This window comes from Streptococcus mitis SK597, assembly GCF_000148545.1.
Classification (GTDB): domain Bacteria; phylum Bacillota; class Bacilli; order Lactobacillales; family Streptococcaceae; genus Streptococcus; species Streptococcus mitis_C.
In genome coordinates this window covers 1-57,671 of sequence record NZ_AEDV01000018.1, presented here as the reverse complement: position 1 = coordinate 57,671, position 57,671 = coordinate 1, and the positions used below count along the sequence as shown (strand labels likewise).

Below are 57,671 nucleotides of genomic sequence, written 5' to 3'. Positions count from 1 at the left end.
AGACCATAACCATTCATATCACCTCTTCGTCTAGGAAACAGATGCCAATGGAGATGAGCATCGCCATTTCCTAGTAGTTCGATATTCATTTTCTCAGCAGCAAAGGCCTTGGCAACTGCCTCTTGGACTAAACTCATTTCTTCTAGAAAACGGAGTCTTGTCTCCTTTTTCAAATGGTGCAATTCGGTAACGTGTTCCTTAGCTAGAAAAAGACTATATCCTGCAAAATACTGGTGGTCTCCAATCACAAGATAGCCTGTTTCCAACTCTTTGACAAAGTAAGGATTTTCTTCCTTCTTGATGAGGTCAATTCTCTGGCAAATCAGGCACATATTAGTCTACCAACCCACTCTTAAGATAAGCATCAACCATACGCTCTGTTGCGACCACCGAGTCAATATGAGTACGCTCATAAGAATGACTAGACTCGATACCAGCACCGAGAAGGGCGTGTTTGACTTCTGCCCCTGCAGACATGGCCGCTGAAGCGTCCGAACCATAAAATGGATAGATATCCAGCTTAAATGGAATATCTTGCTCTTTCGCCAAGGCAACCAAGTGTTGACGGAAGTCATAGTGATAAGGCCCTGAAGCATCCTTGACACAAATAGACACTGTATATTCGTCTGTTTGCTGGTCATCACCCATAGCTCCCATATCCACAGCCAGATATTCGACTACCTGAGCAGGAATATTAGAGTTAGCCCCATGTCCCACTTCTTCAAAGACTGAAAAAGCAAAATGGGTTGTTACAGGCAACTCAATCTTCTCTTCCATATAAATACGAAGCAGGTTAAGCAAAATCGCTGCGCTGACCTTGTCATCCAAATGACGAGACTTGATAAAACCTGTCTCTGTCACGACGGTTCGTGGATCAAAGCTAATAAAATCACCGACCTCAATCCCCAAGGCACGAGTTTCTTTTTCATTAGTTACCTTGGCGTCCAAACGCACTTCCATATTATCCTGCGTGCGTTCTGCAGTTCCTGCATCCTTATAGACATGGCAAGAAGTTTGGTGGATGAGGATGGTTCCTGATACTTTTTCACCTGTGCTAGCCACATGAACGGTACAGTTTTCACCTTCAATCATGTTCCAAGGAAAGCCACCGATACGGTCCATTTTGAGACGGCCGTCTGGTTTGACAGCACGGACAATGGCACCCAGCGTATCCACATGGGCAGTCACATAGCGATGCTCTTCATCATTTTGACCTTTAATAGTTACATTAACACCCCCCTTGGCTGTGCGAACCGGCTGGTAACCAAAAGCTTCTAGAGTCTTGACTAAATAGTCCGCAATCTCACGAGTAAAACCTGTTGGCGACGCAATGGCTGTCAGTTCTTTGATATATTCTACTGTTTGATTCATTTCTTCACCTCTTTTGCTACCTATTATAACACATTTATCATCGGATAAAAAAAGAAAATCACTTCTGTAGACTTGGCTACAAAAGTGATTTTAGTGATTATTCCATTTCAAAAACATCGCTTTCTTGCTTGTTTGGTAGAACCAATGAGAGCAAGATCCCGACAATGGCTGGTACCAACCATGGGAGTGATGCCTTAGCAAAAGGAAGAGCCTTGACAAGGTTTGCAAGAAACTCAACCTTAAACGAGCTTCCTAGTACGCTTGCAATAGCAATAGCTGTAACAACAGCAATTGTCAACTGCATACCTGGTTTTGAAAGAGCCACGAATTTGTTGACAATGACAATCATAACGATGGCAATGGTGATTGGGTACAAGATAACCAGTACTGGAATTGAGTACTTGATAATCGCATCAAGGCCCAAATTAGCAATGGCAAATCCAATCAAGGTAAAGGCGGTCGCATAAACCTTATAGCTGATTTGTGGGAAGCGTTCATTAAAGAACTCAGCTGTTGACACAATCAAACCAACTGTAGTTGTGAAGCAGGTTACAGTAACCATAGCTGCAAGGAAGAGTTGAGCTGTTGAACCAAAGATTTCTTGAGTAGCTTGTGACAAGATGTAGACACCTGGTGTTCCACCCTTCATCGCTTCAGCTGGTACTGGGAAATGATTTCCAAGGAAACCTAACCCGATGTAAAGGGCGCTGAAGGCAAGGGCAACAACGATACCAACAACCCAAATAGTTGAAATGTATTCTTTCTTACTTGAAAATCCAAGTTGTTTCAAGGTTTGAACTGCGATTACACTGAAGGCAACTGAGGCAAGGGCGTCCAAGGTATTGTAACCTTCTAGGAATCCTGTACCAAAGGCAGAAGCTTGATAAGCAGCTGAAGCAGCTTGAGGACTTGTTCCACCGTATTTGAAAGCTCCCAGAACAACCAAGATAACAATCAAAATCGCAAAGACTGGTGTTAGGATACGGCCGATACGGTCCAAGATTTTTGATGGATTAAGCGAAATCAAATAGGCTGCTGCAAAATACAGAACTGTAAAGACAATCAAACCAAGACCTTTATTTGCATCCGACAAAAGAGGGCTAATCCCTACTTCGTAAGCTGTTGTAGCTGTACGTGGGATAGCAAAGAATGGACCGATTGACAAGTAAAGAATTGAGAGGTAAAGAGTCGCAAACCAAGGCGCTATCTTTGTTGAAATCTCGTAGATATATCCTTTAGGATTTAGCGTTCCAATAATCAGGGTCAAGACGGCGATACCGACGCCTGAAAAGACAAAACCTGCGATGGCAGGAAGAAAATGTTCTCCAGATAGAGCACCTAGAGAAGGCGGAAAAATCAAGTTCCCCGCACCAAAAAATATTCCAAACAGGAGTAAACCTGTTAAGGCACCTTTTTTAGCCATGAAAATCTCCTTCATATTTATAAAATACTGACCTAGTATATCATGAATAGGAGTATGAAAAAAGTATCACGAAGTAAATATTGAATGTTTTCAAGATTCTTAAAAATGAGAATTGTCTAACAATAAAATCCCCTACCCAGTCCACACCAAGCAGGAGAAAATTCTAATGTTTACAGTTCTTCAAAGGCTAACATGCCACCTTGTACATTGATAACCTCATAACCTTGTTCTGATAAGAATTGGCAAGCACGCGCCGATCTCATTCCAGATTTGCAAATGACATAATGTAACTGGTCCTTGTCCAATTGATCATAAGTATCAGCCAATTGACTCAGTGGCAGGTTGTGGGCGCCTTCTAAATGAAGAGCTTCAAACTCATCCACTTCTCTCACGTCCACTAGAGAAAGTTGGTCATTTTGGTAAAGCTGGTAAAATGCGTCAAAGGCTATTTCTTTCATTCTTTTTCTCCTAAAATAGTTTTAATTCTTTTTTTCAAATCTGGCACCACTTCTGACTCAAACCAAGAATTTTTGGCCATCCAGATTTGATTTCGCGGTGAGGGGTGAACTAATGGAAAATAGGTTGGCAAGTAGTTCTGGTAATGTTTTACCCGTTCTGTCACCTTGCCACTGACTTTCTCCTGCAAATAATAGGCTTGGGCATATTGGCCAATCAAGAGGGTCAATTGAATATCTGGTAATTCTTGCAAGAGCTGTGGATGCCATTTTTCTGCAAAGCCAGTTCTCGGTGGCAGGTCACCTGATTTTCCATGCCCTGGAAAGTAGAAATCCATAGGCAGAACAGCAAAATAACCTGAATTGTAAAAGGTATCTTCATCCACACCTAGCCAGTCCCGCAAGCGGTCACCACTTCTGTCCTTCCAGTAAAGGCCTGCTTCTTGGGTTTTAAGTCCCGGTGCCTGACCGATGATATTGATGCGAGCAGTCTTTGGCGCTGCAAAGAGAGGCTCGATGCCACGCTCTGTATAGGTAGCATTCTGCGGATCTGCCATAATAGCCTGCTTGATTCTTTCAATTTGAGACATCTACTTTCCCTCCAAAAAGAAGTCTAAGCATATAATCTCAGACTTCTATCGTTTTATTTGATCAATTCATAAATAGCTTCGGCATAGATTGCTGCTGCTCGGAAGAGATCATCCAAGGCGATAAATTCATTGGCTTGGTGCATGGTATCAATCGAGTCTGGGAACATAGCACCGTAGGCAACACCTCGGCCAAGCAAGCGACCAAAGGTTCCACCACCGATGACTTGCTCGTGACCTTTAAGATCAGTTTGTTTTTCATAAACATTCAACAAGGTTTGCACAAGTGGATCTTCCATTGGCACATAGTGAGGGGTGTGACCATGCTCAGAAAGGCTAACAGAAGCAACTGGCAAGTTTTCAAGGATTGACTTGATTTGCTCTGGACTTGTTCCTTTTGGATAGCGGATATTAAGGGCAATGGTATTATCAGCGCTTGTTTCATCAAAGCGGAAGACACCGGCATTCATAGAAAGGGCACCCATCTTTTCATCCACATGAGCAATCTTGAGACTTTCACCCTCATGGTCGTTCAAGAGAATTTTACCAGCGATGTCAAGGTAGTCTTTGGCTGGACCAGCGAAGTTAAACTGGCTAAGGAAGAGGGCTAGGTAAGTCGCACCATTGACACCTGAAGCGGGCATAGCACCGTGGGCTGATTTACCAATGATCGTCACCTTATATTGACCGTTTTCTTCTTGGAGTTCTCCTCTAAGTTTGTGTTCTGCAACAAAGGCATCTAGTTTAGCTTGCAAGTCAGCTAAATCACCTGAAACGACTGCTGTTGCTGATTCTGGTACCATATTTTCACGCAAACCACCTGTAAAGCTGTGAAGACGGGTTGCACCTGTATTTTCTCCTGCAAAGTGGAGGTATTCAGTAATATTTCCTTTTTCACCGTTGATGATAGGGAACTCAGCGTCTGGAGAGAAACCAAAGTCTGGTTTTGCAAGTCCTACGTGTTCGAAGTAGTAATCCATGTCTGCCCAACCTGATTCTTCGTCTGTTCCGACGATGAAGCGGACTTTCTTAGAAGTTGGAAGTCCCAATTCTTTGATGATTTTCAAGCCATAGTAACAAGCTGTTGTAGGACCCTTGTCGTCTGAAGCCCCACGCGCATAAAGGCGACCGTCTTTGATAGTCGGTGTGTAAGGGTCTGTGTCCCAACCGCTACCAGCTGGCACCACATCCATGTGAGCAAAGATGCCGAGAACTTCTTCTCCATCACCAAACTCAAAATGTCCTGCGTAGTTGTCAACATTTTTAGTTGGGTAGCCATCGCGGTCTGCGATTTCAAGGAATTTTTCCAAGGCTTTTACCGGCCCAGGTCCAAATGGATGCTCAACATCAACCTTGCTGTCATCACGTTCAGAGTTGATTTCCAAAAGGCTAAACAAGTCAGCCAAGAGGTCTTCTTTGCGTTTTTCTACTTCTGCTGTAAAATCAATTGCTGTCATTTTTTTCTTCTTTCTATCTTTTCTCGATGATTTCATCTACTGGCAAGCGGTAGCTTGGTTCCAATTTTTCATCTGTGTAACCCACTGTAATCAAAAGCTCTGGGCGGAAGCGGTTTTCGATTTCCAAAACTTCGTTGACTTTTGATTTGTCAAAACCAAGAATCAGATTTGATCCGATTCCCTGATCTGTAAGAGCCAGAACCAAATTCATAGCAACCAAACCTGCATTGAGGGCTAGGTAGTCGCTGACTTGTTGTTCATTGTAACGGGCAAATTCAGCAGGCAAGTTTTTCATGAAGTATTGTAGTTGTTCTTCTGAGAAATTCTTTGCTCCACCAACTCGGGCAATCTTACGAGCACGTTTAGCCAAATCTGTGTCTGTAAACAAGGCAATAGTTACAGGCGCTGATGATACCTGTTCAAAGTTGGAACCGTAAGCCAACTTTGCTAGCTCGGCATTTTTTTCACGCACCACTACAAATTTCCATGGCTGACTGTTGTGGGCGCTTGGAGCCAAGGTTGCAATTTCGATAGCCGTACGCACATCTTTTGGATCAACTGGCTTATCAGTAAACTGCTTAGTCGCATGACGTTTTTTGTTTAATTCAAGAAATTTCATAATCGATTTCCTTTTCTAATTCTACTGCTTCCATTTTACCATAATTTGAAAGAGCTTGCAGGGATTTTTCGTAGAGACAAACTGGAACAAGGATAAGCAACCGAATGAAGAAAACCATTTAAATCAGGAATCCCCTCATCCAGTTCCAATTAATTTTCAGCTGCTTAAAGAAACTAGTCCATCTTATATTCTGACTTTATAGCCTCCAAGAAATTCTTCACATCTTCTACATACCCATGCTTTTCAATTAAGCTTGCTAATAGTTCCAGATTGTGCCCCTGATAGTTGTCTTCTCTTCGTAGCTCTTCATACATTTCGATAAAGGGAAGTCCCTTGGACTTGGCCAGTTCTAACTCCGCTTCATAATCATAAGCGACTTTACGAAATTGGATATTGACCAATTCCCCATCTTCAACTTCTATCACGGCATACTGGGCACGGTGATTTTTTAACGCCTCCCAATTAAAATAGGGCATGCCAATCGACCCTGGATTGATGATTTGTTGCCCTTGACTGCCATAACGAAGCAACTGCTTGTGGACATGACCATAGACTGCCACGTCAACTTCATCATCTAGGAGTTGGTCAAATTTCTCTGTATCATTCTCAACTAGCAAGTCACCACCATAATTCTTATTTGGCAAATTATGAGAGATAGAAAAGCGCAGTCCGTCAATTTCTTTCTTTTCCAGCAAAGGTAAGCTTCGTAGCCAGACAATCGTTGCAGGATCCATTCGCTCCATCAAAAACTGGGTCATTCGCATGAGCTGGATTTCTTGTGGGTCTTCCAAACCATATTGCCCATCCAAGATCTCCAGGACACAATCATCCCAATTGCCTCGAACACTGGCTGTGATAGGAAGGTCCTTTAGCAGGGCTACCAAGTCATTTGCACCTGGACCAGGAAGAAAAATATCTCCCAAAAGCCAGTATTCACTGACTCCTTGATTTTTAGCATCTGCAATCACTGCTTCTAGTGCAGTTGCATTGCCATGAATATCTGATAAAATTGCGATTTTATGGTTCATTGTGGTTTCCTTCCGTTTGGTATTCTACTCTTTCTTCCGCCACTTGAGCTAATTCCTCTTCTTCCTGCGGGTTCAACTTCCTCTGCACAGCCTCTGCAACCGCTCTAGGTACTCCAACATCGACAATCTCATCCACACTGGCTTCCTTGATTTTTGTTAGAGACTTGAAATACTTCATGAGATTCTGCTTGCGTTTAGGTCCCAGCCCTTCAATTCCATCCAATTGTGATGAAAAGGAATTTTTGGAGCGCAGTTGGCGGTGGAAAGTAATGGCAAAGCGGTGGACCTCATCTTGAATGCGTTGGAGGAGGAAAAATTCCTGAGAATTACGAGACAACTCCACCACCTCAAGCGGATCTCCAAAGAGTAATTCATGGGTTTGGTGCTTGTCATTCTTTTGCAAACCAGCAATTGGGATATCCAAACCTAGCTCTTCTTGGATAACTTGCTTGGCAATATTGACTTGACCTTGTCCCCCATCAATCACAATCAAATCTGGCGGGGTTAAGCCCTCACGCTGTACTCGACCATAGCGTCTGCGAATAACCTCACGCATACTGGCATAGTCGTCTGGTCCAACGACAGTCTTGATTTTATACTTACGATAATCTTTTTTACTTGGTTTGCCATTGACAAAGACCACCATAGCCGAGACAGGGCTAGTTCCCATGATGTTGGAGTTATCGAAGGACTCGATGCGAACTGGAGTCGGAATTTGGAGTAAGCGTCCCAGATTTTCAATAGCACCTTGAGTCTTTTCAACAGATTTCTCTAGCAGGTTGAATTTCTGCTCTAGGCTGACTCGGGCATTCTTTATAGCCAGATTGACCAGTTGCTTTTTCTCTCCACGCTGGGGTTTGACAATTTTGGTATCTACCAAGACCTTGACGGCTTCTTCGTCAATATCCTGCGGAATCAGCACCTCATTGGGAACTAGATGAGATTTTTCTTGATAGAATTGTCCTACATAGGTTAGAAAGTCCTCATCCGGATCATTATAATAAGGGAAAAGATTGACATCGCGCTCAATAAGCTTGCCCTGACGGACAAAGAAAACCTGAACACACATCCAGCCCTTGTCCACATAGTAGCCAAAGACATCCCGATTTTGGAGATCCTTAGTCATGACCCGTTGCTTGGTTCGAAGCGTTCCAATGGCCTGAATCAGATCACGGTATTCCGCTGCACGTTCAAATTCCATAGTCTGGGCTGCCGTTGCCATCTTGCCCTTGAGATCATCAATGATTTTGTCATCCTGCCCTTTCAGAAAATCAGAGACCTCCTGGGCCATGGACTTGAAATAAGCCTCATCTTTCTTACAGATGGTATGGGCCATACATTGACCGATATGGTAGTAAAAACAGACCTTAGACGGTGGATTGGTACACTTGCGAAAAGGGAAAATCCGATCCAGTAGTCGCTTGATTTCATTGGCTGCCCCCACATCTGGGTAAGGTCCAAAGTAGAGACCGCCGTCCTTCTTGACCTGACGGGTTATAATTAAACGAGGATAGCGCTCATTGGTGATTTTGATGAAAGGATAGGACTTGTCATCCTTGAGCATGATATTGTATTTAGGCTTATTTTCCTTGATCAGGTTGATTTCTAGGAGAAGTGCCTCAATATTGGACTCCGTAACAATAAATTCAAAATCCACAATTTCAGACACCAAGGCCTCTGTTTTGGTATCATGACTTCCACGGAAATAAGACCTCACGCGGTTACGCAGATTTTTAGCCTTTCCTACATAGATAATGGTGCCGTTTTTATCCTTGTGAATGTAACAACCAGGGCTGGTCGGCAAGAGCTCTAATTTTGATTTAATCAAGTTATTCATAGTTCCATTATAGCAAAAAAGTAGGGAAAGTTAGTCCCCTACTCATTGGTCTCATATAATTTTCGAAGTCTTTCAACATCCTCTTTCTGGATACCATAAAAGGAACCTGCTGGTTGCATGACAGACTTTTCATCTGTATGGTCCAAGCCAATCGCATGCCCCAACTCATGTTCTGCCGTATGGACAATGCGCTCATATGAATAGCCATAGTTAGGATTGGACAGATAATAGTGATTCAACCGCACCGTTACGGATAAAAATTGCCCTGTTAAGAGATTGGTCTGACTTTCTGCCTCTCCTGCCACAGGAGTACCTCCGTCATTCATCTCAGTAGCCAAGATATCCGCCGTGCTGGCCTCAGTCACCAGTTCAAACTTAAAAGCACCAGTTTGATTCCAATTCTGGATTGCTTCTACATAAGCCTCTTGAAAGCGTGAATCCATCTGGGGATCTAGGTAAATACGAGCAGAAGCCTGCGGCCACCTTCCTTCAGAGTGTTGGTGGCTATCTGTCTGATTCAACTTAGGCAGTTGCCCTGTTTTTTCCCATTGGTCGATACTTTGTTGACCAATCTTTACTGACCGTTCTGCTTGCTTTAGCGCTCCTTGAAAATCCCCGTTCAGATACCAGAGAAGTCCAAAAGCAAAAGCACATAAGAGCACAACTATCCAAACCAGGCGCCAAAACAAACGCCACACAAAAGAAAAGAAAGCCCCTATCAAACGAAAAATCCAGCGCATTTCCCTCCACCTTTCTAGCAAATAAAATCTATTTTACTAAAAGAAGCTGAAAGAAAGCTAAATACTGACTTTTTCATCTTAACGTCCTACTATTTTTTTGAATAACTGAATAGCTTTGTATTTTAAAGGTGATGGATAGTAACGGAAAGTACCTGCTTTGCGTACAATATAGCCATTAAAATTTTGTTTAAAACGCAAAACACCATCACTGCCATCAAAAATCCCTTGAATCCCTAGGAAGTTGTATTGATGGATATTTCGTTGCATTGTCTGCTTCATCGCATGATATTGAAGTAAAAATGGAGCTGAGAACTTCTGATACTCTGCGTACGACCCCCCAAACAAGTAGGTTGCCTCTGTATTTGTGTAGATTATTAAAGCACAAGCTAGAGCAACATTGCCAGACTCACTATCCAAGCTAGTTAGAAAATCTTTTTTCTTTTGCAAGGCTTGGTATTGCTGGTGAAATTGTTTCGACTTCTTGTCAAGACTAGCCATCTTCACATTTAAAGCATCTATAGACTGTTGCGGATTGACTTCAGCAATTAGGAAATCTGCCTTATCTCCAAACATATCATACAATTTAAAGTAATAATCTAAATTCTTATCCTCAAAACCTTGTCTTTTACCTGTTTCTTCAATAATTTTTTTGAACGTTGGAATTTCTTCCCGTTCTGCATTGCGAATAAGAATATTAAAATCCAAGGCTGACTGAATGTTGCGAATACTATTTTTATTAAAGGACTTCAATAAGGAAACAGCATCATAATCTTGCAAATCTTTGATGTAATGCCAGCTGACTTCTCCACCTGGGTAACCTGTCGTCAATCCATCAAATTGATAACCTAAATCAGTTAAACCTTGAATCATACTTTTTTTCTCAGTATCTATTGGATTACCTTGGCTATCAAAAGTTTGATAAGTTTCATAAGGTTTTACAAGCAACTCTAATACACCATTTTGCTTGGCATATTCTTTTAACTCCGCATAAAAAACTGGAAGAGCATCTTGTTGGGTATAAATCGGCCCCGAATTGATCTCCATATGCAGACCACCCAGCATGGGCAAGCTATAAACCAGAGCTGCAACTTGAATTTCTCCTTCTTGTTTCAAAGCAAGATAAACAATTCGAGCCCCTCTTTTTTCTAATAAGTCCCCCATCTGGACCGATTGCATAAAGGAACGAGAAGAAACCTGATCAGAATAAGCCTGAAACTCTTCTTTCGTGAGTGTAATTAGTGCCATATACTTACTTTCTATGTTTTTTTCTTAATGTTTTACGGAAATCAAGAGCAAGTCTTAACAGAGGATAGAGAGGATGGGTAGGCATTGTAAATTCACCCAAGTATTCTTCAATCGTTGGATTAAAATTAGCTTTAAAACGATAGAGTCCACCATCTAAAGCATTCTCGACGCCTCCTAAATTTTGCCATAAAATGCCACGTTCAAAGGAATATCGAGCTGTCTCATACCAAGTCAAAATAGGAGCTTTATAACGTCTAAAATCTTCATCCATTCCTGCGTATAGATTGACAGAAGTTTGTCCGAATTCTAAAGTCAAGGTAGCCGCTAAAGGAACTCTTGCTTGACCTGCATCCATATATTCCTGCAGGAAAGTCAATTCCTCTAACAAACGTTCTTTTTCCTTCTTCTGCGCTTCTACTTTTGAAGTTCGAGTCGACTCAGTAAAGGTCTCTTCCAAGGCTCTGTTTTTCGCTAACTGTTCTTCTAATTCTTGCGAACGTTTAGAAACATCCAAGGTTGCCAAGGTGATATAGGCCTTGTCCTTAAAATTATCTAACAATTTTTTATAATAGGCTTCATTTCTCAAATGAATCTCTTTTCGCTTCTCGGTTTTTTTCATCAAAAAGGAAAAAGACTCCAATAATTCAGTTCCACCAAATTGAATCTCTACCCCCTTATTCCGTGCTGTTCGAATAGCCTGTTTTGTTGACTTGGAAAGTTTATCTTCTTCAAAATTTTCCTTGTATATTTTTGCCTGAATACGAGGCTGAATGGTGTCCCCCATTTCCTCTGTTTTTCCCGACCACCTTACTCCCATTTGTTGCAAACTATCAATAATAGCCAGATTTTCAGGAAATTCTGTTTTTTCCTGATTGATTAAACTTTGAGATAGGCAAATACTTGGGTCAAAAGTCACAAAAACCGCTCTCTTACTGCGAGCATAGGACTTAATAGACTGAATGACAAAACTCAAAAGTTCTGTATCCCCATAATCCAATATAGGTCCTCTTGGGATGTAAAACATTTTATAGCCTAGCGGAAGAGTTCTAATCAAAATACTAGCTGTCGCCAGTAATTTTTCTTCCCTGTAGACACCAAACTTCTCATGTTGCCAATCAGACTTCACTTCTTCCCAAGCACTACTTTGTAATACATTGGCTAATTCATGGTCTTTGACAAACTGATCATATTCTAATGTGGGAATGCCAATTTGATAACGGTACATTTCCTACTCTCTTTCCTCCAGTATCTTATTACTATTCTACTACTTTCGTTTAAAAAGTCTAGTGAAAACATATTTTATTTTAGTTCTACTCCCCCTATACTGAAGTTCAAACTAAGTCAATCTCTCTTCTAATTTGAAATCAATCGGTAGGGTTGCTAGAAACCGTTCCAATTGTTTTTCCCAGTAATACCATTCGTGACTTCCAGCACTATGGCTATAGGTCACATCAAAGCCCAGCTTTTTGAGGTTTTTCACTGTTAGATTATTGGCTTCGTACAAGAAATCCTGCTCGCCACACCAAGCCCAAAGCTTGGTCTTTTTATCCGATTTTTTAGCCAAACTTTCAAGAGAATAGGAACTAGCTGTCCAATCTCTAATCTCCCCAAACACACCTCTCCAATAAGCAGGTGTTCCCAGATTTTGACTTTCAGGAGAAAAATCTTGAAAACTAAGGGCACCCGAAAAACTAGCTGCATGAGAAAAACGATTTGTAGCAAGAGCCAATTTGAAACAGCCGTAGCCTCCCATAGAAAGGCCAGCGATAAAGGTCTTTTCACGCTTGCTAGTCATATTAGGGAAGAAGCGTTTCAAAACCTGTGGCAATTCCTCTGCTAGAGCTGTGTAATAGTCAAAACCATACTGGGTATCGGTATACCAACCGTTGCTGGTATTGGGCATGACGACTATGAGATTGGTCCCCCGAAGTAAGCGTTCTACATTGGTCCGCTTGAGCCAACTATTATGATTGCCAGACATCCCGTGCAAGAGGTACAAGACGGGAATGTCTTTACACTCTGGTTCTTCCACTCGATTGGCATCTGGGTAGAGGACATTCACTCCCCACTCCATATCCAAGACTTGTGAGTAATACTCAATTTTCATTACTGCCATATTTTTTCCTCTATTTTTCTATAAGAAAAAGCCGAAATTCGACTTTCTCTCTGTTTATTTCAACGATTATTTTGCTTCCATGACCACTGGTAGAATGGCTGGACGACGTTTGGTTTGGTCAAAGAGGTACTTGGTCAGATTATCACGAACCTTCCCTTTAAGATCTGCCCAGTCAAAGTCATCTCCTTGAAGATAGTCTTCTACCGTTTGGTTAATCAATTCTGAACTTTCACGGAGAATATCACGGCTCTTCTTGAGATAAACAAATCCACGCGTGTGAACACGGGCCTTGGCCACAATTTTCTTCTCACGACGATTAACGGTGATTGCTACGATAAAAATACCATCCTCTGACAAGACCTTACGGTCACGAAGGACCACATTTCCAACATCACCAATGGCATTTCCATCAATCAAGACATCGCCTGCTGAAACCGCTCCAGCTGGGACAAAGTCCCCATTCTCATAAGCCATGCTGGTTCCCTTTTTAGGGATGAAAATGCGTTCTGGCAACATCCCAACTGCCATAGCAGCCTTAGCATGGGCATCCAACTCACGGTATTCCCCTTGAATTGGGAAGAGATACTTGGGTTGCAAGAGATTGATCATCAACTGCAAATCACGCGCATTTCCGTGCCCTGAAACACGCAAGCTTTGGGTGATCAATTTGACAACACCACCAGCTTGGTAAATCATATTTTCCACACGCGCCATAACTGCTTCTTTGGCGATAGACGGAGTGGTTACGATATAGACCAGGTCACCGTCCTTGATTTCCACATAACGGTGGCGACCAATCGACATCTTGCGAAGACCGTTGATTGGCTCACCCATACGACCTGTCTCAAGGATAATCAACTCATGGTCTTCAAAGCGAGACATATCTTTTGGCTTAATCAAAAGACTCTCGTTAGCTAGAGACAATTTCTTAAGACGAATAGCAGTGCGGACGATATTTTCAATATCAAATCCTGTCAAAACCACACGACGACCTGTTGCATCCGCAGCATCAAACACCTGCTGGATACGAGAAAGGTTGCTGGCTACTGCTGCGACGATAATACGACCCTCCCAGTCTGCAATAGTTTGGGTAATTTCATCCCCAACTTCACTTTCGCTAGCCACTTGGATATTACTGTCCGCATTGGCTGAATCGCTAAGAAGAGCCAGAACTCCATCACGACCGATTTCTGCCAAACGAGCGAAGTCTGTGGCATAGGATTCACTAGCTGTCTGGTCAAATTTGAAGTCACCTGTGTAAACGATACTGCCTTCAGCTGTCTTCAAGACAACACCCAGACTTTCTGGGATAGAGTGGGTCGTACGGAAGAAGGACACCACAGTCCCTCCAAAATCTATCTCCGTATCCTCATCAATGACATGGAAATCATTGAATTTCTTAACCGTATCATTTCCTTTAACAAAGAGTTTGGCCAACTCAATGGTCAATTCAGAGCCAAATACAGGTACCTTAGCTTCAGCCAAGAGATAAGGTAGAGCACCAATGGCATCCGCATGGCCGTGAGTCAAGAAGACCCCAGCGATACGGTCACTATTTTCAAAAAGGTAGTCCATATTGGGAATGACCACATCCACCCCTAGTTGTTCATTTTCAGGGTATTTTAGACCTGCATCCAAAACGAAAATAGACCCATCGATTTCAGCGATATACATATTTTTCCCATTTTCACGCACACCACCAAGTGTTGTTAAACTGATATTACTCATTTTTCCTCCGAAAGCTTAATTTATCTTGATTATAGGGTTGTTTACCCTCTTATTCTAAAAGCACTATTACTTTTATACTCTTCGAAAATCAGATTCAAACCACGTCAGCTTCGCCTTGCCATAGGTATGGTTACTGACTTCGTCAGTTTTATCCACAACCTCAAAGCAGTGCTTTGAGCAACCTGCAACTAGCTTCCTAGTTTGCTCTCTGATTTTCATTGAGTATTAGCCGAATCTTTTCCTACCATTATACCATTTTTTTGATGATTTTCAAAATGAAGATTTGTTTTCAAAAAAGAGCTGGTTTCCCAACTCTTTCCTATCTGCTACTCTTTTTCCATTAAAAAGTCATAAATTTCTTGCACAGTTCCTAGTGCCATCATTTCTTGGTCTTTGACGGTTTGTTTGAGATTCTGGTAAATCTGACTTTCTCCGATTTCTCGCTTTGGCGCTTCTTTATTGACTGTCATGACCCCATCTTTGATGGTCACAAAGCCTAGCTCTTCAAACACTTGAATCATCTTGACCAGCAAAATTTGTTGAATATTGAGATAAGCTGCCAAATCCTTCAGCTTGTAGCGAATATCAAACTCTGGAAACTGGTAAATGGTCTTGTACAATTTAGCAAACTGCTCTCTAGTCCCATAGCCTGTCAGATAATAGGCCTTATCAATGTCATTTTTGAAATAAACAGCAGAAAAATTCTGCTCCTGAAAAATGGTCTTCAGCAAGGTAATATCCTCAGGAATGGTTTTTACGACAACAGCTTCACTAGTCGCTAAATCTAGCAGTTCTCCAGCAAAATCCAAGACTGGAACTCCTTCTGGCAAGACTGCATTCTTCCCACGAATGTTAAAAAGTTGAACACCCTCCACACGCGCATCCACCATCATCAACTGCAGGGCAGTTTGGCCATTCCATTGGTTGACAGACAATTTGACCGCCAACTCTAGATTCTTGGTTTGAGCAAATTCTGTTGCCCATCTGCCTTGACCAAAGGCTACCACTTCAAAACTAGCTTCACCCTTAGAAATTTTCAGTTTGAGATGGGCATTACCTGCTCCCATAGTACGGGCACTTTCGACCTGAAAATCCTTGATATAAAAGACAGGTTTCTGATTGTCCATTCCAAAAGGTGCCAAGCGCTCAAAGTTCTTGACTGTTTCAAGACTCAAAGTCTCCAAATCCAACTCTTCATCTAGGTTTAACTTATTCTTGCCACCAGCATCTGCGCCTTTTTCACGGACATAATCTTCCAAAACCTGAGATAAATCTGAAAGTTTCTCAACTTCCAGCGTCATTCCTGCAGCGCCAGCATGGCCACCAAAGGCGATGAAAAGGTCTCGATGAGGATCCAGAGCCTCAAAAATATCTACTGCTTCCACACTACGAGCACTGCCCTTGGCACGACCGTCCTCTATATTGAGAACGATGACTGTCTGCCCTAGTTCTTCCAACAAACGACCAGCCACGATTCCTAAAACCCCAGGATTCCAGCCTTCCTTGGCCAAGACTTGGACCTTCTTCTCAGGGTCCACCATGGTCTTAGCTTCTTCATAGATAGACTGGACAATTTCCTTGCGCTCTTCGTTTTTCTGATGAATCATGAGAGCAATCTCGTGCGCTTCCTCATCATCAAACCCAGTCAGCAAATCAATGGCAGGATTGGGATCGTCCAAACGCCCCAAGGCATTCAAACGAGGGGCAATCTGGAAACCAACTGTCTCTTCTGTCACTTCATTGGCAGCAATCCCAGCCATGTCCAGCATTTCTTGTAGACCAATACGCTGAGTGTGTCCCAACATTTCCAGACCATACTGAACCAAGATACGGTTCTCATCTGTCAAACTAACCATATCAGCAATGGTACCAATAGCGACCAAATCAAGCAATTCCACTTGTACTTCTTCTAAAAGGGCACAAGCCAGCTTGAAAGCAACTCCACAACCAGCCAGATATTTGAAGGGATAGTCCGCATCTGGATGTTCAGGATGGACAATGGCATAGGCATCAGGGAGGGTTTCAGGCATGGAATGGTGGTCTGTCACAATGACATCTACTCCCATAGACTGAGCCAGCTCAATGGCTTCGTGACCAGCAACTCCATTATCCACTGTCACAATCAAGGAAATTCCTTCTTGCTCGATAAAATATTTATAGACACTAGCATTAGGGCCATAGCCATCGGTAAAACGATTGGGCAAGTAAACACGGCATTCAGCGCCAAGCTGTTCCAAACTTTCCTTCACAATAGAAGCCGAAGTCATACCATCCGCATCATAATCACCGTAAACGAGGATATTTTCCCCTTCTTCAATGGCCTGACGAATCCGTTCCACTGCCTTGTCCATATCATGGAGTAGATAAGGGTCATGCAAGTCCTCCAAGGAAGGTTCTAAAAACTTCTTCAGACTTTCTTGGTTCTGAATCCCTCTCTCAAATAATAACCGAGCCACCTCAGGACCCAGTCCAGCCTTCTTGGCTATCTTTGTAAAATCCGCATCTTCAACCTGCGGGGCAAACTGCCATTCATAAGTAGGTGTTATCAAAAAGACATCCACTCTTTCTAAGAATTCTATTGCTTCATTATAACATGATTTAGGCTTTTTCTCTATCCAGATTGCTTTTTTATAAAATTTTAGTGAATTTTTTCAGATATGATTTGACAAGACCATTCTTTTGTTGTAGAATCGTGTTATAAAATCTAACACAAAGGAGATTCCTTATGGCTTTAGTAGAATTTGAACACGTCGAAAAATATTACGGGGACTACCACGCGCTCCGCGACATCAATCTCCGTTTTGAAAAAGGGCAAGTCGTTGTCCTACTCGGACCATCTGGTTCTGGGAAATCCACTCTTATCCGCACCATCAATGGTTTGGAGGCTGTAGACAAAGGAAGTCTTCTAGTCAATGGCCACCAAGTTGCTGGTGCCAGCCAGAAAGATTTAGTTCCTCTTCGCAAGGAAGTCGGCATGGTCTTCCAGCATTTTAACCTCTACCCTCACAAAACAGTGTTAGAAAACGTAACACTCGCACCCATAAAAGTTCTAGGAATTGATAAAAAAGAAGCTGAAAAAACAGCCCAAAAATATCTGGAATTTGTAAATATGTGGGACAAGAAAGATTCATATCCAGCCATGCTTTCTGGTGGACAAAAACAACGAATCGCCATTGCTCGTGGACTCGCTATGCATCCTGAACTCCTTCTCTTTGATGAACCAACATCTGCTCTTGACCCTGAAACCATCGGTGATGTTCTGGCAGTTATGCAAAAATTGGCCCACGATGGTATGAATATGATTGTCGTTACCCATGAAATGGGCTTTGCCCGTGAAGTTGCGGACCGCATCATCTTTATGGCTAACGGAGAAGTTTTGGTGGATACAACAGATGTTGATGACTTTTTCGACAATCCAAGCGAACCTCGTGCCCAACAATTCCTCAGCAAAATCATCAACCACGAAAGTGACAAAGTCAAATAAGGAGGTACCTATGAAAAAGAAATTCTTTTTATCAGCATTACTGATTAGCCTTTTCGGCCTTGCTGCTACAAAACCAGTTCAGGCTGATACCAGCGTCGCAGATATTCAAAAAAGAGGCGAACTGGTTGTCGGTGTCAAACAAGACGTTCCCAATTTTGGCTACAAGGATCCTAAGACAGGAACCTATTCTGGTATCGAAACCGACTTGGCCAAAATGGTAGCTGATGAGCTCAAGGTCAAGGTTCGCTATGTGCCTGTTACCGCTCAAACCCGTGGACCCCTTCTAGACAATGAACAGGTCGATATGGATATCGCAACCTTTACCATCACAGAGGAACGCAAAAAACTCTACAACTTTACCAGTCCCTACTACACAGACGCTTCTGGCTTTTTGGTCAATAAGTCTGCCAAAATCAAAAGCATCGAGGACCTAAACGGAAAAACTATCGGTGTTGCCCAAGGTTCCATTACCCAACGCCTGATTACTGAACTGGGTAAAAAGAAAGATCTGAAGTTTAAATTCGTCGAACTTGGTTCCTACCCAGAATTGATTACTTCCCTACACGCTCACCGTATTGATGCCTTTTCCGTTGACCGCTCGATTCTGTCTGGCTACATCAGCAAGCGCACAGTACTACTAGATGATAGTTTCAAGCCATCTGACTACGGTATTGTTACCAAGAAATCAAATACAGAGCTTAACGACTATCTCGATAACTTGGTCACTAAATGGAGCAAGGATGGTAGTTTGCAGAAACTTTATGACCGTTACAAGCTCAAACCATCTAGCCATACCGCAGATTAAGGAGGACACCCTATGACAGATTTATCATCTTGGACAGCCTATTTTCAGGATTTTGGACAATTTTTCAATGGTTTCCTCTTCACCCTTGCCCTAGCGATTGGATCCTTTATCCTAGCCATGTTCTTGGGCATCTTATTTGGAGCCATGTCAACCAGTAAACGTCCAATTTTACGCATTTTAGCTCGCATATTTGTGGAATTTTACCAAAACACTCCCCTCTTGGTGCAGTTTGTTATTGTTTTTTATGGCCTACCTCTTATCAGTGACCATATCATCATGATTCCGATTTATTGGACAGCTGTTCTCTGTGTGGGACTTTATCACGGTGCCTATATTGCTGAGGTGATTCGCTCAGGGATTCAGTCTATTCCTAGCGGTCAGATGGAGGCTGCCTTGTCGCAAGGGTTTACCTATATCAGTGCTATGCGTTTGATTATCTTGCCTCAGGCTTTCCGTATCATTCTCCCACCTTTGACTAACCAAATCGTTAACCTCATCAAGAACACCTCGACAGTCGCTATCATCTCTGGAGTGGACTTGATGTTTGTGACCAAGTCTTGGTCGGCTCTTAACGGAAACTACATTCCAGCCTTTTTAGGCGCTGCCCTGCTCTACTTCTCTCTTTGCTTCCCTGTTGCCCAGTTTGGTCGCAAGATGGAGCAAGCCAACAAAAAAGCCTATTCGCTTTAGGAGGTTACTATGGAATCCATTTTAGAAGTTTTGACCCCAGATAACCTAGTCTTTATCTTTAAAGGATTTGGCTTGACCCTCTATATTTCTCTAATTGCCATCGTCCTCTCTACCCTTATCGGAACGGTGCTAGCCGTCATGAGAAATGGGAAAAATCCTGTCTTACGCATTATCTCCAGCATTTATATCGAGTTTGTGCGCAACGTTCCCAACCTTCTCTGGATCTTTACTATCTTTTTAGTTTTCAAGATGAAATCCACTCCAGCAGGTATTACAGCCTTCACTCTCTTTACCTCAGCAGCTCTAGCTGAGATTATCCGAGGCGGTCTCAATGCTGTGGATAAGGGGCAGTACGAAGCAGGAATGTCACAAGGATTTACTTCTGCACAAATCCTCTACCACATCATTCTCCCACAAGCTATTCGTAAAATGCTGCCAGCCATCATTTCTCAGTTTGTAACCGTGATTAAGGATACCAGTCTTCTCTACTCTGTTATTGCCCTACAAGAACTCTTTGGAGCCAGCCAAATTCTAATGGGCCGTTATTTTGAACCAGAGCAGGTCTTCAGTCTATATATCCTGATTGCCCTCATCTACTTCAGCTTCAACCTAGCCATTTCGAGCCTGTCTCATATGCTAGCAAAACGTTGGCAACAAGCTGCAGAATAATACTCTTCGAAAATCTCTTCAAACCACGTCAGCTTCCATCTGCAACCTCAAAACAGTGTTTTGAGCAACCTGCGGCTAGCTTCCTAGTTTGCTCTTTGATTTTCATTGAGTATAAATAGCCACTCTCCAGTTCATTGGAGAGTTTTTTGATGAGAGTAGATATTTATAGAACTCAATTTGACACCATACTTTTTCTATGATAAAATGTAACAAATTTATTTACAACAAATCAAAATCTAAATGGAATGGAATTTTTTATGAAATCACTCAAAGGACTACTCTTTATCATAGCTAGTTTTATCCTGACTATTTTGACTTGGATGAACACTCCTCCCCAATTCATGATTCCAGGACTAGCTTTAACAAGCCTATCTCTGACCTTTATCCTCGCCACTCGTCTCCCACTACTAGAAAGCTGGTTTCACGGTTTGGAGAAGGTCTACACCGTCCACAAATTTACAGCCTTTCTCTCCATCATCCTACTAATCTTTCATAACTTTAGTATGGGCGGTCTGTGGGGCTCTCGCTTAGCTGCTCAGTTTGGCAATCTTGCCATCTATATCTTTATCAGCATCATCATTGTCGCCTATTTAGGCAAATACATCCAATACGAAGCTTGGCGATGGATTCACCGTCTGGTTTATCTAGCTTATATTTTCGAACTCTTTCACGTCTACATGATGATAGGTAATCGTCTCCTTACATTTAATCTTCTAAGTTTTCTTGTTGGTAGCTATGCCCTTTTAGGCTTGCTAGCTGGTTTTTATATCATTTTTCTATATCAAAAGATTGGCTTCCCCTATCTAGGGAAAATTACTAATCTCAAACGATTAAATCACGATACTAGAGAAATTCAAATCCATCTTAGCAGACCTTTCAACTATCAATCAGGACAATTTGCCTTCCTAAAGATTTTCCAAGAAGGCTTTGAAAGTGCTCCACATCCCTTTTCTATCTCAGGAGGTCATGGCCAAACACTTTACTTTACTGTCAAAAATTCAGGCGACCATACCAAGAATATCTATGACAATCTTCAAGTCGGCAGCAGAGTAAGCGTAGACAGAGCTTACGGACACATGATCATAGAAGAAGGACGAGAAAATCAAGTTTGGATTGCTGGAGGCATTGGGATTACCCCCTTCATCTCTTACATCCGTGAACATCCTATTTTAGATAAACAGGTTCACTTCTACTATAGCTTCCGTGGAGAGGAAAATGCAGTCTATCTAGATTTGCTCCGTGACTATGATCAGAAAAATCCTAATTTTGAACTCCATCTAGTAGACAGTAGGAAAGACGGCTATCTTAATTTTGAACAAAAAGAAGTGCCCGAACATGCAAGCGTCTATATGTGTGGTCCTCTTTCTATGATGAAGTCACTTGCCAAACAGATTAAGAAACAAAATCCAAAAACAGAGCTTATTTACGAAGGATTCAAGTTCAAATAACCACTCATACTCTCCTGGAATTTCCCAGGAGTTTTTTCTACGCAATCTCAAAAAACACTGCCAGATTTCTCTAGCAGTGTTTTGAGTTTTATTTATCTTAGTAAACTGTTTTTTCAGTTTCTACATCGAAGAAGTGGGCTTTGTTCAAGTCAAATCCAAGTTCAACTGTTGCACCTGTTTGCAAGTAGTCACGAGCATCAACTTTAGCAACAAATTCGTCTTTACCAACTTGGCAGTAAAGGTGAGATTCTGAACCAAGCAATTCTGATACAGAGATAGTAGCTTTCACAACTGATTCTGGGAATGTTTCAAGGAAAGCAGGTTCTGCATTCACGTCTTCTGGACGGATACCGAAGATCAATTCTTTACCTTCGTAGCCTTTTTCACGAAGAACTTTCAATGCTCCTTCTGGAACTTTCAAACGGAAACCGTCAGAAACAATTTCGCTACCAACTAATTTCACATTGATGAAGTTCATTGCTGGGCTTCCGATGAATCCTGCTACGAATTTGTTAACTGGGTTTTTGTAAACTTCTTGAGGAGTACCGATTTGTTCTACACGTCCGATAGTACCTGTACCAGCAGGGTTCTTAGTTGCTGACATGATAACGATACGGTCTGCAAGTGTCATCGCTTCTGTTTGGTCGTGAGTTACGTAGATAGTTGTAGCTCCGATACGACGGTGGATTTTCGCAATTTCAGCACGCATTGATACACGAAGTTTGGCATCCAAGTTTGACAAAGGTTCGTCCATCAAGAATACTTTTGCGTCACGAACGATCGCGCGACCCATGGCAACACGTTGACGTTGACCACCTGAAAGATCAGCTGGTTTACGTTCCAAGAATTCTTTCAATCCAAGGATTTCAGCTGCTTCTTGCACACGTTTGTCGATGTCTTCCTTGCTGTATTTACGCAATTTCAAACCGAAAGCCATGTTATCATAAACAGTCATGTGTGGGTAAAGAGCGTAGTTTTGGAATACCATGGCGATGTCACGGTCTTTTGGAGCTACGTCGTTGACAACCACGCCATCGATAGATGCAGTACCTTCTGTGATGTCTTCAAGACCAGCAATCATACGAAGAGTTGTTGATTTACCACATCCTGAAGGACCTACGAAAACGATAAATTCTTTGTCTTTGATGTCCAAGTTGAAGTCTTCAACTGAGTAGTGTTCGCTGTTTGGATATTTTTTGTAAATGTTTTTAAGATTCAATTCTACCATGAGGTGAACTCCTTTTGTCTTTTGATAGTTTTATTATAGATGAAAACGCTTTACATTTCTATGGCAAGATGACCAAAAAAATAAAAAAGTTCTGTGCAACTTGCACAAAACTTTAGAGAATATCTGGTAAAATCAACTGATAACACAAGATCAGGTCAGTCAATTCCTTCAACTGAAGCCCTGTCAATTCTTCCCATTTATCAATCTTGTATTGGAGAGAATTGCGGTGCAGATAGAGTTGCTGGGCTGTTTTAGTGAGAACAGCACTATTTTCCCATAGAGAGAGAATGATTTCCTGAATCTGATCTTGATCCAAAATCATCTGGTGCAGGCATTCTTTAATGACTCTCAGGTCCACGAGTCTTTCTCCCATACTCCAAAGATAGAGCTGAGAAAAAGTATGAACACCTTGGTGACCCTGACGCCACCAAGTCTTAAACAAATCCCGCTCTGCTTTGATCAAGTCTGATAGGGCTTGATGTCCCGTCTGAGACCAAACCTGGCCTAACATGATAGAGAGACGCAGTCCAAAGTCATACTCCACTGCTTCAATCGTATCACTTAAAATAGCTCGTACAGAGGTGTACTTATCTTGTTGGAGAACAAAAATGTAATCCTGCGCTCCCACCTGTAGCACTGTCTGACAGTTAGGAAAAAGGGTCCGCATCATATCTAGCCAAGAAGCTAGATTTTCCTGCTGAAAATAGGAAAGATGACAATAGGCCAACTGAATCTTTTTAAAAGTTTGTGGTGCTTGTCCCTTGCCCTCAATCAGAAAAGAATACCAAGGATTGAGCGAACGAGCCTGCTCCTGCTGGGTCAAAAGGGAAATCAACTGCTTTTCACGCTCACTGAGCCCAGTTTCTTCCAGCAAAATCCACTGTTGAGAAGCTAAAGGGAGGGTAAGATATCCCTCTTTCTCTACTGGTTGGTCTGAAATCTGTGCTTCAGGAAACCAGTCTTGTAGTTCTTTTGACATCATGTCCTAATCCTCCACTGTTTGGATGCACCACGAAATCAAGCTCTCAAGACGTTCCAGATTTTCAGTCATATGAAGATAGCCCATCACAGCTTCAAAACCTGTGGACATACGGTAAGTCACCACATCAGCATTTTTAGCCTTTGTGTGACTATTGGTATTGCGACCACGTTTGTAGATTTCTTCTTCTTTTTCCGTCAGGATTTGCTCCTCTAACATAAGGGAAATCAGGCGGGCCTGAGCTTTGGCCGACACATACTTGGTCGCTTCTTGGTGGAGTTTATTGGGTTTGGTCATGCCTTTGAGGATGAGGTGACGGCGAATATACATGGAATACACCGCGTCCCCCTCAAAAGCTAACGCAATCCCGTTAATGAGATTGACATCAATCACGTGTCCACCTCACTCCATCTTTGGTATCAAGGAGCTTAATCCCTTGAGCAGCCAATTGGTCACGGATCTGGTCCGCTGTCGCAAAGTCACGATTGGCACGCGCTTCTTGGCGTTTTTGGATCAAGGTTTCAATCTCTGCATCCAAAACTTCCTCAATAAAGACAATTCCAAAGACCTCTAACATAGCCGCAAGAGCTTCCTTAACACTTGCATCATAGTTACCTGAGTTAATCCATTTGGCCATTTCAAAGACGACTGTGATACCATTGGCAGCGTTGAAATCCTCATCCATAGCAGCTACAAACTTATCTTTAAATGCTTGTAATTCTTGGGCGTCCACATTTCCTGTAAATGGTTGCTCATAAGTATTCTTCAGATACTTTAGATTGGTCTCTGCATCACGCACTGCCTTTTCCGTAAAGTTGATAGGCTTGCGATAATGCTGAGTCGCAAAGAAGAAACGAAGTACTTGTCCATCAATAGTCTTGAGAGCATCATGAACGGTGATAAAGTTACCCAAGGACTTGGACATCTTGACATTGTCGATATTGACAAAACCATTGTGCATCCAGTAGTTAGCAAAGGTCTTGCCTGTTTTGGCTTCTGACTGGGCAATTTCATTGGTGTGATGTGGAAACTCAAGGTCAGCGCCACCACCGTGAATATCAATGGTATCTCCCAAAATTTCAGTAGACATGACCGAACACTCGATGTGCCAGCCTGGACGACCCGGTCCCCAAGGACTGTCCCATGAAATCTCTCCTGGTTTAGCAGCTTTCCATAAAGCAAAGTCTACAGGATTTTCCTTACGAGCTGTTTCTTCATCTGTCCGACCAGAAGCTCCCAGCTCCAAGTCTTCCAAGGTTTTATTTGCTAATTTAGCATAGTTGTGGGATTTTTCCACACGGAAGTAAACATCCCCTTGACTCTCGTAGGCAAAGCCTTTTTCAATCAACTCTTCCACAAAGCGGATGATATCAGCCATAAATTCCACTACGCGTGGATGGCGGGTCGCAGGCTTGACACCCAAGGCCGTCACATCCTCACGAAAGGCAGCGATATACTTATTCGCGACCTCCTGAGGTGTGATACCTTCTTCCTTGGCGCGATTGATAATCTTATCATCTACATCTGTAAAATTGGAAATATAGGCAACCTCGTACCCACGGTACTCAAAATAACGACGAATCGTATCAAAAGCCACCGTCGAACGGGCATTTCCTACATGGATATAGTTGTAAACCGTTGGCCCACAAACATACATCTTAACTTTGCCGTCCTCAATCGGGACAAATTCTCGCAAATCACGAGACATAGTGTCATAGATTTTAATCATAAAATAATAGTCAGGAAAGCCAAAATCCAAGAACAGTTAATTTCATCACTAAGAGTTCAATTGAATTTCAGTCCGAATGTCTCTACACTTCGGAATCCCTTGCTCCTTTCTCATTCAGATAAACCACCTGAGTCTGTTTGACAAAGCCAATTTTTTCATACAAGCGCTTGGCACCTACATTGCTATCTTCCACTGCAATCTGAAATTCCTTGTCATTTTGCTCAATTAGTTGGTTGACAAGGGATTTTGCTAAGTAGCTTCCATAGCCTTTCCCACGTTCAGGTTCAGATATTGCTAAACCGTAGAAGTAATTCGTATTGCTCGATAAATCAACTGTACAAGTTCCAATAACCTGACCGTCTTTTAACAAAATATATAAGCGACTTTCTGGATCCTTCAGAGCTTCAGCGACATATCTATCTACAACTTCTCTCGATTCATGTTCCTCTGAAAATGCCTGAAATTTTAACTGACTAATTTGATTTTGATACGAACTATCTGCTAACAAAACTTCAAGATTGGAAACATTTGCTAACGTATAAGGTTTTCTATCCTTACCTAACCAAGTTTCTGTCTCTTCATCCTCGACCAATCCCCAGTTGCTAACAAAATCAGGATGACGTTCTAGAAAAATACGTTCTGTCTGAAAAGTCACTGAACGAATAGGAAAAGAAGCTGTTTCTCTCTCAAAACTAGTAAACAATGCACGCGCAATCCCCTGACGGCGATGATCTGGATGAACCAGTATCGTCACTTCCACATCTTGGTCATCTGCATAGACAGTTAATAAACCAACAAGTTCGCCTTTTTCATAACAAAGGAAAAAGGCGGGCATGTTTGGGTCAAAATTAAGCATGTTAGAGAGATAGGGATCACGATAGGTATCGTCATAGTTTTGGCAACAGTTAATTAGTTTTTTCGCCTCAGATAGCTCCTCTTGGCTTAACTTGTTTCTTGCTTGAATCATATAGGTATCCTCTACAACCCAGACGATCTGTGACTGGCTTCTTTAGCCTGCTCGAGTTTATTGACGTAGTACTCTCGTTTTTCTTCGACTTCGTGAATGACCGGCTCATCCTTTTTACCATGTACACGGACAATCTTAGCAGGAATACCGACAACCGTCACATCACTAGGTACGTCTGCTACGACAACTGCTGCTGCACCGACCTTAGCATTTTCGCCGATTTCCACTGGTCCGATAACTTGGGCATGAGCCGATATGAGAGCTCCCTTTCGAACGGTCGGATGGCGTTTGCCACAGTCTTTTCCTGTCCCACCAAGAGTTACTCCGTGGTAAAGCATAACACCTTTTTCAACAATAGCAGTCTCTCCGATAACCAGGCCTGAACCATGGTCAATAAAGACTCCAGAGTCGATTTGAGCACCCGGATGAATCTCAATCTGAGTCCAAAAGCGCCAAAACTGACTGTGCATACGAGCCAAGAGTTTGAAGCCATGCTTCCAGAGAAAATGCGAAAGACGGTGGGCCGCCAAGGCCTTGACACCTGGATAAGTCAGCAAAACCTCCAAAGTGGTGCGGGCCGCTGGATCATTTTCTTTTACGATATCAATGGTTTCGCGCCACCATCCCATACATTTCTCCTTTTCTTATTCTGAATCTTTTGGTGTTTCTGTAAATTCTTTCTTAGGTTTGTGATCCTTGTGATGACGTGGGCGGTGAGGTCTCTCAGACTTTTCGCCTTTTTCATCACGTTCAGGTTTTGGAGGACGAGGAAGAAGGGCTTTCATAGAAGCATCCACACGTCCTTTTTCATCAATCTTGATAACCTTAACATCAACTTCATCCCCGATTGCTACCAAGTCTTCGACATTATTGGTACGTGTCCAAGCCATCTCAGAGATATGAACAAGGGCATCCGTCTTGTCAAAGAGGTTAACAAAAGCACCAAATTTCTCGATACGAACGACTTTAGCACGGTAAACTTCGTCTACCTTAGCTTCACGAACCAAACCAGCAATAATTTCTTTAGCACGGTTAATAGCATCTTGATCGCTAGAGTAGATAGACACATTTCCTTCTTCATCGATATCAATCTTAACGCCTGTTTCAGCGATAATCTTGTCGATAGTTTCTCCACCTTTACCGATGACAATCTTAATCTTGTCCACATCAATCTTGATCGTATCAATTTTCGGAGCAGTTGGAGCCAATTCTGGACGAACTTCTGGAATGGTTGCTTCAATCACATCAAGAATTTCAAAACGGGCTTTCTTGGCTTGGGCAAGAGCCTCAGTCAAGATTTCTGCAGTGATTCCTTGAATCTTGATATCCATTTGAAGGGCTGTAATCCCATCACGAGTACCTGCAACCTTGAAGTCCATGTCTCCAAAGTGGTCTTCCAAACCTTGGATATCTGTCAAGACAGTGTAGTTGTTTCCATCTGAGATAAGTCCCATGGCAATACCAGCTACTGGCGCCTTGATTGGCACACCACCAGCCATAAGGGCAAGAGTTCCAGCACAGATAGAAGCTTGAGATGAAGAACCATTTGATTCCAAGACTTCTGCTACCAGACGGATAGCGTATGGGAATTCCTCCAAACTTGGCAAGACTTGAGCAAGGGCACGCTCACCGAGAGCACCGTGACCGATTTCACGACGACCTGGCGCACCGTAACGACCTGTTTCCCCTACAGAGTATTGTGGGAAGTTATAGTGATGCATAAAGCGTTTCTTGTACTCTGGGTCCAAACCATCGATGATTTGAGTTTCCCCCATCGGAGCCAAGGTCAAGACTGAAAGTGCTTGAGTTTGGCCACGAGTGAAGAGACCAGAACCGTGTACACGAGGAAGGAAGTCAACAACCGCATCCAAAGGACGGATTTCATCGACCTTACGACCATCAGGACGTACCTTGTCTTCTGTGATCAAACGACGCACTTCAGCGTGTTCCATTTGTTCCAATATTTCAGCCACATCACGCATGATACGGTCAAATTCTTCGTGATCCGCATATTTTTCTTCGTAAACGGCAGTAACTTGGTCCTTAACTGCTTGAGTTGCAGCTTCACGAGCCAATTTTTCTTCTACTTGGACCGCTTTTTGGAGGTCACTGTTGTAGGCTGCGATGATTTCAGCTTGCAAGTCCGCATCTACATGAAGTAATTCTACTTCTGCTTTTTCCTTACCGACAGCAGCAACGATTTCTTCTTGGAAGGCAATCAATTCTTTAACGGCTTCGTGTCCTTTCAGAAGAGCTTCCAACATGATTTCTTCTGACAATTCTTTGGCACCAGATTCTACCATGTTGATAGCGTGTTTGGTACCAGCTACTGTCAATTCAAGGAGCGATTGCTCTGCTTGTTCTTGCGTAGGGTTGATGATGATTTGGCCATCTACATAACCCACTTGGACACCAGCGATTGGTCCGTCAAATGGAATATCTGAAATAGAAAGCGCCAAGGATGAACCAAACATTGCTGCCATTGGAGCAGATGCATTTTCATCATAAGAAAGCACGGTGTTGATAACTTGGACTTCATTACGGAAACCTTCCGCAAACATAGGGCGGATTGGACGGTCAATCAAACGTGCTGTCAAGGTCGCATCTGTTGAAGGACGTCCTTCACGTTTCATAAAGCCACCAGGAAACTTCCCAGCTGCATACATTTTTTCTTCGTAGTTGACTTGAAGAGGGAAGAAATCCCCAGTTGCCATTTTCTTAGACATCACGGCAGCAGTCAAGACAGTTGACTCACCGTAACGCACGACAACAGAGCCATTTGCTTGCTTAGCAACCTGACCAGTCTCTACAATCAACTCACGACCCGCAAAAGTCGTTTGAAACACTTGTTTTGTCATTTTAATCCCCTTTGGATTGATGAAATTATACGCCTTGCCTACAAAAATCAAGATACTAAGCCGTTAAGCAACTCAAAGGAAAATAGGAAATCGAACGACGGAGCGAATGCTCCTAGGTAGATTTATCTTTTTCCACAGAGTTGTAGGCGAGTTCAATTACACAAGATACTAAGGGCATGAAGAATCCCGTATGAAAATAGGAGATTGACGCAGTGTGCGATGCGCACCAGGAAATCTATCTTTTTCACTAGGGATTTAGCCCGTGTTCAATTACTCAAGATACCAAGGACGTCAAAAGCAAAGTAGAAATAGGAAACTGACGAAGTCTTCGATGAAGACAAGACAGTTTATCTTTTTTCCTAAGAAATGAGGCCAAAATTCAATTAAGTATCTTTTTGATATTTCCCTGAAATGGTGCGGACGGGAGGTAAAATTATCCAGTGGATGATTTTAGAAATCCAATGGAATTTCAATGGTAATTTTTAATTACTTCGCCTTTTCATTTCTATGCTCAGGCTAAAATAGTGCCCCGAACTATTTTACTCTCAAAAATCCCGTCTTAGATAATAATATTGTTATCATCTAGGATACCACGATAGCGTGAAATATCTTTTAAATACTCACTCCGTTCGTATTTTTGAGACACACATTATCAGATTTTGTTTAAAAAATAATCAACTTTAAACAAACTTCTACAACCTAAATACCCTCATCTTTGTATCAAGTACGTACAGAGTCTATTTTATCATATTTTTCTTAAAAAGTGCGGTCTTTACCATTAAAAAGGAACCATTCCCCTCACCTGAGAAGAATGGTTTGCTTTTTATTATCCGAGAGACTGGTGATTAAACAAGGCATGAGTCGCTTGGTGGATGTATTTTGCTGTATCCGCATTGTTCATGGTGTAGAGATGCACACCGGCAACATCCTGAGTTACCAAGTCCACGATTTGGTCCACTGCATAGGCAAGTCCTGCTGCTCTGAGCGACTCAGGGTCATGCTCATACTTGTCTAAGATGGCTTTAAATTTGCGTGGAAGATGGATATTCTCACAAGTTTTCAAGAGGCGGAGAGCCTGATTTCGATTCAGAATTGGCATAATCCCTGCATGAATGGGAACATCAATCCCAGCCAAGATGCACTTGTCTTGGAAATCATAGAAGCGCTCATTGTCAAAGAAAAGCTGAGTTACAAGGCTCGAACAGCCTGCATCCACTTTCTTCTTAAGATTTTGAATATCTGAAATCTGATTTGATGAATCTGGATGGCCTTCTGGATAACAAGCACCAACAATATCAAAGTGAGGGGCTTGTTCCTTGATGAACTCGATCAAGTCAGTTGCGTAGCGGAAATCCTTTTGTGGTTCCACATCAGGAATAATATCCCCACGAAGAGCCAAGATTTTCTGCACCCCAACCTTGTCCAAGTCTGCAATAGTTTCAGCAACTTTATCCTTGGTCAAATAGATGGCTGGCAAGTGAGCAATAGTAGGAATCGCCAAGTCATTTTGGATAAAGTCAGCCAAACGAACCGTCGTTTCCTTGATATTAAATTTATTATTGCTGGCAGTTACACTGATAAAGTGAGGAGCCAACTCCTGCATATCTTGAAGAGCAGAAATAATGTTATCATTACCCACGGCTGGGTTTGGAGGGAACACTTCAAATGAGAGTGACGGTGTTTGGCGTGACATAGTCATTATCCTTTTCTAGTTGATTTTTTCGTTAGCTGGACTCTTAGAATCCAAATGAAACAGGCAGATTGACCAAACAGTGCTTCTAGAGAAATCCTTATCTTACAATTTCTCACGCGCAGCTTTAGCTGCTTCAACAAGGCGGACCAAGCTTTCTTTTGTTTCTGGAATACCACGTGTTTTCAAACCACAGTCAGGGTTGATCCAAACTTTCTTGCTTGGCACTTTAGCAAGGATGGCTTCGATTGTATTGTCGATTTCGCCTTCATTTGGCACACGAGGTGAGTGGATATCGTAAACCCCAGGTCCCACTTCTGTTTGGAAGTTTTTCGCTTTGAGTTCGTCCAAGATTTCAAGGTTTGAACGACTAGCTTCAAAGGAAATAACGTCTGCATCCATGTTATCGATAGCTGGGATGATATCTGTAAATTCTGAGTAACACATGTGAGTGTGGATTTGAGTATCTGGCGCTACTGTTGAGTGTACCAAGCGGAAGGCAGGAATTGCCCAGTCAAGGTAGTCTTCGTACCAGTCGCTACGACGGAGTGGCAATTTTTCACGAAGAGCAGCCTCGTCGATTTGGATGATTTTCACACCAGCAGCTTCAAGGTCAAGTACTTCATCCTTGATAGCAAGGGCGATTTGAAGAGTAGAATCCTTGATAGAGATGTCTTCACGTGGGAATGACCAGTTGAGGATGGTAACAGGTCCAGTCAACATACCTTTAACAGGTTTGTTTGTACGGCTTTGTGCATAGCTAGACCATTTAACAGTGATAGGGTTAAGACGAGTTACATCACCCCAGATGATTGGTGGTTTCACCCCACGCATACCGTATGATTGTACCCAACCATTTTTAGAGAAGAGGTATCCTGACAAGTTTTGACCGAAGTACTCAACCATGTCATTACGCTCAAATTCACCGTGAACAAGGACATCAAAGTCGATATCTTCTTGCCATTTGATCCATTCGTCAATTGTTTCAGCAAGGAAAGCGTCGTACTCTTCTTGAGACAATTCACCTTTACGGTAAGCCAAACGTTTAGCACGAACTTCTTTTGTTTGAGGGAATGAACCGATAGTTGTTGTTGGAAGAGCTGGAAGTTTGAAAGCTTCTTCTTGGATAGCTTCACGTTCAGCAAATGCTGGCAAACGAGTGTAGTCTGCGTCTGTCAAGCCAGCAATACGCGCACGAAGTTCAGCATTTTCACCAACACGCTCAGTCGCAAAGAGTTCTTTGTTAGCTGCAAGTGCTTCTTCACCTTGACCATTGCGGATAGCATCCAAATCACGGATTTCATCCAATTTTTCAACTGCAAAGGCAAAGTGGTTCAAGATTGCTGGTTCAAATTCTTCATTAGCAGTTGTAAATGGCACATGAAGAAGTGAGCATGAGCTTGTTAAGACAATGTTTTCAGTTGGGATTTGTTCAAGAACAGCCAAGCTCTTTTCATAGTTGTTACGCCAGATGTTTTTACCATTGACGATACCCGCATATAGAGTCTTGTCAGCTGGGAAACCACCTTTAACGAGTTCAAGAGTTTTCTTACCTTCAACGAAGTCCAAACCGATAGCATCAACTGGCAAGTTTACAAGGTCAGCGTAGACGTCACGAACGTCACCGAAGTAAGTTTGAAGCAAGACTTCAAGACCTTTTTTGTCAGCCAAAAGCTTGTTGTAGAGGTTCAAGAAGAGAGCTTTTTCTTCAGCTGTCAAGTCTTTTACAAGAGCCGCTTCATCCAATTGGATACGAGTCGCACCAAGTTCAGCCAATTTAGCAAAAACTTCTTGGTAAGCAGCTACTAAGCTGTCTACAAAGTCTTCTGCTTTCACGCCTTCTTCAAAATCTGACAATTGAAGGAAAGTGAATGGACCTACAAGAACAGGACGAGTGTTCAATCCAAGCTCTTTCGCTTCTTGGAACTCATCGAAAATCTTGTGACCTGCAAGTTTAACTTGAGTGTCTTTTTCAAATTTAGGAACGATGTAGTGGTAGTTGGTGTTAAACCATTTCTTCATTGGGAGGGCGCGAACGTCCCCTTTTTCTCCTTGGTAACCACGTCCCAAAGCGAAGTAGCGCTCAAGCTCAGACAAGTCCAAGTTTTGAACTGAAGCAGGTACCACGTTGAAAAGGAAAGCTGCATCTAGGAAGTTGTCATAGTGAGAAAAGTCATTTGATGGAATTTCAGTGATGCCTTTTTCTTTGACAATGTTCCAGTGTTTAGCACGCAAGTCTTTTGCTGCTGCCAAGAGTTCTTCTTCTGAGATTTCTTTTCTAAAGTATTTTTCAGTTGTAAATTTTAATTCGCGGAATTCGCCCAAACGAGGGAAACCGATGATTGTAGTTGACATGATGTGTCCTCCAAAATTTGTTGTTGAAACTATCTTAACAGAAAAGAAAGCGTCTGTATAATTGTAAAAAATTAGGCTTTGATATAGTTTGAAACTATATCTCTGTTTTAAACAAAAGAAAAAGACCTGAGACAAATGCCTCAAATCCTTTGTGTAGCTTGTTTTATAGCTCTATTTCAGTTAGACTGTTCAAATGCATTATTAGTAATTCTTATAAGTGACTATGGCTTGTTATTAGAAAAGACTATAGCTCAATCCCCTTCTCTCGGAGATTAGCTAAACACTCCTCATAGTAGGTAGCGTCATGTTCGCTGTATATAGGACTGGTCAATTTCTCCTCTGCTAAATCTTCATAGAGAGGGCAGGTCTTCCCTCGGTAGTTCTTGTCCAACCACTCTGGACTGACCCTAAAGCCTCGTTTAACCATTTCCTCCATAATCAAGTCATGATAGGCATAGAGACGATAGGGCGAGTGGGTAAAGACATAGTCAACCGTCGCATGCTTTCTGCCCCAGCCATTGCCACGGAGGGCGCAGCACTCTCTATGTTGTCCCAAGAGTTGAGGACGGGGAAGCTGTGAAATCAAAGCCTCATGCCAAAGTCTCATGGGAGTCTCCTTTCAGTAATGTCGAATGCTGCAAGTAGGTATTTGGATAGCGATCAAGCAAGTCTCGAGTCTTAGTGTTCAAGTCTTCCTTAGAAGCCTGACCAAAGCGGTAGCGATCCAGCAAGAGCATATAGTCCTTGCGCTCGGCATCTGTCGCTTTCTTTTTAAAATAGCCCCAAATATGCTGAAAAGCATTGCAAACCTGCCCCCTGTGTTCTGAGATTTGACAGGCATGGTCAATCATCTCTTTAACCTTACTCACCTCCACCACTTCCTGCTTTAGATACTGGCGAATCTCATTGTAAATATTGCTGGAATGACCCAAAACGAGGTATTTATTTTCCGCCCAGAGTCGCTGACAAAGGGCACGTTGGTTGTTATTATTCATATACATTATATTATTTTTGCTCTAAAATCTCCGCCACTTTTACATCATAAGCATTTTGAAGATTGAGCCAAGTTTGCATGGAAACGCCACTTAACTTAGCTAACTTGTGAGCAGTTTCTTTACCAATGGACTACTCTGCATTAACTAGCTTGCTAATAGTCTTTTCCGAAACTCCTAAACGCTCGGCAAATTCTTTCTGCGTTACGTTATAATCTTCAATCAACTCTTCAACATACTGACCTGGATGAAAAGCAATCAGGTCTTTGTATTCAACAATTTTATTACTCATAGTGATTGCTGACCTCCTCTATTCTATTGAACTTATTGGACTACAAACTGTCTGTCAGGATGTTATTTATAATTCTGAATCTTGTCAAACAATAACGCTAAATTAGAATATCCATTCGTCATTTCATTTTGTTTTATAAACTGCCATGATTGTTCGTAATCATCTGCCGGGCATCTACTTTGGAAAAATGCTAAAATCCCTTCTACTCCCGCATCGCCTTTTCCATCGTACTGGTCGATGAAATCATCAGCAGCACTCATTTTTTCATGATTTGGTAATATTTTTCCAAATAAAACATGTTCCAAATTAACAGAATTATAATACACAAAAGTTTGTACTAACTTCCGCTTAACCAACAAGGAAGTCCCCTCTTTAATCAACTGATTGACATGCCTTGACTTTCTCTGTCTCGTTTCAGTAATATCCATTTTTTTCTTCGGCGTTGAAAATAGCAGCCTCCGAGTTTGTAAATCATATTGAAACGAATCTGTCACTTCCATAGAATCATCTACAACTAAAGAAGTTGGATTCATAAACATGCCATCCGTATCTGTTACAAAGGCAACAAACAGTAGATCACTTACTTTCCATTTTTCTGTAGCAAGAACCTCGCAAATTCTATCACTTGCAATTTTCGTTCCAGATAATGCAGAATATCTCCTATCTGAAAAGACATCTCCATACATCACCTTTAGTGTGATATGCATATCATTCAATCGTTCCACTAATGAATCTGTTATAAATCCTACAACAGTCTCATCAGATTCTCCCTCTACAAATACTAGAATAACCTTTCTACTTTTATTCGCCAAGCTTGATACCTGCCTTTCTCAAAGCTCGTTTAATTTTACTATTAGAAACTCCTTGATACAATTCTTCTTCGTGTCCACCCAGCTGAATTCCTCTTAAATAAATATCTCTTAAGTTATTGCTTGGCTTAATACCCGTTAAGCGGATATAACGATTTGTCGGAGAAGCAGTTGAGAACACAACCTTGTAGGATGGAAGTTTTTCTAGTACACGTAGATTATGAGAAGTAAAAATTAGTTGTCCTTTAGCACTTTCAGAAAAAATTTCAATCAACTCGCCTAGTAGATATTCAAATACACCTGCATCCAATTCATCAATAACAGCGATAATATTCTCTTTATTATATACTTCCACCAAAAAACCAAGCATACTAATAATTTTACGAATCCCTTCAGATTCGTGTTTTAAAGAGAATCTTTTACCTGCACGATTGGAAATAAAACTAACATTTCTTATTTTTTGTCCATCATTTCGAATCTCTATCTCACCTGCTTCCATTTCAAGTCTCAAGTCAGGGATAATAATAGGAACAATTTCATTCAAATAGTCAATCGTGCTCTCATAAACACTATAAAGTTCTTCATTTATAGAAATTCCTCCACTTTGAAGAAACATGGGGATAATCCCCTGATAACTCACATGAGAGTCACGATTCTGATAGTTAATCGTGATAGGAGTAACCCCACTACTATTCAGACTAGATAACTCTTGGGTAAAAATTCTCAAATTTTGATAAAAGTCTTGAATGACATTATAAATTTCAACAAGCGTCGATAAATCTTGCTTACTTGAAGTATAAATAAAGCCTCCTAATTCTTTTGAAAAAATAAAGGAACGATTATCATCAATAATTGTCTTTGTTAAAACACTAACTGCATCCTTTCCCATAATACTTCTTTGAGATTTTAAATATCCCGTATGTCGCGGTTGTTCAGCATCAAAGTTACTTCCTTCATATTCGTAACGTAGCAAATAGCGGTATCTAGAGCCAGATTCTAGAGGTTTATAGGCAAGTTCTTCTTTTACAACCATTACATCTTGCACGCCTGTAGGTTCACTTGCAGCAAACTCGACTTTATATCGAATGATATAGGTTTCTGGGGCTTCTAATTCTAAAGTAATCGCATTTTCCCCTACTTGGTCTATGGCATTAAAAATCCCTTTTGTATGTTGTGGAATAGACTCTCCTCTCATCAAGGCAGATAGAACTTCAAATACATCTACAACAGCTGTTTTCCCAGAACCATTCTGACCATAAATTCCCGTTACATTGATAAAGTCAGATTTATTTTGAAAATCAATAACTCCATACTGCACGTTCTTAATATTCTCTATGATGAGACTCCTTAATTTTACCATGATTTCGGACTCCTTAGTTTTTCTTATCTTAATTATATCAAAAAAGTCATTTTACATGACTTTTTTTGATTTATTTTCTAATTTTTTCTGTGTTATTTGAAAACCAATTCTATTCCCTACTCAACCTTCACATATCTATTAAGCAATGAGGATACAAAACTGTAATTTCAAATACTCTACAATTGATATACCAAGTTTCCTTCCCCATCACCCTTCAAACTCTTGCAAAAACTTTTTGAGTTCAGCATCGGCTTCTGGTGTGGTTCCATGGAGTTGACCGAGCATTTCAAGTAGGGAAGCGGTTTGGTTTTGGATTGCTTGATTTGTCGTGTTAATCTTGCTGACGATATCTGTCAGTGGTTCGACTTCTTCTTCCTCAAAGGTATCTACATAGCGAGGGATATTGAGGTTATAGTCATTTTCGACAATTTCTTCATAGCTTGCTAGATGGGCAAACTTGTCAATCTCCTCACGAGACTTGTAAGCCTCCAAAATCTTCTCGATATGAGCATCTGTCATGATATTCTGATTTTTCCCCTTATCAAACTCCTTAGAAGCATCGATAAAGTAGACATCACGATTGGTACGGTTCTTTTTGAGAATGATAACTGTGGTCGGAATACTGGTATTAAAGAAGATATTGGCTGGAAGACCAATTACTGTATCAATAGCCCCTTCTTCTAACAAGGCCTTGCGAATGGTCCCTTCCGCATTGCCACGGAAAAGAACACCGTGGGGAAGGACGATAGCCATAACTCCATTATCCTGCTTGAGATGGTAGTAACCATGCAAGAGAAATGCAAAATCAGCCTTGGACTGGGGGGCAAGTTTCCCAAATGGAGAGAAACGAGGATCCGCCATAAAGCCAGAGCTTGCTGACCACTTGGCAGAGTAGGGTGGGTTCATGAGAACACCGTCAAAGTTGGTCGGTTCTTGAGTCGGCCAGTCTTCATCCAAGGTATCGGCATTGTGGAGGAATTGATTTTCAACAGGAACACCGTGTAGGATCATGTTCATCCGAGCCAAGTTATAGGTCGAGGTATTGAGTTCCTGACCAAAGTAGACCACTGTCTGCGGTTTATGAGAGTATTTCTTGGCATTGAGCAAGAGAGAACCTGACCCCATAGTCGCATCATAGATGGTAAAGCCTAGCTGATCCTCACGACCCAAAAAGGCAATCCGAGTCATAAGTTTGGCAACAGGTTGAGGTGTATAGAACTCACCAGCCTTCTTACCCGAGTCAGTCGCAAACTGACCAATCAGATACTCATAGGCATCCCCCAGCATATCACCAGCATGACCAGCCACATCTAGCACAGCCAACTCTTTCATGACTGCCGCCACCGTTTGGTTTTGCTTTTGCGGAGTCGCCCCTAGCTTTTTAGAATAGAGGTCAATATCCTCAAAGAGGTTTTCATAGAGTTCATCACTCTGCTCAATATCACGAAAACCCTGAGCCAAATCTTCTAACTGGAAAGTCCCCTCATTGACACGTGCTACTAGAGCCGTAAAGGTCAACTCAGGCTTGATACTATAGTTGAGTTCATCCTTCATAACTGCAAGAAGATCCTCGTGGGTATCCGCATCCTCATAGTAGTTGCGATAGACCTCAAGGGCAGCCTCTAGACTCTCACTCCCTTCCTCCATAGTCTCCGCCACGAAAAAGAGCATCTTGTCTGACAGATACTTATAAAAGACCATGCCCAAAAGATAGGACTTGTAGTCATTGGCATCCATCTTAGATCGAAGAACATCCGCTGAGTTCCACAGGGCTTGGTAGAGCGACTGGGAAGTTTGTGTTGTTTCCATAATGTTTCTTTCTAAATCATTTTCTTAGTTTAATTTAATTTCTTTGCATAGTTAGCTTCCATTTTATGATGAGTTATTGGATTTGTATATAGCCGTCCAAGTGCTAACTTTAGTAAACATGTTAATTTTCTATTACTATCAATTATAAAATTTTGATTATCGTCCAACTCAAACTCTTGATTAGGATACTGACTGTAAGATCTCAACAAAGTACTTTTAACAGCAATATCATCCAAATCTATCTCATAATCTTTTAAAACTGCCAACATCTTTAAGTTGTTAGTCTTAATTTTAAAATCTGAAACAAAACTCACCAGATTAAATTCTTTAAACTCATCAACTTCTGCTTGACTTGCTATACGATAGTAATCATCAATCCCCTTAAATAAGCTACGAATCGTTCTAAAATTTTTGAAATACAATTTATCATTTCCATCAAAATAGGCATCGTTCTCAGATTTTAGTTCTATACCCTTTTCAATAATTGTTCTTTCAGCTCTTCTATATCTCCATTTCAAGATTGACTTATCAACCATTCTCCTTGATTTAGTTATTTTTTGAAAAACTAAACCGTCATTTTCAACTTTTCGAAAAATCAAATCAATTTTCGAGAACTCTTCTTCATTTACATCATTTAGACCCGCAGTATTTAAAAATTTATCTTCATATTCTTTGACCATCGACATATGCTCATCATCAATTTCAATATAGAACCATTCCTCATGTTCTAATTTTATTTCTGGATCAAATTCTCTACTATTTTCAGGATCAATCTCCGGAGCAACTAGTTCAGAAATGTCATCCGTGTTTTCCAATTTTCTATATATTTGACCTACTTTTACTAAAAACATATTATTCCTTCTCCAAAAATGTAAAATTATTTATTCTTACTAAATTCTGAATTTTACCAACTTCTTTTACATCATTTCTCTTACTGTAAATTATATAAGTATTACCAATCTTATCTTGTGTCTTATAATACCTATATTTAAGTAACCAAATAAGATTAAAATAATAAGATTTTTCCATTAAAACAAACCATATCCCAAATATAAATAACACAATAAACATTTGATAAATTAGACTTAAACTACCCAAACCAAGCATTATGACAAACAAACCTATATACGTTGGAATAATTTCATGCTCAACCGGTTGAATCGAGACGATGGTAGCTGTATCAGATATTTCCTTTTCTTCAAAATATTTCAGTGATACGAATGCAACTACTAGCATAACTGAAATCAAAATAAATATTTTAATAAGACTCATCATTAAACTTTCAACATTTGGACAAATATTTATAGTAAAAATAAACAAAATTAAACCAGGAAAAAAAGAACTAAACGACAAAAATAATCTTTCTAAAAATTTCATTAGGGAACCTCAAATAAACATATCTTGCAAGAGTTTCTTTTTAAGTGTTTCTAGCTGAGAAATTTTTTCTTGATGAAAATTGAACAGGTTATCTAGGTTTGAGAAGTAGGCACCTATGGCTTGTTGTTCCTCTATAGAAGGATAGTGTAAAACAACTTTTTCTAAATCATTATTTCTTAAGTGAACGACTGATTTTCCTTGTGCTCTTTTAATCAATTCTTTCTGTTGACTTCCATTTGAAATGGTTAAAGCTAAGAAGATAGAATCCACTTTATTCTCATCTGGATAGATTATATTTAAATCGCCACCTATAATAACTCCAGATTTTTCAATGACTGATGCTCTTGAAATATCCTCAGCACTTTCCCCAGATGCCGGTACTACAACTTCCCCTCCCTTACTAATTACGGATTTCTCTCTTGTTTCAAGAACAAATGTATTAACCATAGAGATTACAGTTTGATAATTAGTATAAAGTTGACCATATAGAATTATTTCATTTCCAGAATTTACTAAGTCACTTTTTGTATACCCATTACCTTTAGAAAATCTAGCCAATTCTTTTAGACTCTGAACTTCCCACTCACCGTCAAATCCATTCAAACGAATCTCAGGAACTGTCTGTCCATCTTTTGGAAACATCTTAGAGAGCATGGTCGCCTTGAGAGATTGGTAGTTGGCGAGATTGTCCTTGTAGCTAGCCAGAAGGTCGTCGAGGGTGCGGAATAGGGAGCCGATGGCGGATTGTTCTTCAATTTCAGGATAATACACTTTATAGTTCCCAAGTTGTGGAGCTGTCAATTGAGGAACACCCGTAGATTCATTTAAAATTCTCATAGAATTAATCTGATTTTCAAGATAATCAACATCAATTTTTTCCGATTGAAGAGTCAAGAGTCTAACAATTGGAGTAAAATTTTCATGTCTTGCTACTGCATATCCAACATCTCCACGACCCGTAACAGTCACTGCAGGAGCTTTCACTTTATAATCTTCATAAAATCCAACGATTCCTTTGTTTGTCAAAGCATTTGCAATAACAGGATATTTTCCACTTTCCTTCAATTTTACTTTATCTACATCACCACCAGCAGATATTTTGACTATATCTGCAATTCTATTTTCTGTCCAAGAACCTTGATAGGAATAGAATCTTATTTTAGGAATATCTTGCTTTATCATATTTTTATCTAACCTTCATCAAGCTTTTTTTAATAAAATTAATCTTCAAAATGAATTTCTCCCTCAGCAACATTATAAATATCAATCATTTCCTGAACGTCAATTCTATTCACAAGCCAACCACGCATAGAACATTGACTAATGAAATCAGAAATCCTATTTATCCCTTTCATTTCTTTAAGTGTTACAACTATTCCAAACCTAAGTTCTCTACCATCACCATTGTTAAGTCGTTCCTTAGTTTTAAGACTAAACCCCCACAAACCATCACCATATGCCTTCTTAGCTCGCCCATTTGGTTTAACGTACTCTATAATTGATTTGATATTATCCCATTTTCTATACAATCCTCTAGCATCTGTTTCAGAAAGAGACACATTATCATTTTGTTTATTATCATTCACAGTAATTATTTTCTGTCCATTAAGTCTACCAAAATAAATATCTAATTCTGTATTTGTATAATCAACTCCTTGATTCCTAGAACACTTGGGAAAATAACACAACGTTGCTTTAGCAATGTAAGGGTGCTTATCATCAACAACAGGCACTGGAAGATTATAATTGTATGTATCAAACATGATTGATTCTCCAGATATAACAAACTTAATCTCATCATCTTGGGAGTTAAGCACATTTTCGATTTTTTGAGGTACTACACCATACCCGATTAAATTCATAGAACTATTTGCTTTTGACCATGATATTGCAGAATCAATAATTAAAGCTTTCGCTACCTCCCTACTTAACCCTATCTTATGGATTAAATATGCTATTTTTCTAGTAATCCAAGGTGCTGCAAAAGATGTTCCTGCTACAAAATATTCTCCTGTAGGCATACAAACTCTTATTTTGTTTTTCCCATCCCCTCCAAAATAAGAAATATCAGGTTTATTAAAGAAGGACAACACTTTACCTTCTCTAGAGTATGTCGCTGGTTTATTATCCTTATCAACGGCATTCACAACTAGAGAATTTATCGAATCTGCTGGTGCCCCTATTTTCATTCTAGCTTTATCACTCACTCTTTTATTTGTTCCTGCTATCACAAATATAACATCAAATTCATATTGTATTTTATCTAACAAAGCAGCTTCTGGAGAAATGAAATTTTTTTGAATTTCTAATGCTGACCCTAATGATAAATTCCATACCTTAATATCTCTATTCTCTGCTACTATTTCTTTAATTGACTTAAGTATAGAAAATGAACTAAACTTGCTACCCCTTGCAACTCCAAAATGTTTAACTCTAAAACGACCACAACCATCATCTAATTCTGGATTAATTGAAGCACCGTCAACAATTAACGAAGATACAGCTGTACCGTGTTCATAATCAGTTGGATTAATTGGAATATCGGCATTTACCTTATCTTGAAATGTCACCCATTCAGAAAAATAAACACTACTATCAAACATAGTATCAATAACTCCGACTACCGGTTCATCTGCAGGTGAAGGAATTGTCATTCTATGCCCGCTATCAAAAATTTCAAAATTCTGAGTATCCAATTTCGATAAATCTGTAGTAGCCATAGAAATCAGATAAGGAGCCTTTTCATTTAAGATTTCTAACTGATCCGGAGTCAATAATATCGTTGTCTCATCAATCACTCTGTAATCAGGAACATTTAAACCAACCCTCTTTAATAATTCACTTGTAGGTACTTTGGTATCAAAGATACTAATAATTGATGTTCTTAGTTCATCAAGTTCATTTTTGGGTATTGCAAAATTTTCAATCGAACTAATGTCTACAATAGCTTGTAAAAATTTTGTTCTAGCAATTATTCCTGGTTCATAATTATCTGTCCTGTCACTAATCGAATTTAATTTTTCTGTAGAAATTTCTCCATTGAAATCTTTAATAAGTAATGATGCAACTATATTCAAAGTATTAATCGATTCATCCAAAACATCTAAATCTACGTAATAAGTAATAACATGTTGCTTCTCTGTAGAAGTTTTATCAATAAATTTGGCTCCAACAACGCAATCATTTGGTTGAATTCTACTATTTTTTTTAAATAGTTCTCTCATTCTTCTACTTTTTGCAACAACATCTACATAAGTTACTGAAATTAAAGCTCCTTCAAAATATGAGATATTTGACCAATATTCTTTAAGTTCTTCGAGCTCTTTTTTTAATTTTAATATTTTTTTTTCACTTACAATTTGATTAGCCAACAACTTTGGAGAACCTGGTCGACCACTACTTGATTTTTGCTCAAAACGCCCCTTTAATTGCAATAATTCATTCATTCTTTAACATCCTTTTAACTCTCTTGAAACCTGACTTTTTGAAATACCTTTCAAAATCTCTATTTCACGTACTGTGAAACCAAGCTCTTTTAATTCTTCAATTGAAACTTCATCTATAGATTTATATGCATTTGTAAAGATTCGCCTCAAATAATCGTATTTATCAGTTAAACTGCTAAAAGCTACTGCACTCTTTAAAATATTCTTTAGTTCACCTGGATAAGGAATAGGTTTCATCAGAGAGATAATCTTTCTCAATAATTTACTATTTTTCCCAGATTGTTTAAAATCTTTTAAAATATCACTCATTAAAATATTTGAAATATCTAATAAATCATCTTGATTATAATTATTAAAATTAATTACTGCATCAAAACGTCTTATTAAAGCTTTATCAAAAACATCAAACAGATTAGTCGTAGCAATTAAAACAACCTCATTATTTAGTGAGTCTATTCCCTTCAATATAGCAGAAGTTGCTCTTCCCATTTCTCTCAAGTCATTGGTATCTAATCTATTTAAAGCAATAGCATCTATTTCATCAAACAATATAACTACTCTGTTAGGTTTAGAAAAACTATTTATTTCCTTAAAGAGTGAAGCAATATTCTTTGACGTTTGTCCTAATTTACTATCAACTATTGCTTCAAAATCTACAATATAAAGTTCTCGTTCCAATAGGCGAGTTATTTGTTTTGTTGTCTCTGTCTTCCCAGTCCCTGGTGCCCCTTCAAAGAGAAACTTATTTACTCCAATATTCCTCCGAACAGCATTCACTATCCCAATCACATCTTTTGAGATAGGTTCTGGCAAAGGCAATGATTCTAAGTTCAGCAGTGAAACCTTCCTCAACGATTCAATATCTTCTTTATTCATTTGTGGAACAAAAGTATTAGCATCTGATAGCAATGCCATTATATATTCAGCTAACTGATAGTCTCCACTTTTATCAAATGATTTTGCTATTTCATACGCTTCAGTCCTGAATCCAGACTCATTCTTCTCTGTAAAATACCTAATTAAGTTAATCACTTGCTTTTTTTTCATTGCTAGACCTCCATTTTAAATACTAAACTAAGTATAACACCATGGGACAAAAATGTCAATTTAGGGACAGATAAACAAAAATAACAGGCATTGTACTTTACTAGACAACACCTGTTATTTTATTACTTGGAGAACTTAAATTGGTTCTCCACCTCTAATTTTGCTTTCACCCATTCCGCTTTCATATAAAAAGAAAATTTATCAGAAACTATATTCAGCATAGCTTTATATTGTTCAGGAACATCATATCTTTGCAATTCCTGAAAACTTGGTACAAACTCCGAAAAAGTGATATCTCCATAGGAATACTCTAATTTTTCTTCCAGAAAATTAACTAATTCATTAAATACACTTACAATCTCAGAGTTTCTTCCATCACTGTCTTTTTTGGGGAAATAAGAAATTAATTGATAATAACTTGACCACAAATTTCCTCTCAACATATTAAAATTTTTATCAAAATTTTCTTCATTATCACATACTCTTAAAAACAATAACTCATTATGAAACTCTGTACTTAATTTAATAAAATTCGAGTAGATTTCTCTAACTTCCTTAATCCACTGAACACGAGAACTTGAGATAATCTGGGCTTGTATTTGAGCCTTATTATTTCTAATAGTTACAAAAATATTCACAATTGAAACAAATGCTGCGATTCCCGCAAAAATGGTAGTCCAATTCATGCTTTTTCCTCCAAAGTTTTACTATCTTCCAACCCTCAAAGGCTCAATAACTTCCTCTACTAGCTGGGTATAGGCTTCCTTGATTTGTTTTTTATAGAGGAGAGGATTGAGGGCATCCGCCACCTCTAGCTTATAGTCCTGATAGCGCTGGCTCTTGGTCAGCTGGCTTTCTCCTAGTTGTTTTTTAGCTCCCTTACGGTAATGTTCGACATAGTAACGGAGTTCATCCTCTCCGACATACCAGCGTTTGCTAAAGACTTGGATGTGTTGCTGGATGACCGCCTCAATCATCTGATCCAAGATATTTGCGATAGACTGACCACGATAACTTGCTGGATGTTCTTGTACCTCTCTCCAAAGTTCAGTGATGATCTGGGCAAGATTTGGATTGGTCTTCTCAAGACTCTGAATATAGTTATCCACGGCTTCCCTATCTTGAGCGCTTAGGTTCTTTTCTTGACTTTGACCTTGCTCAATCAGACTTTGGATCAAGGTTAAGATATAGGCATAGTTGATTTCGTCTACTTGGATAGACTCCAGTTCATAGTGAATATCAAGTGGCTCTCCATCGTCATCATCCTCTACTCGGCTTTTTAATTCTGCAAGGACATTTCGATAAAGTCCCAGATACCTTTCCAACTTTTCTACATCAAGTCCTGTCTGACTGTAAACTTCTTCCTCATCATACTCTTTGTATACTCGGATAGAGGCTAGGTATTTATCAAGGGCTTGATAGGTTTTAGCTAGTTTCCTCAACTCAGGCGTAGAGACTTGCTCGAAATCTAGACCATTCACATAGTCATCAGTAGCAAGATTTTTGAAATCACTGCAACTCCTCAAAAAGTTTCTCTTCTCCTCTTCCCAACTCGGAGCTAGGACCTCGTTTTCTCCACCATTTGAGTAGAGTTTGAGGGCATTATCTACTGCTTCCTTAAAGGCTAGAGGCTTTTGAAAGGTGATGATATGACCGTAGGTCTTACTAGAATCAAAGATTCGGTTGGTTCGGCTAAAGGCCTGGATCAAGTCCTGCGGTTGCATTGGTTTACGATCGATAAAGAGGGTTGATAGACAAGGCGCATCAAATCCTGTTAAGAGACGATTGACAACGATGACTAAGTCCAACTGCTCATTGCGATAGAGGTATTTGTCCTGTTTTCTAGCTAGACGATTATTGACATCCGTATTAAAGCTACGAAGATCCGCCATGGTAAAGTGGGTATCAAACTCTTGGTTGTAGTCCTCTAAGACCTGCTTCATGTGGTCTTGATTGGTTCTTGAGTCTTCTTCATTTTCTGTGACCGAGTAGGTGATGGTCGCCTTTGGAAAGTCAGGAAGGACCTGCTTGACCCTTTCCGATACCTTGACTCTTGTCTCCCCAGCCTTGACCCGTTTGAGGAGGTCATAGTAGGCTTGGGCTTGAGGGATGGATTTGACGGTTAGGATGGCATTGTAGGTCTTACCTACTCCTTTTTGGAAGCCTAATTGTTGACGCGATTTATTGATAATGGCATCCAAGACTTCCAGCATATGTTCCTCATCCTCGTAGACAGTATCTGGTATGTCCTTTTCGGATTTATCCGTGATGAGGGTATTGCGATAATCCACCTTAAAGCCTAAAACTGCTCCGTCATGGATGGCTTCCTTGACTGTATACTCATGGAGACGGTCACCGTACTGTTGCTGGGTGGTTTGGGCTAGATCGCCGACTTGCTGGCGTTTATTTTCCTTAAAGATAGGTGTGCCTGTAAAACCATACCAGAGAGACTGTGGGAAAAAGACCTTAATGTCTTTTTGTGTTTGTGGCGTCACGGCACGGTGGCATTCATCCACGACAAAGGCCACTCGGAGGTCCTTGATTTTGTCCGCATCACGCTGGTAAAGTCCTTGCTCAAACTTACGCATCATAGTAGTGATTTTCTGGATGGTCGTTACCACCACACGCTTATCATTACTTCCTAAGCGCTTGACCAAATCATGGGTATTATCCGTCTCATCGATATCAATGACATCATTGGTCGCATAAGAGAGAAAAGATGAAGTGGTTTGTTGGTCCAAGTCCCTGCGGTCAACGACAAAGATTGTCTTTTGAATAGAAGGGATTTGGAGAAGATTCCGTGCTACCTTATAGGAGGTCAATGTCTTTCCTGAACCAGTCGTATGCCAAACATAGCCTGATGCTTGCTGGCGAGAGGCTTCCTGAACAGCCTCAATAGCATGGATCTGGTAGGGACGCAGGAGGATGAGAGCCTTCTTGCTATCATCAAGGACAGAATACTGCATGACCATCTGGTGGGCACGAGGGATGGAAAGGACTTCGTGGGCAAAACTGGTCAAGCTCGTTATAGGTTGGTTGTCCTTATCCACCCACTTGGTTAGAAATTGCTTGTTGAGTTTATTTTCCCTAGCTGCAGCGATATAGCGAGTATCTACCTTATTGGTCACAACAAACATCTGTAAGCTAGAGTAGATGCCACGGAACTTTCCTTCTCTATCATACTTCTTGATTTGATGAAAGGCATCTAAAAAAGCAACTCGGGGACTTTTAAGCTCAATTTGAATCATAGGAAGGCCATTGATCAAGAGAGTCACATCTAGCCTGCGGTCTTGATCCTGAGGATTTATCTTATCTCTCTCGACTTGGTTGACAACCTCATAACTAGACTTACCAGCTGCGATATTGTCTCGCCAAATGACAGATAAACGGATAGTCCCCAAACTAGCATCTTCTCTCTGAACCTCAACCTTGGCAATGCCATTTTCGCCGACCAACCACTTGGCCGCATCATAGTAGCTAACAAAGTTCAGTTGATTCTTTATCTGGCGTTTTTCCTGTTCTGTCAGAGGATGATCTGCCAATAGAGCCACATTGTTCTGGGCTAGCTTTTCAAAGACGTTTTCCCATAATTGCTCTTCTGTTTTAAGGTCATCTCTGTAAGTCCATTGACTTTCCCCAGTTACCAGTTGGCTGATCAGTTGTTTTTCTATCTCCAGTTCTGGTTTTACCTGTATCATACTCTCTCCTTTGCTACTTGTCTGCTCCCTTTATTATAGCATGTTTAGCCTCAAATTCCATCACTCTTCCCATAGCAAAAAGACTCATTCCCCCTTTCTCCTCCAAAATATGGTATAGTAGAAATATACTATCTATGAGGAGTTTACATGTCACAGGATAAACAAATGAAAGCTGTTTCTCCCCTTTTACAGCAAGTTATCAATATCTCATCGATTGTCGGCGGGGTTGGGAGTTTGATTTTCTGTATTTGGGCTTATCAGGCTGGGGTTTTACAGTCTAAAGAAACCCTCTCTGCCTTTATCCAGCAAGCAGGTATCTGGGGGCCACCTCTCTTTATCTTTTTACAGATTTTACAAACGGTCGTCCCTATCATTCCTGGGGCCTTGACCTCCGTCGCTGGGGTCTTTATCTACGGTCACATCATCGGTACTATCTACAACTATATCGGAATCGTGATTGGCTGTGCCATTATCTTTTATCTGGTGCGCCTCTACGGAGCTGCCTTTGTTCAGTCTGTCGTCAGCAAGCGTACCTACGACAAGTATATCGGCTGGTTGGATAAAGGAAATCGTTTTGACCGTTTCTTTATTTTTATGATGATTTGGCCCATTAGTCCAGCCGACTTTCTCTGTATGCTGGCTGCCCTGACCAAGATGAGCTTCAAGCGCTATATGACCATCATCATTCTGACCAAGCCCTTTACCCTCGTGGTTTATACCTACGGTCTAACCTATATTATTGACTTCTTCTGGCAAATGCTTTGACACGTAAAAAATCCGTTTGGTTTCCCAAGCGGATTTTGTGCTTTATTTTGAAACTTCTTTTGCAAGAACAAAGTTTCCAAGAGTGGCAGAACCATTTCCTGCGACTGCTGGCGTTACAATGTAATCACGCACATCTGGTACTGGTAGGTAACCATTGAGAAGAGATGTAAATTTCTCACGGACACGGTCCAGCATGTGTTGTTGAGCCATGACCCCTCCACCAAAGACAATCACGTCTGGGCGGAAAGTCACTGTCGCATTAACCGCAGCTTGAGCGATATAGTAGGCTTGAACATCCCAAACAGGGTTATTGAGTTCAATATTTTCCCCACGAACACCTGTACGAGCTTCCAAACTTGGACCAGCTGCATAGCCTTCCAGACATCCCTTATGGAAAGGACAAACACCGTTGAATTCTTTGTCAATATCCATTGGGTGTCTAGCAACATAGTAGTGACCCATTTCAGGGTGACCCACACCACCGATAAACTCACCACGTTGGATAACACCTGCACCGATACCTGTACCGATTGTGTAGTAAACCAAGTTTTCGATACGACCACCAGCATTGTTACGGGCAACCACTTCACCATAGGCAGAGCTGTTTACGTCTGTAGTGAAGTACATTGGCACGTTGAGGGCGCGACGAAGGGCACCAAGCAAGTCCACATTTGCCCAGTTTGGTTTTGGAGTCGTTGTGATAAAACCATAAGTTTTTGAGTTTTTATCAATATCAATCGGACCAAATGAACCGACTGCAAGACCAGCAAGGTTATCGAATTTTGAGAAGAACTCGATGGTTTTATCGATTGTTTCGATTGGAGTTGTTGTTGGAAATTGTGTTTTTTCTACAACGTTAAAGTTTTCATCACCGACAGCACAGACAAACTTTGTACCGCCCGCTTCCAAGCTTCCATATAATTTTGTCATGATAAACCTCTTGTTTTTATTTTCTTTATTATAGCATATTTCGAAAGGCTAAATTTCTCTATTTTTTAGATTTTCCTCTGTAAATCTTACCATTCAAGCAAAAACGAACAAACATGTCATTTGTTCGTTTTCACATTAGAGAGGATTGATTAGATTTTCACTTCGATCACAGCATCCCCCTTCGCAACTGAACCTGTTGCGACTGGAGCTACTGAAGCGTAGTCAGCTGTATTTGTAACGATAACCATGGTTGTATCATCAAGTCCAGCTGCAGCGATTTTGTTTGAGTCAAATGTTCCAAGAACATCGCCAGCTTTAACCTTGTCACCTTGAGCAACTTTTGCTTCAAAACCTTCACCATCCATAGATACAGTGTCAATACCAACGTGAATCAAAACTTCAGCACCATCAGTTGTTTTCAAACCAAAAGCGTGTCCTGTTGGAAAGGCAATTGAAACTTCAGCATCAGCTGGTGCATATACCACACCTTGACTTGGTTTCACAGCGATACCTTGTCCCATAGCTCCACTTGAAAAAACAGGGTCATTAACATCAGCAAGAGCGACAACATCACCGACGATAGGAGTTACAAGTGTTTCATTTCGAAGAGTTGCTGGAATGTTACCAGTTGTTTCTTCTTGGACCAAACGTTCTGTCTCTACTTCAGTAGCAACTTCTTTTTCATCCTCATAACCAAACATGTAAGTAAGAGCAAAACCAAGTGCAAATGATACAGCTACCATAAGAAGGTATAGTGGAAGTTGTCCATTACCTGCATAAAGCATTGTACCAGGGATGATAGTGATACCACTACCAGTACCAGCAAGTCCAAGGATTGAAGCCAATCCACCACCGATTGCACCAGCAATCAATGAAAGGAAGAATGGTTTACGGAAACGCAAGTTCACCCCGAAGATAGCAGGCTCTGTAATACCGAGGAAGGCAGAAAGAGCAGCTGGGAAAGCAAGTGTTTTCAGTTTTGGATTTTTAGTTTTAACACCAACCGCAACAGTCGCAGCACCTTGGGCTGTCATAGCCGCAGTGATGATCGCGTTGAATGGATTAGCATGGTCAGCAGCAAGCAATTGCACTTCAAGCAAGTTGAAGATGTGGTGCACACCTGACACGACAATCAATTGGTGAACCCCACCAATCAAGAAACCACCAAGACCAAATGGCAAGCCAAGAATTGCTTTTGTACCAATAAGGATGTAGTTTTCAACAACGTGGAAGACTGGTCCAATAACAAAGAGTCCAAGGATAGACATGACCAAAAGTGTCACGAATGGTGTTACCAAGAGGTCAATGACATCTGGAACAACCTTGCGGACAGCTTTTTCAAATTTAGCTCCGACAACCCCGATGATGAAGGCTGGAAGAACAGAACCTTGCAAACCAACAACAGGGATGAAACCAAAGAAGTTCATAGCTGTTACTTCACCACCTGAAGCGACTGCCCAAGCGTTTGGAAGTGAGCCAGAAACAAGCATCATACCAAGAACGATACCAACGGCAGGATTTCCACCAAATACACGGAAGGTTGACCACACAACCAAACCTGGCAAGATGATAAAGGCTGTATCTGTCAAGATTTGAGTGTAAGTTGCAAAGTCACCTGGAAGTGGCATTTCAAGAGCGTTGAAAAGACCACGCACACCCATAAAGAGACCTGTCGCTACGATAACTGGGATGATTGGAACAAAAACGTCACCGAAAGTACGGATAGCACGTTGGAACCAGTTCCCTTGTTTCGCAGCTTCTGCTTTCATGTCATCTTTAGATGATGTTGGCAAACCAAGCGCAACAACTTCATCGTACATTTTGTTTACTGTACCAGTACCAAAGATGATTTGGTATTGACCTGAGTTAAAGAAAGCACCTTGAACTTTTTCCAAGTTCTCAATCACTTCTTTATTGATTTTTCCTTCATCTTTGACCATGACACGAAGACGAGTCGCACAGTGAGCTACACTGTTGACATTTTCACGTCCGCCCAAGGCATCGATGACTTTTTTTGCAATTTCCTGATTGTTCATTTGCAAAAATCTCCTTATATAAAATTTTGTTATTGTTTGAAAGCGATTTTATTCGCCCTACGACTATTATTTTATCATGTTTTAGAAATATGTCAAGCGTTTTGCAGAAAAAATATTCTATCCACTTAGTAAGCTCGCTTTAGATTGATTGATTTTGACTGTTTTAGCAGGAATTCCTTAAAAAACAAGTTTGAAATCTTAGTTAAAAGGCTTTTGTTTCATTATCTTTCATATTTTCTTGAAAAGTTGATTAATTTCCTGCTTTAAATTTATGATAAACGTTTAACAGTTTTTTCTCTTTTTTAACATAAAAGGCTTGCATTTTTTATCGAAAACGGTTACTATTAAATGTGATAAGATTTTTGGAGGAATGAATGAATGGAATGGACTACTGAGCGTCGTTACAGACTTTATCAAGATTGGACGCAAGAAGAAATTCAAAATATAAAAGAAAATATGGCACAATCTCCATGGCATACTCATTACCATGTTGAGCCAAAAACAGGACTTCTCAACGACCCAAATGGCTTTTCTTACTTTGATGGCAAGTGGATCCTCTTTTACCAGAATTTTCCTTTTGGTGCAGCCCACGGTTTGAAATCTTGGGCACAGCTAGAAAGTGATGATTTGATTCACTTTAGAGAAACTGGAATCAAAGTTTTACCAGATACTCCATTAGATAGCCATGGTGCCTACTCTGGTTCTGCCATGCAGTTTGGCGATAACTTGTTCCTATTTTATACAGGAAATGTTCGTGATGAAAACTGGATCCGTCACCCTTACCAGATTGGTGCTTTGATGGACAAGGATGGCAAGATTACGAAGATTGACAAGATCTTGATTGACCAGCCAGCAGACTCAACTGACCACTTCCGTGACCCGCAAATTTTTAACTTCAAGGGCCAATACTATGCTATCGTCGGTGGACAGGACTTGGAGAAAAAAGGCTTCGTCCGTCTCTACAAGGCTGTTGCCAACGACTACACAAACTGGCAAGCCGTTGGCAACCTTGACTTTGCTAACGACCGTACTGCCTACATGATGGAATGTCCAAATCTGGTCTTTGTAGGGGAGCAACCTGTCCTTCTCTACTGCCCACAAGGATTGGATAAGAAAGTTCTAGACTACGACAATATCTATCCAAATATGTATAAGATTGGGACTTCCTTTGACCCTGAAAATGCTAAAATGGTAGATGTGTCTCAACTCCAAAACATGGATTATGGTTTCGAAGCCTATGCAACTCAAGCCTTCAACGCTCCTGATGGACGTGCTCTAGCTGTTAGCTGGCTTGGCTTGCCTGATGTTTCATATCCATCTGACCGTTTTGACCACCAAGGAACCTTCTCTTTGGTCAAGGAACTAACTATCAAAGACGGCAAACTCTACCAATACCCAGTCGCGGCTATCAAGGACCTTCGTGCTTCTGAAGAACCTTTCTCAAACCGTGCTCAAACCAAGAACACTTACGAACTTGAACTCAACTTGGAAGCTAATAGCCAGAGCGAGATTATCTTACTTGCTGATCAAGAAGGAAAGGGACTTTCCATCAACTTTGACCTTGTAAATGGTCAAGTGACAGTAGATCGTAGTCAGGCTGGTGAACAGTATGCCCAAGAATTTGGAACTACACGTTCTTGCCAAATCGATAACCAGGCTACTACTGCTACAATCTTCATCGATAACTCTGTCTTTGAAATTTTCATCAATAAAGGAGAAAAAGTATTTTCTGGTCGTGTCTTCCCACATGCGGACCAAAATGGTATCCTGATTAAATCTGGAAACCCAACTGGAACTTACTATGAATTAGATTATGGTCGCAAAACTAACTGATGTCGCCAAACTTGCAGGCGTCAGTCCTACTACCGTTTCTCGGGTTATCAATAAAAAAGGGTATCTATCTGAAAAAACCATTCAAAAGGTTAATGAAGCCATGCGAGAATTGGGCTATAAACCCAACAACCTAGCTCGTAGTCTGCAAGGAAAATCGGCTAAGTTAATTGGTTTGATTTTCCCAAATATTTCTAACGTTTTCTATGCAGAATTGATTGATAAGCTGGAACACCAACTCTTCAAAAATGGTTATAAGACCATCATCTGCAACAGTGAGCACGATTCTGAAAAGGAACGTGAATACATCGAAATGTTGGAAGCCAATCAGGTGGACGGCATCATTTCGGGTAGTCACAACTTGGGAATCGAAGACTACAATCGTGTGACCGCGCCGATTATTTCCTTTGACCGAAACCTGTCTCCAGACATCCCTGTCGTTTCCTCTGACAACTATGCTGGTGGGGTTCTTGCTGCCCAGACCTTGGTTAAGACAGGCGCCCAGTCTATCATCATGATTACAGGGAATGACAATTCTAATTCGCCAACTGGACTACGTCACGCTGGTTTTGCATCCGTACTCCCAAAAGCTCCTATTATCAATGTTTCCAGTGACTTTTCTCCCGTCAGAAAAGAAATGGAAATCAAGAATATCTTGACTCGTCAAAAGCCAGATGCCATCTTTGCTTCAGATGATTTGACAGCTATTCTGGTCATTAAAATTGCCCAAGAACTGGGAATTTCTGTCCCAGAAGAGCTTAAAGTCATCGGCTATGATGGTACCTACTTTATCGAGAATTACTATCCTCAACTAGCTACTATTAAGCAACCCTTGGAAGAGATTGCCTGCCTCACTGTTGACCTTCTCTTACAGAAGATTGAAGGCAAGGAAGTCGCAACAACAGGTTACTTCTTACCAGTTACACTATTACCAGGAAAAAGCATTTAATACTCTTCGAAAATCTCTTCAAACCACGTCAGCGTCGCCTTACCGTAGATATATGTAACTGACTTCGTCAGTCTTATCTACAACCTCAAAGCAGTGCTTTGAGCAACCTGCGGCTAGCTTCCTAATTTGCTCTTTGATTTTCATTGAGTATAAGCACAAGAAAACTCAGACCGAATTCGTCTGAGTTTTTTATGATCTTAAATTTTCGAGATAGCGCCGGGCTGTCTCTAGGTTAAAGGTTTTATCTGCGATAAGCTGCTCGACTAGGGGAGCTACCTCGGATTCACTAGCACCTGCGAGAAGTGCCAAAGATTTGGCCTGCAATTTCATATGTCCCTGCTGAATACCCGTACTCACCAAGGCTTTCAGGGCTGCAAAATTTTGTGCGAGACCTATAGAAACGATAATCTGGGCTAATTCTTTGGCAGAAGGATTCCCCAATAATTCATGACTGAGAGCTACACGAGGGTTGAGACCGATAGAGCCACCCTTGGTCGCCACAGGCATGGGCAGGGTCATCTCACCGACCAATTCTTCTGTCTCCAAGTCTAGACGCCAAGAGCTGAGACCTTGATAACGGTCATCTCGACTTGCAAAAGCATGAGCTCCTGCCTCAATAGCACGCCAGTCATTACCAGCGGCAATCAAAATGGCATCAATACCGTTAAATATCCCTTTATTATGAGTAGCTGCACGATAAGGATCAGCTTGCGCAAATTGGCTAGCCAAAGCCATTTTCTCCGCAATTTCTCGTCCTTGATCCTTTTGGCGGCTCAAGTAGCGAAAGGCGATGCGACAGCTTGCAGTCACCAGAGAATCGGTCGCGTAGTTGGACAGGATTCCCATAAGACTTTGACCCTGACTGAGTTCTTCTAAGACTGGTTTCAAGGCTTCCAGCATGGTGTTGAGCATATTGGCACCCATGGCTTCCTGGGTATCGACATGAAGATAAACAACGAGAAAGTCTGTTTCGCCTTTTATCTGCTCGACATGCAAATCACGCGCCCCGCCTCCACGTTTAACAATAGAAGGATAGGCTTGATTGGCAAGTTCCAAGAGTTTAGCTTTCTTGCTGGCAATCTTCTCTTGCGCTAGATCTAGATCATCAACTTGATAAAGAGCTACCTGTCCAATCATCTGACGCTCATGCACTTGAGCAGTAAAGCCACCTGCTCGCTTGATGATTTTACTGGCATAGCTGGCCGCAGCAACCACGGAGGGCTCTTCTGTCACATAGGGAACTGTGTATTCCTGACCGTTAACGAGAACCTCTGGGACCAGCGAATAAGGCAGAGAAAAAGTTCCCACCACATTCTCACTCAGCTGGTCTGCCACAGTCACACTCAGCTGTTCATCCTGCTCCAGACTGGTTTGTTTTTCAGTACTAAGGAGCGCCTGAGCTTTTAACAGCTCGAGGCGCTCATGGTATGATTTTTTAGAAAATCCATTCCAACTTATCTTCATCATTTTTCAACCTTGCTATAACGGCGTTGGTGGTCCACAATTTCAACCAAGGCAAAATCTTGATTTTCATAGCCAGCAAACTGGACAGAGTTTGTTTCATCCAACACCACTTCCTCAAAGAAGATCTTTTCATATTCTGCAACAGATAGGGCAGTTCGTTGGTTGAGCTTGTTCAAGCGGTCTTTATCCAGATAAGCTTCATATCCTTCAACCAATTCACCACTGAAGAACTCAGCCACAGCTCCACTTCCGTAACTATAAAGGGCGATTTTATCCCCAGCCTTCAAGCTATCTGTATTTTCCAAGAGAGACAAAAGTCCAAGGAAAAGTGAACCTGTGTAGATATTCCCCACCTTTTGACTGTAAAGAATAGACTGGTCAAAATGCTTTTGCAAGAGGTCTTTTTTCTCTTGAGACAGGCTCTTATCCATGATTTTTTTCAAACCTTTTAGCGCCAATTTAGGATAAGGCAAGTGGAAGCAAACAGCCGCAAAATCATCTAAAGTAAGCTGGTAGCGTTTTTGGTATTCAAGCCAAGTCGTTTTCAAACTATCTAGATATTGTTGGGTAGAATAGACACCATTTACATAAGGAGTTGTTGAGTAATTTGGACGCCAGAAATCCATGATGTCACGGGTCTGAGCCACATTGTCATTATTAAAGGTCATCATGCGTGGATTTTGAGTAATCAACATAGCGACACTTCCAGCGCCCTGAGTGGGTTCTCCTGGTGTTTCAATACCGTATTTGGCAATGTCACTGGCAATGACCAAGACCTTGGACTGTGGAGAATTTTCCACATGCAATTTGGCATAATGAAGGGCAGCTGTTGCTCCATAGCAGGCTTCTTTGATTTCGAAACTACGAGCAAAGGGCTGAATACTCAGCAAGCCATGCACAAAGACGGCCGCAGCCTTACTCTGGTCAATTCCTGACTCAGTCGCCACAATGACCATATCGATTTCTTGTCTTTCTTGCTCAGTTAAAATAGAGTCACTTGCACTAGCCGCCAAGGTCACGATATCCTCAGTTAAGGGCGCAATACTCAATTCCTTGAGCAAGAGTCCTTTGCTTAATTTTTCAGGGTCAATGCCCCTCGCTTCTGCTAAGTCTTGTAATTTCAAGACATATTGACTGGTCGCAAAACCAATCTTATCAATACCGATTGTCATATTTACCTCTGTTTTATCATTCATGTAAAAAATCGTTCATTATTATTTTATCACAAATGGCAGTAAAAGAGAGAAAAAAGACTTGATTCACCAAATCAAGCCTCTTATTGGTCATAATTTTAAAGAATGATTAATTGCTATAGAGTTCACCGATATAAGTAGCTTTATAAGACCCATTCTCAGTTAT

Annotated in this window: 49 protein-coding genes and 1 pseudogene (1 of these 50 running past the window's edge); 8 read left to right on the top strand and 42 right to left on the bottom strand. The window is 40.9% G+C overall.

The features are described 5' to 3' along the window. The 16 genes from SMSK597_RS05315 to recJ all read right to left on the bottom strand — a co-directional run. Positions 1–332: the 5' portion of an HIT family protein gene (locus tag SMSK597_RS05315; protein ID WP_000335586.1), read on the bottom strand. The gene continues 139 nt to the left of window position 1, outside the view; only the first 332 of its 471 coding nucleotides appear in the window; its start codon is at positions 330–332; its stop codon lies off the left edge, out of view. A 1-nt stretch (position 333) separates the two neighbouring features. Continuing rightward, positions 334–1,371 (bottom strand): M42 family metallopeptidase, encoded by a 1,038-nt coding sequence (locus tag SMSK597_RS05310; RefSeq protein WP_001077202.1) that lies wholly within the window; start codon positions 1,369–1,371, stop codon positions 334–336. A gap of 97 nt (positions 1,372–1,468) precedes the next feature. Continuing rightward, positions 1,469–2,794 carry a branched-chain amino acid transport system II carrier protein gene (gene brnQ / locus SMSK597_RS05305; protein WP_001074574.1) on the bottom strand — a complete coding sequence of 442 codons (1,326 nt, stop codon included), beginning with the start codon at positions 2,792–2,794 and terminating at the stop codon, positions 1,469–1,471. A 170-nt stretch (positions 2,795–2,964) separates the two neighbouring features. Next, complete coding sequence (locus SMSK597_RS05300; protein WP_000658233.1) at positions 2,965–3,252, bottom strand: rhodanese-like domain-containing protein; 288 nt, start codon at positions 3,250–3,252, stop codon at positions 2,965–2,967. Continuing rightward, entirely contained in the window at positions 3,249–3,839 is a 591-nt protein-coding gene (locus SMSK597_RS05295; protein WP_000078125.1) for a uracil-DNA glycosylase family protein, read from the bottom strand. The genes SMSK597_RS05300 and SMSK597_RS05295 overlap by 4 nt, the downstream gene beginning before the upstream one ends. Before the next feature lie 53 nt (positions 3,840–3,892). Beyond that, on the bottom strand, positions 3,893–5,293 hold the full coding sequence (gene pepV, locus SMSK597_RS05290; RefSeq protein ID WP_000125069.1) for a dipeptidase PepV: 1,401 nt from the start codon (positions 5,291–5,293) through the stop codon (positions 3,893–3,895). Between the two features lie 13 nt (positions 5,294–5,306). Then, a complete protein-coding gene (locus SMSK597_RS05285) occupies positions 5,307–5,912 on the bottom strand; it encodes a nitroreductase family protein (RefSeq protein ID WP_000670183.1) in 606 nt (201 codons plus the stop codon). Then, positions 5,899–6,030, bottom strand: coding sequence for a hypothetical protein (locus tag SMSK597_RS13755; protein WP_000231141.1), 132 nt, complete (start codon positions 6,028–6,030; stop codon positions 5,899–5,901). The genes SMSK597_RS05285 and SMSK597_RS13755 overlap by 14 nt, the downstream gene beginning before the upstream one ends. A 55-nt stretch (positions 6,031–6,085) precedes the next feature. After that, on the bottom strand, positions 6,086–6,940 hold the full coding sequence (locus tag SMSK597_RS05280) for a metallophosphoesterase family protein (protein WP_001015747.1): 855 nt from the start codon (positions 6,938–6,940) through the stop codon (positions 6,086–6,088). Further along, complete coding sequence (gene uvrC, locus SMSK597_RS05275) at positions 6,930–8,777, bottom strand: excinuclease ABC subunit UvrC (protein WP_001061124.1); 1,848 nt, start codon at positions 8,775–8,777, stop codon at positions 6,930–6,932. The genes SMSK597_RS05280 and uvrC overlap by 11 nt, the downstream gene beginning before the upstream one ends. A gap of 38 nt (positions 8,778–8,815) precedes the next feature. After that, complete coding sequence (locus tag SMSK597_RS05270) at positions 8,816–9,517, bottom strand: M57 family metalloprotease (RefSeq protein WP_001267190.1); 702 nt, start codon at positions 9,515–9,517, stop codon at positions 8,816–8,818. Positions 9,518–9,595: 78 nt separating this feature from the next. Beyond that, positions 9,596–10,762, bottom strand: a complete 1,167-nt coding sequence (locus SMSK597_RS05265) for an aminoacyltransferase (protein ID WP_001174047.1) — start codon at positions 10,760–10,762, stop codon at positions 9,596–9,598. 4 nt (positions 10,763–10,766) lie between these two features. Next, the gene (locus SMSK597_RS05260) at positions 10,767–11,987 is read right to left on the bottom strand and encodes a peptidoglycan bridge formation alanyltransferase MurM (RefSeq protein WP_000286552.1); all 1,221 of its coding nucleotides are present in this window, start codon (positions 11,985–11,987) and stop codon (positions 10,767–10,769) included. 111 nt (positions 11,988–12,098) lie between these two features. Next, on the bottom strand, positions 12,099–12,878 hold the full coding sequence (locus tag SMSK597_RS05255; RefSeq protein ID WP_000290033.1) for an alpha/beta hydrolase: 780 nt from the start codon (positions 12,876–12,878) through the stop codon (positions 12,099–12,101). Between the two features lie 66 nt (positions 12,879–12,944). After that, on the bottom strand, positions 12,945–14,606 hold the full coding sequence (locus tag SMSK597_RS05250) for a ribonuclease J (RefSeq protein ID WP_000065613.1): 1,662 nt from the start codon (positions 14,604–14,606) through the stop codon (positions 12,945–12,947). Between the two features lie 326 nt (positions 14,607–14,932). After that, a complete protein-coding gene (recJ, locus tag SMSK597_RS05245) occupies positions 14,933–17,155 on the bottom strand; it encodes a single-stranded-DNA-specific exonuclease RecJ (RefSeq protein WP_004237516.1) in 2,223 nt (740 codons plus the stop codon). Between the two features lie 176 nt (positions 17,156–17,331). On the opposite strand from recJ, the gene SMSK597_RS05240 reads away from it, so the two are divergent. From SMSK597_RS05240 to SMSK597_RS05220, 5 genes are all read left to right on the top strand, one after another. Then, positions 17,332–18,090 carry an amino acid ABC transporter ATP-binding protein gene (locus SMSK597_RS05240; protein ID WP_001229570.1) on the top strand — a complete coding sequence of 253 codons (759 nt, stop codon included), beginning with the start codon at positions 17,332–17,334 and terminating at the stop codon, positions 18,088–18,090. 10 nt (positions 18,091–18,100) lie between these two features. Further along, positions 18,101–18,895, top strand: coding sequence for a transporter substrate-binding domain-containing protein (locus SMSK597_RS05235; RefSeq protein ID WP_000726179.1), 795 nt, complete (start codon positions 18,101–18,103; stop codon positions 18,893–18,895). A 12-nt stretch (positions 18,896–18,907) separates the two neighbouring features. Further along, entirely contained in the window at positions 18,908–19,585 is a 678-nt protein-coding gene (locus SMSK597_RS05230) for an amino acid ABC transporter permease (RefSeq protein ID WP_000131120.1), read from the top strand. Positions 19,586–19,594: 9 nt separating this feature from the next. Beyond that, positions 19,595–20,254 carry an amino acid ABC transporter permease gene (locus tag SMSK597_RS05225; protein WP_000443889.1) on the top strand — a complete coding sequence of 220 codons (660 nt, stop codon included), beginning with the start codon at positions 19,595–19,597 and terminating at the stop codon, positions 20,252–20,254. Between the two features lie 257 nt (positions 20,255–20,511). Further along, entirely contained in the window at positions 20,512–21,702 is a 1,191-nt protein-coding gene (locus tag SMSK597_RS05220) for a ferredoxin reductase family protein (RefSeq protein ID WP_000838555.1), read from the top strand. A gap of 97 nt (positions 21,703–21,799) precedes the next feature. Here the strand turns inward: SMSK597_RS05220 and SMSK597_RS05215 are convergent, their stop codons facing one another. The 22 genes and pseudogenes from SMSK597_RS05215 to SMSK597_RS05115 all read right to left on the bottom strand — a co-directional run bounded on the left by SMSK597_RS05215 (position 21,800) and on the right by SMSK597_RS05115 (position 48,338). Next, on the bottom strand, positions 21,800–22,930 hold the full coding sequence (locus tag SMSK597_RS05215) for an ABC transporter ATP-binding protein (RefSeq protein WP_000229952.1): 1,131 nt from the start codon (positions 22,928–22,930) through the stop codon (positions 21,800–21,802). Between the two features lie 112 nt (positions 22,931–23,042). Then, on the bottom strand, positions 23,043–23,912 hold the full coding sequence (locus SMSK597_RS05210) for a helix-turn-helix domain-containing protein (RefSeq protein ID WP_000987099.1): 870 nt from the start codon (positions 23,910–23,912) through the stop codon (positions 23,043–23,045). A 3-nt stretch (positions 23,913–23,915) separates the two neighbouring features. Next, positions 23,916–24,302, bottom strand: a complete 387-nt coding sequence (locus tag SMSK597_RS05205) for a Mini-ribonuclease 3 (RefSeq protein WP_000567918.1) — start codon at positions 24,300–24,302, stop codon at positions 23,916–23,918. Further along, positions 24,295–25,638, bottom strand: coding sequence for a cysteine--tRNA ligase (gene cysS / locus SMSK597_RS05200; RefSeq protein WP_025169662.1), 1,344 nt, complete (start codon positions 25,636–25,638; stop codon positions 24,295–24,297). The genes SMSK597_RS05205 and cysS overlap by 8 nt, the downstream gene beginning before the upstream one ends. An 82-nt stretch (positions 25,639–25,720) precedes the next feature. Next, a complete protein-coding gene (locus SMSK597_RS05195; RefSeq protein ID WP_000613643.1) occupies positions 25,721–26,605 on the bottom strand; it encodes a GNAT family N-acetyltransferase in 885 nt (294 codons plus the stop codon). Positions 26,606–26,616: 11 nt separating this feature from the next. After that, positions 26,617–27,234 carry a serine O-acetyltransferase gene (gene cysE, locus SMSK597_RS05190; protein WP_000539983.1) on the bottom strand — a complete coding sequence of 206 codons (618 nt, stop codon included), beginning with the start codon at positions 27,232–27,234 and terminating at the stop codon, positions 26,617–26,619. Positions 27,235–27,249: 15 nt separating this feature from the next. Further along, on the bottom strand, positions 27,250–29,463 hold the full coding sequence (gene pnp, locus SMSK597_RS05185; protein WP_000166424.1) for a polyribonucleotide nucleotidyltransferase: 2,214 nt from the start codon (positions 29,461–29,463) through the stop codon (positions 27,250–27,252). 826 nt (positions 29,464–30,289) lie between these two features. Continuing rightward, positions 30,290–31,156, bottom strand: a complete 867-nt coding sequence (gene metF / locus SMSK597_RS05180; RefSeq protein ID WP_004237506.1) for a methylenetetrahydrofolate reductase [NAD(P)H] — start codon at positions 31,154–31,156, stop codon at positions 30,290–30,292. Positions 31,157–31,258: 102 nt separating this feature from the next. After that, on the bottom strand, positions 31,259–33,508 hold the full coding sequence (gene metE, locus SMSK597_RS05175) for a 5-methyltetrahydropteroyltriglutamate--homocysteine S-methyltransferase (RefSeq protein WP_000108235.1): 2,250 nt from the start codon (positions 33,506–33,508) through the stop codon (positions 31,259–31,261). A 244-nt stretch (positions 33,509–33,752) separates the two neighbouring features. Beyond that, a complete protein-coding gene (locus SMSK597_RS05170) occupies positions 33,753–34,115 on the bottom strand; it encodes a TIGR02328 family protein (RefSeq protein ID WP_001241792.1) in 363 nt (120 codons plus the stop codon). Further along, the gene (locus SMSK597_RS05165; protein WP_025169661.1) at positions 34,099–34,503 is read right to left on the bottom strand and encodes a YbgA family protein; all 405 of its coding nucleotides are present in this window, start codon (positions 34,501–34,503) and stop codon (positions 34,099–34,101) included. Before SMSK597_RS05165 ends, SMSK597_RS05170 begins: the two co-directional genes overlap by 17 nt. A gap of 13 nt (positions 34,504–34,516) precedes the next feature. Next, positions 34,517–34,792: pseudogene (locus SMSK597_RS12695) on the bottom strand (HigA family addiction module antitoxin); the annotation flags it as partial. 62 nt (positions 34,793–34,854) lie between these two features. After that, the gene (locus SMSK597_RS05160) at positions 34,855–35,604 is read right to left on the bottom strand and encodes a hypothetical protein (RefSeq protein ID WP_001284682.1); all 750 of its coding nucleotides are present in this window, start codon (positions 35,602–35,604) and stop codon (positions 34,855–34,857) included. Then, a complete protein-coding gene (locus SMSK597_RS05155; RefSeq protein WP_000240011.1) occupies positions 35,594–36,961 on the bottom strand; it encodes an AAA family ATPase in 1,368 nt (455 codons plus the stop codon). The genes SMSK597_RS05160 and SMSK597_RS05155 overlap by 11 nt, the downstream gene beginning before the upstream one ends. Positions 36,962–37,168: 207 nt before the next feature. After that, on the bottom strand, positions 37,169–38,770 hold the full coding sequence (locus tag SMSK597_RS05150) for a type I restriction-modification system subunit M (RefSeq protein WP_000450448.1): 1,602 nt from the start codon (positions 38,768–38,770) through the stop codon (positions 37,169–37,171). 29 nt (positions 38,771–38,799) lie between these two features. Then, entirely contained in the window at positions 38,800–39,621 is an 822-nt protein-coding gene (locus SMSK597_RS05145) for a hypothetical protein (RefSeq protein WP_000480473.1), read from the bottom strand. Position 39,622: 1 nt separating this feature from the next. After that, on the bottom strand, positions 39,623–40,147 hold the full coding sequence (locus SMSK597_RS05140) for a hypothetical protein (protein ID WP_000670199.1): 525 nt from the start codon (positions 40,145–40,147) through the stop codon (positions 39,623–39,625). A 9-nt stretch (positions 40,148–40,156) separates the two neighbouring features. Beyond that, entirely contained in the window at positions 40,157–41,329 is a 1,173-nt protein-coding gene (locus SMSK597_RS05135) for a restriction endonuclease subunit S (RefSeq protein WP_000595198.1), read from the bottom strand. Positions 41,330–41,367: 38 nt separating this feature from the next. Beyond that, positions 41,368–43,593 (bottom strand): S8 family peptidase, encoded by a 2,226-nt coding sequence (locus SMSK597_RS05130; RefSeq protein ID WP_001004235.1) that lies wholly within the window; start codon positions 43,591–43,593, stop codon positions 41,368–41,370. A 3-nt stretch (positions 43,594–43,596) separates the two neighbouring features. Beyond that, entirely contained in the window at positions 43,597–44,640 is a 1,044-nt protein-coding gene (locus SMSK597_RS05125) for an AAA family ATPase (RefSeq protein ID WP_000730173.1), read from the bottom strand. Positions 44,641–44,762: 122 nt separating this feature from the next. Beyond that, positions 44,763–45,326 (bottom strand): hypothetical protein, encoded by a 564-nt coding sequence (locus SMSK597_RS05120; RefSeq protein ID WP_001104654.1) that lies wholly within the window; start codon positions 45,324–45,326, stop codon positions 44,763–44,765. 21 nt (positions 45,327–45,347) lie between these two features. Beyond that, complete coding sequence (locus SMSK597_RS05115) at positions 45,348–48,338, bottom strand: type I restriction endonuclease subunit R (protein ID WP_000616896.1); 2,991 nt, start codon at positions 48,336–48,338, stop codon at positions 45,348–45,350. A gap of 147 nt (positions 48,339–48,485) precedes the next feature. Here SMSK597_RS05115 and SMSK597_RS05110 point away from each other — a divergent pair, with 147 nt between their 5' ends. After that, complete coding sequence (locus SMSK597_RS05110; RefSeq protein WP_000076170.1) at positions 48,486–49,103, top strand: TVP38/TMEM64 family protein; 618 nt, start codon at positions 48,486–48,488, stop codon at positions 49,101–49,103. A 42-nt stretch (positions 49,104–49,145) separates the two neighbouring features. On the opposite strand, the gene scrK is transcribed toward SMSK597_RS05110, so the two are convergent. Beyond that, a complete protein-coding gene (scrK, locus tag SMSK597_RS05105; RefSeq protein ID WP_000164307.1) occupies positions 49,146–50,033 on the bottom strand; it encodes a fructokinase ScrK in 888 nt (295 codons plus the stop codon). A 149-nt stretch (positions 50,034–50,182) separates the two neighbouring features. Further along, on the bottom strand, positions 50,183–52,069 hold the full coding sequence (locus SMSK597_RS05100; RefSeq protein ID WP_001064576.1) for a sucrose-specific PTS transporter subunit IIBC: 1,887 nt from the start codon (positions 52,067–52,069) through the stop codon (positions 50,183–50,185). 378 nt (positions 52,070–52,447) lie between these two features. On the opposite strand from SMSK597_RS05100, the gene SMSK597_RS05095 reads away from it, so the two are divergent. Together SMSK597_RS05095 and SMSK597_RS0102130 are read left to right on the top strand one after the other, a co-directional pair. After that, a complete protein-coding gene (locus SMSK597_RS05095) occupies positions 52,448–53,902 on the top strand; it encodes a sucrose-6-phosphate hydrolase (protein WP_000455323.1) in 1,455 nt (484 codons plus the stop codon). Next, entirely contained in the window at positions 53,883–54,848 is a 966-nt protein-coding gene (locus SMSK597_RS0102130; RefSeq protein WP_000226009.1) for a LacI family DNA-binding transcriptional regulator, read from the top strand. The genes SMSK597_RS05095 and SMSK597_RS0102130 overlap by 20 nt, the downstream gene beginning before the upstream one ends. A 189-nt stretch (positions 54,849–55,037) precedes the next feature. On the opposite strand, the gene SMSK597_RS05090 is transcribed toward SMSK597_RS0102130, so the two are convergent. Next, complete coding sequence (locus SMSK597_RS05090; protein ID WP_025169660.1) at positions 55,038–56,312, bottom strand: hydroxymethylglutaryl-CoA reductase, degradative; 1,275 nt, start codon at positions 56,310–56,312, stop codon at positions 55,038–55,040. Then, complete coding sequence (locus tag SMSK597_RS05085) at positions 56,312–57,484, bottom strand: hydroxymethylglutaryl-CoA synthase (RefSeq protein ID WP_000151955.1); 1,173 nt, start codon at positions 57,482–57,484, stop codon at positions 56,312–56,314. The genes SMSK597_RS05090 and SMSK597_RS05085 overlap by 1 nt, the downstream gene beginning before the upstream one ends. Positions 57,485–57,671 lie beyond the last annotated feature (187 nt).

Bases quoted from the DNA above. Each gene is read 5' to 3' on its own strand.
- SMSK597_RS05145 (WP_000480473.1), bottom strand. From the start codon at position 39,621: ATGTTTTTAGTAAAAGTAGGTCAAATATATAGAAAATTGGAAAACACG.
- SMSK597_RS05270 (WP_001267190.1), bottom strand. From the start codon at position 9,517: ATGCGCTGGATTTTTCGTTTGATAGGGGCTTTCTTTTCTTTTGTGTGG.
- metF (WP_004237506.1), bottom strand. From the start codon at position 31,156: ATGTCACGCCAAACACCGTCACTCTCATTTGAAGTGTTCCCTCCAAAC.
- SMSK597_RS05150 (WP_000450448.1), bottom strand. From the start codon at position 38,770: ATGGAAACAACACAAACTTCCCAGTCGCTCTACCAAGCCCTGTGGAAC.
- SMSK597_RS05300 (WP_000658233.1), bottom strand. From the start codon at position 3,252: ATGAAAGAAATAGCCTTTGACGCATTTTACCAGCTTTACCAAAATGAC.
- SMSK597_RS05085 (WP_000151955.1), bottom strand. From the start codon at position 57,484: ATGACAATCGGTATTGATAAGATTGGTTTTGCGACCAGTCAATATGTC.
- SMSK597_RS05135 (WP_000595198.1), bottom strand. From the start codon at position 41,329: ATGATAAAGCAAGATATTCCTAAAATAAGATTCTATTCCTATCAAGGT.
- uvrC (WP_001061124.1), bottom strand. From the start codon at position 8,777: ATGAATAACTTGATTAAATCAAAATTAGAGCTCTTGCCGACCAGCCCT.
- SMSK597_RS0102130 (WP_000226009.1), top strand. From the start codon at position 53,883: ATGGTCGCAAAACTAACTGATGTCGCCAAACTTGCAGGCGTCAGTCCT.
- SMSK597_RS05260 (WP_000286552.1), bottom strand. From the start codon at position 11,987: ATGTACCGTTATCAAATTGGCATTCCCACATTAGAATATGATCAGTTT.
- SMSK597_RS05120 (WP_001104654.1), bottom strand. From the start codon at position 45,326: ATGAATTGGACTACCATTTTTGCGGGAATCGCAGCATTTGTTTCAATT.
- SMSK597_RS05095 (WP_000455323.1), top strand. From the start codon at position 52,448: ATGGAATGGACTACTGAGCGTCGTTACAGACTTTATCAAGATTGGACG.
- SMSK597_RS05155 (WP_000240011.1), bottom strand. From the start codon at position 36,961: ATGGTAAAATTAAGGAGTCTCATCATAGAGAATATTAAGAACGTGCAG.
- SMSK597_RS05285 (WP_000670183.1), bottom strand. From the start codon at position 5,912: ATGAAATTTCTTGAATTAAACAAAAAACGTCATGCGACTAAGCAGTTT.
- SMSK597_RS05240 (WP_001229570.1), top strand. From the start codon at position 17,332: ATGGCTTTAGTAGAATTTGAACACGTCGAAAAATATTACGGGGACTAC.
- SMSK597_RS05165 (WP_025169661.1), bottom strand. From the start codon at position 34,503: ATGAATAATAACAACCAACGTGCCCTTTGTCAGCGACTCTGGGCGGAA.
- SMSK597_RS05255 (WP_000290033.1), bottom strand. From the start codon at position 12,878: ATGGCAGTAATGAAAATTGAGTATTACTCACAAGTCTTGGATATGGAG.
- SMSK597_RS05090 (WP_025169660.1), bottom strand. From the start codon at position 56,312: ATGAAGATAAGTTGGAATGGATTTTCTAAAAAATCATACCATGAGCGC.
- SMSK597_RS05250 (WP_000065613.1), bottom strand. From the start codon at position 14,606: ATGAGTAATATCAGTTTAACAACACTTGGTGGTGTGCGTGAAAATGGG.
- SMSK597_RS05125 (WP_000730173.1), bottom strand. From the start codon at position 44,640: ATGAAAAAAAAGCAAGTGATTAACTTAATTAGGTATTTTACAGAGAAG.
- SMSK597_RS05210 (WP_000987099.1), bottom strand. From the start codon at position 23,912: ATGATGTCAAAAGAACTACAAGACTGGTTTCCTGAAGCACAGATTTCA.
- scrK (WP_000164307.1), bottom strand. From the start codon at position 50,033: ATGACAAAATTATATGGAAGCTTGGAAGCGGGCGGTACAAAGTTTGTC.
- SMSK597_RS05225 (WP_000443889.1), top strand. From the start codon at position 19,595: ATGGAATCCATTTTAGAAGTTTTGACCCCAGATAACCTAGTCTTTATC.
- brnQ (WP_001074574.1), bottom strand. From the start codon at position 2,794: ATGGCTAAAAAAGGTGCCTTAACAGGTTTACTCCTGTTTGGAATATTT.
- SMSK597_RS05310 (WP_001077202.1), bottom strand. From the start codon at position 1,371: ATGAATCAAACAGTAGAATATATCAAAGAACTGACAGCCATTGCGTCG.
- SMSK597_RS05140 (WP_000670199.1), bottom strand. From the start codon at position 40,147: ATGAAATTTTTAGAAAGATTATTTTTGTCGTTTAGTTCTTTTTTTCCT.
- metE (WP_000108235.1), bottom strand. From the start codon at position 33,508: ATGTCAACTACAATCATCGGTTTCCCTCGTTTGGGCGAATTCCGCGAA.
- pepV (WP_000125069.1), bottom strand. From the start codon at position 5,293: ATGACAGCAATTGATTTTACAGCAGAAGTAGAAAAACGCAAAGAAGAC.
- SMSK597_RS05170 (WP_001241792.1), bottom strand. From the start codon at position 34,115: ATGAGACTTTGGCATGAGGCTTTGATTTCACAGCTTCCCCGTCCTCAA.
- SMSK597_RS13755 (WP_000231141.1), bottom strand. From the start codon at position 6,030: ATGGTTTTCTTCATTCGGTTGCTTATCCTTGTTCCAGTTTGTCTCTAC.
- SMSK597_RS05215 (WP_000229952.1), bottom strand. From the start codon at position 22,930: ATGGTAGAATTGAATCTTAAAAACATTTACAAAAAATATCCAAACAGC.
- SMSK597_RS05100 (WP_001064576.1), bottom strand. From the start codon at position 52,069: ATGAACAATCAGGAAATTGCAAAAAAAGTCATCGATGCCTTGGGCGGA.
- cysS (WP_025169662.1), bottom strand. From the start codon at position 25,638: ATGATTAAAATCTATGACACTATGTCTCGTGATTTGCGAGAATTTGTC.
- SMSK597_RS05110 (WP_000076170.1), top strand. From the start codon at position 48,486: ATGTCACAGGATAAACAAATGAAAGCTGTTTCTCCCCTTTTACAGCAA.
- SMSK597_RS05220 (WP_000838555.1), top strand. From the start codon at position 20,512: ATGAAATCACTCAAAGGACTACTCTTTATCATAGCTAGTTTTATCCTG.
- SMSK597_RS05295 (WP_000078125.1), bottom strand. From the start codon at position 3,839: ATGTCTCAAATTGAAAGAATCAAGCAGGCTATTATGGCAGATCCGCAG.
- SMSK597_RS05235 (WP_000726179.1), top strand. From the start codon at position 18,101: ATGAAAAAGAAATTCTTTTTATCAGCATTACTGATTAGCCTTTTCGGC.
- cysE (WP_000539983.1), bottom strand. From the start codon at position 27,234: ATGGGATGGTGGCGCGAAACCATTGATATCGTAAAAGAAAATGATCCA.
- SMSK597_RS05115 (WP_000616896.1), bottom strand. From the start codon at position 48,338: ATGATACAGGTAAAACCAGAACTGGAGATAGAAAAACAACTGATCAGC.
- SMSK597_RS05195 (WP_000613643.1), bottom strand. From the start codon at position 26,605: ATGATTCAAGCAAGAAACAAGTTAAGCCAAGAGGAGCTATCTGAGGCG.
- pnp (WP_000166424.1), bottom strand. From the start codon at position 29,463: ATGACAAAACAAGTGTTTCAAACGACTTTTGCGGGTCGTGAGTTGATT.
- SMSK597_RS05130 (WP_001004235.1), bottom strand. From the start codon at position 43,593: ATGAATGAATTATTGCAATTAAAGGGGCGTTTTGAGCAAAAATCAAGT.
- SMSK597_RS05230 (WP_000131120.1), top strand. From the start codon at position 18,908: ATGACAGATTTATCATCTTGGACAGCCTATTTTCAGGATTTTGGACAA.
- SMSK597_RS05265 (WP_001174047.1), bottom strand. From the start codon at position 10,762: ATGGCACTAATTACACTCACGAAAGAAGAGTTTCAGGCTTATTCTGAT.
- SMSK597_RS05280 (WP_001015747.1), bottom strand. From the start codon at position 6,940: ATGAACCATAAAATCGCAATTTTATCAGATATTCATGGCAATGCAACT.